The sequence below is a fragment of the Ornithinimicrobium sp. genome (assembly GCF_035267225.1).
Lineage (GTDB): Bacteria > Actinomycetota > Actinomycetes > Actinomycetales > Dermatophilaceae > Ornithinicoccus.
The window spans coordinates 1-57,528 of the sequence record NZ_DATFMA010000068.1 but is presented as its reverse complement, the minus strand read 5'-3'; the positions used below and the strand labels follow the sequence as shown (position 1 = coordinate 57,528).

The 57,528-nt window shown below is 70.4% G+C and carries 52 protein-coding genes (1 of these 52 only partly in view); 37 read left to right on the top strand and 15 right to left on the bottom strand.

From position 1 onward, the window contains the following. Window positions 1–322: the beginning of a DUF58 domain-containing protein gene (locus VJ976_RS06160; RefSeq protein WP_324099237.1), read on the bottom strand. 965 nt of this gene lie to the left of the window's left edge; 322 of the gene's 1,287 nt are visible here — the first part of the coding sequence; its start codon is at window positions 320–322; its stop codon lies off the left edge, out of view. Window positions 323–335: 13 nt separating this feature from the next. Further along, the gene (locus VJ976_RS06155; protein WP_324099236.1) at window positions 336–1,325 is read right to left on the bottom strand and encodes a MoxR family ATPase; all 990 of its coding nucleotides are present in this window, start codon (window positions 1,323–1,325) and stop codon (window positions 336–338) included. 225 nt (window positions 1,326–1,550) lie between these two features. Here VJ976_RS06155 and mraZ point away from each other — a divergent pair, with 225 nt between their 5' ends. From mraZ to zwf, 23 genes are all read left to right on the top strand, one after another. Further along, window positions 1,551–1,982: a division/cell wall cluster transcriptional repressor MraZ gene (gene mraZ / locus VJ976_RS06150; RefSeq protein WP_324099235.1), complete on the top strand. Its 432-nt coding sequence runs from the start codon at window positions 1,551–1,553 to the stop codon at window positions 1,980–1,982. A 170-nt stretch (window positions 1,983–2,152) separates the two neighbouring features. Further along, entirely contained in the window at window positions 2,153–3,157 is a 1,005-nt protein-coding gene (gene rsmH, locus VJ976_RS06145) for a 16S rRNA (cytosine(1402)-N(4))-methyltransferase RsmH (RefSeq protein WP_324099234.1), read from the top strand. Beyond that, on the top strand, window positions 3,154–3,636 hold the full coding sequence (locus tag VJ976_RS06140) for a hypothetical protein (RefSeq protein ID WP_324099233.1): 483 nt from the start codon (window positions 3,154–3,156) through the stop codon (window positions 3,634–3,636). Before rsmH ends, VJ976_RS06140 begins: the two co-directional genes overlap by 4 nt. A 2-nt stretch (window positions 3,637–3,638) precedes the next feature. Beyond that, on the top strand, window positions 3,639–5,516 hold the full coding sequence (locus tag VJ976_RS06135) for a penicillin-binding protein 2 (RefSeq protein WP_324099232.1): 1,878 nt from the start codon (window positions 3,639–3,641) through the stop codon (window positions 5,514–5,516). Then, a complete protein-coding gene (locus VJ976_RS06130; protein ID WP_324099231.1) occupies window positions 5,513–6,913 on the top strand; it encodes a UDP-N-acetylmuramoyl-tripeptide--D-alanyl-D-alanine ligase in 1,401 nt (466 codons plus the stop codon). The genes VJ976_RS06135 and VJ976_RS06130 overlap by 4 nt, the downstream gene beginning before the upstream one ends. Further along, entirely contained in the window at window positions 6,910–8,025 is a 1,116-nt protein-coding gene (gene mraY / locus VJ976_RS06125) for a phospho-N-acetylmuramoyl-pentapeptide-transferase (RefSeq protein ID WP_324099230.1), read from the top strand. The genes VJ976_RS06130 and mraY overlap by 4 nt, the downstream gene beginning before the upstream one ends. Window positions 8,026–8,032: 7 nt before the next feature. After that, window positions 8,033–9,562, top strand: a complete 1,530-nt coding sequence (gene murD, locus VJ976_RS06120; RefSeq protein ID WP_324099229.1) for a UDP-N-acetylmuramoyl-L-alanine--D-glutamate ligase — start codon at window positions 8,033–8,035, stop codon at window positions 9,560–9,562. Then, complete coding sequence (locus VJ976_RS06115) at window positions 9,559–10,818, top strand: putative peptidoglycan glycosyltransferase FtsW (RefSeq protein ID WP_324099228.1); 1,260 nt, start codon at window positions 9,559–9,561, stop codon at window positions 10,816–10,818. Before murD ends, VJ976_RS06115 begins: the two co-directional genes overlap by 4 nt. Continuing rightward, the gene (gene murG / locus VJ976_RS06110) at window positions 10,815–11,921 is read left to right on the top strand and encodes an undecaprenyldiphospho-muramoylpentapeptide beta-N-acetylglucosaminyltransferase (protein ID WP_324099227.1); all 1,107 of its coding nucleotides are present in this window, start codon (window positions 10,815–10,817) and stop codon (window positions 11,919–11,921) included. Before VJ976_RS06115 ends, murG begins: the two co-directional genes overlap by 4 nt. Continuing rightward, on the top strand, window positions 11,918–13,429 hold the full coding sequence (murC, locus tag VJ976_RS06105) for a UDP-N-acetylmuramate--L-alanine ligase (RefSeq protein WP_324099226.1): 1,512 nt from the start codon (window positions 11,918–11,920) through the stop codon (window positions 13,427–13,429). Before murG ends, murC begins: the two co-directional genes overlap by 4 nt. Beyond that, window positions 13,422–14,174: a cell division protein FtsQ/DivIB gene (locus tag VJ976_RS06100; protein WP_324099225.1), complete on the top strand. Its 753-nt coding sequence runs from the start codon at window positions 13,422–13,424 to the stop codon at window positions 14,172–14,174. The genes murC and VJ976_RS06100 overlap by 8 nt, the downstream gene beginning before the upstream one ends. A gap of 154 nt (window positions 14,175–14,328) precedes the next feature. Beyond that, window positions 14,329–15,597, top strand: a complete 1,269-nt coding sequence (gene ftsZ, locus VJ976_RS06095) for a cell division protein FtsZ (RefSeq protein WP_324099224.1) — start codon at window positions 14,329–14,331, stop codon at window positions 15,595–15,597. 45 nt (window positions 15,598–15,642) lie between these two features. After that, window positions 15,643–16,413, top strand: coding sequence for a polyphenol oxidase family protein (locus VJ976_RS06090; protein ID WP_324099223.1), 771 nt, complete (start codon window positions 15,643–15,645; stop codon window positions 16,411–16,413). Further along, window positions 16,413–17,174 carry a YggS family pyridoxal phosphate-dependent enzyme gene (locus VJ976_RS06085; protein ID WP_324099222.1) on the top strand — a complete coding sequence of 254 codons (762 nt, stop codon included), beginning with the start codon at window positions 16,413–16,415 and terminating at the stop codon, window positions 17,172–17,174. The genes VJ976_RS06090 and VJ976_RS06085 overlap by 1 nt, the downstream gene beginning before the upstream one ends. 64 nt (window positions 17,175–17,238) lie before the next feature. After that, window positions 17,239–17,739, top strand: a complete 501-nt coding sequence (locus tag VJ976_RS06080) for a cell division protein SepF (protein ID WP_324099221.1) — start codon at window positions 17,239–17,241, stop codon at window positions 17,737–17,739. Window positions 17,740–17,751: 12 nt separating this feature from the next. Continuing rightward, window positions 17,752–18,036: a YggT family protein gene (locus VJ976_RS06075; protein WP_324099220.1), complete on the top strand. Its 285-nt coding sequence runs from the start codon at window positions 17,752–17,754 to the stop codon at window positions 18,034–18,036. Window positions 18,037–18,152: 116 nt separating this feature from the next. Continuing rightward, window positions 18,153–19,301 (top strand): DivIVA domain-containing protein, encoded by a 1,149-nt coding sequence (locus VJ976_RS06070; protein ID WP_324099219.1) that lies wholly within the window; start codon window positions 18,153–18,155, stop codon window positions 19,299–19,301. Between the two features lie 111 nt (window positions 19,302–19,412). Then, complete coding sequence (locus tag VJ976_RS06065; protein ID WP_324099218.1) at window positions 19,413–19,853, top strand: TraR/DksA family transcriptional regulator; 441 nt, start codon at window positions 19,413–19,415, stop codon at window positions 19,851–19,853. Continuing rightward, a complete protein-coding gene (lspA, locus tag VJ976_RS06060; RefSeq protein WP_324099217.1) occupies window positions 19,826–20,407 on the top strand; it encodes a signal peptidase II in 582 nt (193 codons plus the stop codon). The genes VJ976_RS06065 and lspA overlap by 28 nt, the downstream gene beginning before the upstream one ends. Before the next feature lie 71 nt (window positions 20,408–20,478). After that, window positions 20,479–21,333, top strand: a complete 855-nt coding sequence (locus VJ976_RS06055; RefSeq protein ID WP_414693575.1) for an RluA family pseudouridine synthase — start codon at window positions 20,479–20,481, stop codon at window positions 21,331–21,333. A 59-nt stretch (window positions 21,334–21,392) separates the two neighbouring features. Then, a complete protein-coding gene (gene dnaE, locus VJ976_RS06050; RefSeq protein WP_324099215.1) occupies window positions 21,393–24,938 on the top strand; it encodes a DNA polymerase III subunit alpha in 3,546 nt (1,181 codons plus the stop codon). Window positions 24,939–24,957: 19 nt separating this feature from the next. Next, complete coding sequence (locus tag VJ976_RS06045; RefSeq protein WP_324099214.1) at window positions 24,958–27,093, top strand: S9 family peptidase; 2,136 nt, start codon at window positions 24,958–24,960, stop codon at window positions 27,091–27,093. An 18-nt stretch (window positions 27,094–27,111) separates the two neighbouring features. After that, a complete protein-coding gene (gene zwf / locus VJ976_RS06040; protein WP_324099213.1) occupies window positions 27,112–28,551 on the top strand; it encodes a glucose-6-phosphate dehydrogenase in 1,440 nt (479 codons plus the stop codon). A gap of 54 nt (window positions 28,552–28,605) precedes the next feature. Here the strand turns inward: zwf and VJ976_RS06035 are convergent, their stop codons facing one another. Then, window positions 28,606–29,457 (bottom strand): hypothetical protein, encoded by an 852-nt coding sequence (locus VJ976_RS06035; protein WP_324099212.1) that lies wholly within the window; start codon window positions 29,455–29,457, stop codon window positions 28,606–28,608. Between the two features lie 91 nt (window positions 29,458–29,548). Between VJ976_RS06035 and VJ976_RS06030 the strand changes: the two genes are divergently transcribed. Then, complete coding sequence (locus VJ976_RS06030; RefSeq protein ID WP_324099211.1) at window positions 29,549–29,983, top strand: HIT family protein; 435 nt, start codon at window positions 29,549–29,551, stop codon at window positions 29,981–29,983. 10 nt (window positions 29,984–29,993) lie between these two features. Here the strand turns inward: VJ976_RS06030 and VJ976_RS06025 are convergent, their stop codons facing one another. Continuing rightward, window positions 29,994–30,710 carry a potassium channel family protein gene (locus tag VJ976_RS06025; RefSeq protein WP_324099210.1) on the bottom strand — a complete coding sequence of 239 codons (717 nt, stop codon included), beginning with the start codon at window positions 30,708–30,710 and terminating at the stop codon, window positions 29,994–29,996. A 135-nt stretch (window positions 30,711–30,845) separates the two neighbouring features. On the opposite strand from VJ976_RS06025, the gene VJ976_RS06020 reads away from it, so the two are divergent. After that, window positions 30,846–32,345, top strand: a complete 1,500-nt coding sequence (locus VJ976_RS06020) for a copper resistance CopC/CopD family protein (protein ID WP_324099209.1) — start codon at window positions 30,846–30,848, stop codon at window positions 32,343–32,345. Window positions 32,346–32,518: 173 nt separating this feature from the next. Here the strand turns inward: VJ976_RS06020 and VJ976_RS06015 are convergent, their stop codons facing one another. Together VJ976_RS06015 and VJ976_RS06010 are read right to left on the bottom strand one after the other, a co-directional pair. Then, window positions 32,519–34,162 carry a fructose-specific PTS transporter subunit EIIC gene (locus VJ976_RS06015; RefSeq protein WP_324099208.1) on the bottom strand — a complete coding sequence of 548 codons (1,644 nt, stop codon included), beginning with the start codon at window positions 34,160–34,162 and terminating at the stop codon, window positions 32,519–32,521. Window positions 34,163–34,243: 81 nt separating this feature from the next. Then, on the bottom strand, window positions 34,244–35,674 hold the full coding sequence (locus tag VJ976_RS06010) for an MFS transporter (protein WP_324099207.1): 1,431 nt from the start codon (window positions 35,672–35,674) through the stop codon (window positions 34,244–34,246). Between the two features lie 235 nt (window positions 35,675–35,909). On the opposite strand from VJ976_RS06010, the gene VJ976_RS06005 reads away from it, so the two are divergent. Then, a complete protein-coding gene (locus VJ976_RS06005; RefSeq protein ID WP_324099206.1) occupies window positions 35,910–37,421 on the top strand; it encodes a fused MFS/spermidine synthase in 1,512 nt (503 codons plus the stop codon). Window positions 37,422–37,488: 67 nt separating this feature from the next. Here the strand turns inward: VJ976_RS06005 and glnA are convergent, their stop codons facing one another. After that, window positions 37,489–38,913 (bottom strand): type I glutamate--ammonia ligase, encoded by a 1,425-nt coding sequence (gene glnA, locus VJ976_RS06000; protein ID WP_324099205.1) that lies wholly within the window; start codon window positions 38,911–38,913, stop codon window positions 37,489–37,491. A gap of 132 nt (window positions 38,914–39,045) precedes the next feature. Here glnA and VJ976_RS05995 point away from each other — a divergent pair, with 132 nt between their 5' ends. Further along, entirely contained in the window at window positions 39,046–39,504 is a 459-nt protein-coding gene (locus VJ976_RS05995) for an RDD family protein (protein WP_324099204.1), read from the top strand. A gap of 28 nt (window positions 39,505–39,532) precedes the next feature. Here VJ976_RS05995 and VJ976_RS05990 read toward each other — a convergent pair whose 3' ends face one another. Genes VJ976_RS05990 through lipB form a run of 3 tightly spaced genes read right to left on the bottom strand, consistent with a single transcriptional unit; the run spans window position 39,533 to window position 42,064 of the window. Further along, window positions 39,533–40,318: a DUF4191 domain-containing protein gene (locus VJ976_RS05990; protein WP_324099203.1), complete on the bottom strand. Its 786-nt coding sequence runs from the start codon at window positions 40,316–40,318 to the stop codon at window positions 39,533–39,535. A gap of 5 nt (window positions 40,319–40,323) precedes the next feature. Beyond that, window positions 40,324–41,349, bottom strand: a complete 1,026-nt coding sequence (lipA, locus tag VJ976_RS05985) for a lipoyl synthase (protein ID WP_324099202.1) — start codon at window positions 41,347–41,349, stop codon at window positions 40,324–40,326. A gap of 55 nt (window positions 41,350–41,404) precedes the next feature. Continuing rightward, window positions 41,405–42,064: a lipoyl(octanoyl) transferase LipB gene (lipB, locus tag VJ976_RS05980; RefSeq protein ID WP_324099201.1), complete on the bottom strand. Its 660-nt coding sequence runs from the start codon at window positions 42,062–42,064 to the stop codon at window positions 41,405–41,407. Between the two features lie 72 nt (window positions 42,065–42,136). On the opposite strand from lipB, the gene VJ976_RS05975 reads away from it, so the two are divergent. Beyond that, the gene (locus VJ976_RS05975; protein WP_324099200.1) at window positions 42,137–43,807 is read left to right on the top strand and encodes a serine/threonine protein kinase; all 1,671 of its coding nucleotides are present in this window, start codon (window positions 42,137–42,139) and stop codon (window positions 43,805–43,807) included. Here the strand turns inward: VJ976_RS05975 and VJ976_RS05970 are convergent. From VJ976_RS05970 to lpdA, 3 genes are all read right to left on the bottom strand, one after another. Further along, window positions 43,792–44,742, bottom strand: coding sequence for a TIGR01777 family oxidoreductase (locus VJ976_RS05970; RefSeq protein ID WP_324099199.1), 951 nt, complete (start codon window positions 44,740–44,742; stop codon window positions 43,792–43,794). The genes VJ976_RS05975 and VJ976_RS05970 overlap by 16 nt on opposite strands. Window positions 44,743–44,781: 39 nt before the next feature. After that, complete coding sequence (sucB, locus tag VJ976_RS05965; RefSeq protein WP_324099198.1) at window positions 44,782–46,734, bottom strand: 2-oxoglutarate dehydrogenase, E2 component, dihydrolipoamide succinyltransferase; 1,953 nt, start codon at window positions 46,732–46,734, stop codon at window positions 44,782–44,784. Window positions 46,735–46,798: 64 nt separating this feature from the next. Continuing rightward, window positions 46,799–48,184 (bottom strand): dihydrolipoyl dehydrogenase, encoded by a 1,386-nt coding sequence (gene lpdA, locus VJ976_RS05960; protein WP_324099197.1) that lies wholly within the window; start codon window positions 48,182–48,184, stop codon window positions 46,799–46,801. An 87-nt stretch (window positions 48,185–48,271) separates the two neighbouring features. On the opposite strand from lpdA, the gene VJ976_RS05955 reads away from it, so the two are divergent. Together VJ976_RS05955 and VJ976_RS05950 are read left to right on the top strand one after the other, a co-directional pair. Further along, the gene (locus VJ976_RS05955) at window positions 48,272–48,637 is read left to right on the top strand and encodes a hypothetical protein (RefSeq protein ID WP_324099196.1); all 366 of its coding nucleotides are present in this window, start codon (window positions 48,272–48,274) and stop codon (window positions 48,635–48,637) included. Window positions 48,638–48,711: 74 nt separating this feature from the next. Further along, on the top strand, window positions 48,712–48,918 hold the full coding sequence (locus VJ976_RS05950; RefSeq protein WP_324099195.1) for a DUF5302 domain-containing protein: 207 nt from the start codon (window positions 48,712–48,714) through the stop codon (window positions 48,916–48,918). On the opposite strand, the gene VJ976_RS05945 is transcribed toward VJ976_RS05950, so the two are convergent. After that, window positions 48,915–50,444, bottom strand: a complete 1,530-nt coding sequence (locus VJ976_RS05945; protein ID WP_324099194.1) for a leucyl aminopeptidase — start codon at window positions 50,442–50,444, stop codon at window positions 48,915–48,917. The two genes, VJ976_RS05950 and VJ976_RS05945, sit on opposite strands and share 4 nt — an antisense overlap. A gap of 129 nt (window positions 50,445–50,573) precedes the next feature. Between VJ976_RS05945 and gcvT the strand changes: the two genes are divergently transcribed. Both gcvT and VJ976_RS05935 read left to right on the top strand, forming a co-directional pair. Beyond that, window positions 50,574–51,680 (top strand): glycine cleavage system aminomethyltransferase GcvT, encoded by a 1,107-nt coding sequence (gene gcvT, locus VJ976_RS05940; RefSeq protein WP_324099193.1) that lies wholly within the window; start codon window positions 50,574–50,576, stop codon window positions 51,678–51,680. Between the two features lie 61 nt (window positions 51,681–51,741). Next, window positions 51,742–51,951, top strand: a complete 210-nt coding sequence (locus VJ976_RS05935; RefSeq protein ID WP_324099192.1) for a hypothetical protein — start codon at window positions 51,742–51,744, stop codon at window positions 51,949–51,951. Between the two features lie 67 nt (window positions 51,952–52,018). Here VJ976_RS05935 and VJ976_RS05930 read toward each other — a convergent pair whose 3' ends face one another. Then, the gene (locus tag VJ976_RS05930; RefSeq protein ID WP_324099191.1) at window positions 52,019–52,609 is read right to left on the bottom strand and encodes a DUF3043 domain-containing protein; all 591 of its coding nucleotides are present in this window, start codon (window positions 52,607–52,609) and stop codon (window positions 52,019–52,021) included. Between the two features lie 45 nt (window positions 52,610–52,654). On the opposite strand from VJ976_RS05930, the gene VJ976_RS05925 reads away from it, so the two are divergent. From VJ976_RS05925 to VJ976_RS05905, 5 genes are all read left to right on the top strand, one after another. Further along, entirely contained in the window at window positions 52,655–54,004 is a 1,350-nt protein-coding gene (locus VJ976_RS05925) for a dipeptidase (protein ID WP_324099190.1), read from the top strand. A gap of 11 nt (window positions 54,005–54,015) precedes the next feature. After that, a complete protein-coding gene (locus VJ976_RS05920; protein WP_324099189.1) occupies window positions 54,016–55,014 on the top strand; it encodes a glutathione S-transferase family protein in 999 nt (332 codons plus the stop codon). Beyond that, window positions 55,011–56,117, top strand: coding sequence for a tryptophan--tRNA ligase (gene trpS / locus VJ976_RS05915; protein WP_414693574.1), 1,107 nt, complete (start codon window positions 55,011–55,013; stop codon window positions 56,115–56,117). The genes VJ976_RS05920 and trpS overlap by 4 nt, the downstream gene beginning before the upstream one ends. Window positions 56,118–56,130: 13 nt before the next feature. Further along, window positions 56,131–57,219 (top strand): glycerate kinase, encoded by a 1,089-nt coding sequence (locus tag VJ976_RS05910; RefSeq protein ID WP_324099188.1) that lies wholly within the window; start codon window positions 56,131–56,133, stop codon window positions 57,217–57,219. 85 nt (window positions 57,220–57,304) lie between these two features. Continuing rightward, the coding region (locus tag VJ976_RS05905; RefSeq protein ID WP_414693573.1) for a HesB/IscA family protein at window positions 57,305–57,528 on the top strand (224 nt) is incomplete at its 3' end.

Sequence of the window (57,528 nt, the reverse complement as noted above, 5' to 3'; positions counted from 1 at the left end):
AGCGAGGAGCGTCGCCCAGCTCGACGTCGAGGTGCTCCTGCGCGAGGTACAGCGGGGTGCGCCGGGCGCCCACGTTGCGGAACGTCGCCTCGACGCTTCCCGGCTCTTCTGGGTGCAGACGCCGCGGTGAGACGACCCGGCTCACCGCGAGCGACGGCGGGCGTCGACGCGAGAGCACCAGGGCCATGGCCGGCAGCACCGTCAGCGCCACGCCGATGCGGGTCAGGTCGGGATAGCCCAAGAGCACACCGGAAACGCTCGTGAGCAGGCCGAGGGAGAGGAAGACGACGCCGCGAGGGGTGAGGACCTGGAGGAACCTCATCGCCGCTCTGCACTCACGCGGCGCGGACCGGGGTCTTGGCCAGCACCTCGTCGACGATGTCGGCGGCGCTGCGCCGGCTGAGCTGAGCCTCCCCGGTCAGCAGCATCCGGTGCGACAGGATCGCCGGGGCAAGGGCCTGCACGTCTTCGGGCAGCACGTGGTCACGCCCGCCGAGCGCGGCGTGGGCCCGAGAGGAGCGCAGCAGCTGCAGCGCGGCGCGGGGGGAGGCGCCGAGGCGCAGCTGAGGGTGCTGGCGGGTGGCCCCGACCAGGTCGACGACGTAGCGGCGCAGCGAGGGTGAGGCGTGCAGGCGGCGGACCGCCGCGATCACCGCCCTCACGCTGGAGGCCGAGGTCACGGGGGTGATGCGGGACAGGGGGTCGGCCTCTCCGTGGGTGACGAGCATGTCCAGCTCCGCGGAAGGGCCGGGATAGCCGAGCGAGATGCGGGCCATGAAGCGGTCGCGTTGTGCCTCCGGCAACGGGTAGGTGCCTTCCATCTCGATGGGGTTCTGTGTGGCCACGACCATGAAGGGCAGGGGCAGCGGGTAGCTGTCCCCATCCACGGTGACCTGCTGCTCCTCCATGCACTCCAGCAGCGCGGACTGCGTCTTCGGGGAGGCCCGGTTGATCTCGTCGCCCACCACGAGGTTCGCGAAGATGGCACCCCGCCGGAACTCGAAAGCGCGCTGACTCTGGTTGTAGACGTTGACCCCGGTGATGTCGCTGGGGAGCAGGTCCGGAGTGAACTGGACGCGGCTGACGTCGCAGTCGATCGCGCGGGCCAGCGCCTTGGCCAGCATGGTCTTGCCGACGCCCGGGACGTCCTCGAGCAGCAGGTGCCCCTGGGCCAGCAGCACGATGATGGCCGTGCGCACCGCCTCCGGCTTGCCCTCGATGACGATACCGACGGCCTGAGCGATGTCGGCGGTCACCGCGCGCACGGTGTCCAGGTCCGCTTGTTCCACCTCTGCGGTGACGGTTGCGCTCGCGCTCGCGCTCATAGGACGTGTCACCCCTACGATCTTGCCTCATCGGTCTGGGAGCGACCGCCCGGGTCGGGCGGCGTGCACCACTACGCCCCACTGCGCCGTTGTCCCTGTGACCTGCACAAACAAGGGAAGATTTGGCGGGCAAAGCCGCTGTGGGGCTACATTGTGGGGGAAAGTGGAGTACAGTGGGGGCAGTGGGAGAAGGATGGCTCCCGAGTCGACGGAGGGGTGAGACCGATGTTCCTCGGTACGTACACCCCGCGGCTCGACGACAAGGGTCGGCTCTTCCTTCCAGCCAAGTTCCGCGACCGTCTGGCCACCGGCTTGGTCGTGACCAGGGGGCAGGAGCGGTGCCTGTACGTGTTCGCCATGTCCGAGTTCGAGCGCATCGCGTCGGCCATGCAGTCCACCCCGACCACGAGCCGTGCCGTCCGCGACTACCAGCGTGTGTTCCTCTCCGGGGCCTCGGACGAGATCCCGGACAAGCAGGGTCGGATCACGGTGCCTGCTGCGCTGCGGGAGTACGCGGGGCTGAACCAGGAGTGCACCGTGATCGGCGCCGGGTCTCGGCTCGAGATCTGGGACAGCGCCGCCTGGACGGCCTACCTCGAGCAGACCGAGCAGACGTTCGCCGACCAGGCCGAGGAGGTGGTCCCGGGGGTGCTCTGAGCCCTCGCCATGTCCCTTGCCCGCCTGCCAGCACCGGGTGCTGGGGCGTGGCCTCTCTCCGAATGCCGAGTCCGGGAGCCTCTTCCCCGGCTTCCGGGCCCGAGCTCGGCGAGAGACCACGAGCCAGCACTCTGCCCCCCGACCTCGCCCCATCTCGACCACGGAGAACCATGCAGCCCCACGATCGCGAGTACCGCCACACGCCGGTGTTGCGTGAGCGCGTCGTGGAGCTGTTGGCACCTTCCCTGGCCGAGCCGGGCTCGGTGTGCGTCGACGCCACGGTGGGACTCGGCGGTCACAGTGAGCGCATTCTCGAACGGTGCACGCGGGCTCGGGTCATCGGCATCGACCGGGACCGCGACGCCCTCGAGCGTTCCCGAGCCCATCTGGCCCGCTTCGGGGACCGGTTCACCGCAGTCCAGGCCACCTACGACCGGGTCGGGCCGGCCCTGGCCGAGCTCGAGCTGAGCGTGGCGGACGCCGTGCTGTTCGACCTCGGCGTGTCCTCGCTGCAGCTCGACGACCCGGACCGTGGATTCGCCTACCGGGCCGACGCCCCGTTGGACATGCGGATGGACCAGCGAGCCGGAATCACGGCCGCCGAAGTGCTCAACACCTACGACGCGGCAGCGCTGGAGCGGGTGTTGCGCGACTACGGCGAGGAGCGCTTCGCGCGCCGGATCTCCCGGGCCATCGTCAGGCAGCGCGACGACGCTCCGTTCTCGACCTCGGGGCCGCTCGTGGAGCTGTTGACCCGGGTGGTCCCGAGAGCCTCGCAACGCTCGGGCGGTCACCCGGCCAAGCGCACCTTCCAGGCGCTGCGGATCGAGGTCAACCGTGAGCTGTCCATCTGGCGACAGGCGCTCCCCTCGGCCCTGGCGCTGCTCCCGGTGGGTGGGCGCCTGGCGGTTCTGGCCTACCACTCGCTGGAAGACCGCATCACCAAGCAGGTGCTCGCCGCTGCCGCGACGAGCTCAGCCCCGCCCGGTTTCCCGGTCGAGCTGCCCGAGCAGCGCCCCTGGGCGCGGCTGCTGACCCGCGGTGCCGAGAAGGCCGGCCAGGAAGAGATCGAGGCCAACCCGCGGTCGGCGTCAGTGCGCCTGCGAGCCGTTGAACGTATCCGCGCTGCCGCGCCACAGGAGTCCGAGCACAGTACGAAGGAGCACCGGCCATGAGCCAGATGACCGCCACGGCCCGCGTTCAGGCCTACCCGCGCCCGTCCCGCGGCCGCGGGAGCGCCGCACCGGCCCGCCCCCCGCTGCGCGTCGTGCATGCGGCGCCGGCAGCAGTGGGTCACCTGTGGTACGCCGTTGCCCTCGGGGGGCTGATCATCGGCGGTCTGCTGCTGATGCTGATGCTCAACATGGCGCGCGCCGAGGGGTCGTTCGTCTTGAGCGACCTGCGTGAGGAGCACGCCGCACTCCATGCCGAGCAGGTCACGCTGGAGACCGAGGTCGCCGACCTGTCCTCGCCCTCGACGCTGGCTGAGAAGGCTGAGGATCTGGGCATGGTCGCCTCGCCCTCCACCGCCATCCTGCGGCTCTCCGACCACTCCCTCGTCGGCGTGGCGGCCATGGTTGCGAACGGCAAGACGCATACCGTTGACCTGCCCGGGGCCCGGAGTGCCGACGAGGTTCAATCAGCAGGAGAGTGATCGTGGCGCTCACGCCGAGGTCGAGCAACGGTATCGGCCATGGTCGTGGTGTCGCCCATCCTCAGCGCCGCGCCTGGGTGCTGCTCTTGGGGGTCCTGATGGTCTTCAGCCTCTTCGGGGCCCAGCTGGTGCGCCTGCAGGGCCTCGACGCCGCCTCGGTCTCGGCGGCGGCGGTCGACGACCGGCTTCGCGAGGTCACCATCCCGGCGCCGCGGGGTGCGATCACGGACGTCGACGGCGAGCCGATGGCGTTGGACATCGAGCGCAAGCACATCACCGCGGACCCGGTCAACGTCGCCGGGTACCGCCGGGTGGAGGACGGTGAGGTCGTCTCCGAGGGCCTGGTCGGCGCAGCAGACGACATCGCCGCGCTCACCGGATCGGACGCCGCCGAGCTGCGCCAAGTGCTCAGGGACACCACCGGCCGCTGGACCTACCTGGTCAAGGACGTCTCGCCGCAGACCTGGCAGGAGGTCGACGACCTCGGCATCCCCGGCGTCGACGCAGAGGACTACCACAAGCGCCAGTACCCGCTGGGCGAGGCGCCGGCCCCGCTCCTCGGGTGGGTCGGGGCCGGAGACCAACCGGCGGGGGGTCTGGAGCGCACCCAGAACGAGGCGCTGACGGGCACACCCGGTGAGCGCAGCTACGAGCTCGGGGGGCAGGGCGAGATCATCACCACGGGTACCAGCGTCGACACCCCCGCGGTGCCGGGACAGGACATCCGGCTGTCGGTCGACTCCGACCTGCAGTGGTACGCCTACGACGCCCTCGAGGAGCGGGTCAGGCAAGCCGGCGGCCTGAGTGGCTACGTGCTGGTGCAGGAGGTCAAGACCGGCCGGCTGGTGGCGGCCGCCAGCTACCCGAGCTTCGACCCGAGTGAGGACACCCAGGACGCGGACGCGATGCGCAACCTGCTGGTGGAGGACGTCTTCGAACCGGGCTCCACGACCAAGCTGATCACCGCCGCGGCGGCTCTGGAGGAGGGCCTGGTGGAGGCGGACACCCCCATCGTCGTGCCGACCCACCTTCCGCGAGCCGGGAAGGTCTTCAAGGACGCCAAACCCCACCCGGTGCTGAACCTGACCTTCGCCGGCGTGCTGGCCACCTCCTCCAACATGGGCACGATCCTGTTCGGCGAGCAGCTCGACGAGGAGACCCTGCACGACTACCTGGCTCGGTTCGGCATGGGCCGCAGATCCGGTCTCGGGCTGCCCGGCGAGTCATCGGGCGTCTTGCCCCCCACCGAGGAATGGGGCCCCACGACGCAGTACACGCTGATGTTCGGGCAGGGCATGTCCAGCACGGCGCTGCAGCAGCTGAGCGTCTTCCAGACCATCGCCAACGACGGAGTGCACGTCCCGCCGTCGGTGGTCGAGGGCACGACCGACAGCCAGGGCCGGTACGCCGAGGCCGAGGCGCCGCAGAGCGAGCGCATCGTCAGCAGCAAGACAGCACGGACCCTCACCTCGATCATGGAGGAGGTCACCAGCGAGGAGGGCACCGCGCCGATGGCGGCGGTCGACGGCTACCGCGTCTCGGGTAAGACCAGCACCGCCTCCCGGTTCGACGACAGCCTCGGCCGCTACAGCAAGACCACCGCCTCCTTCGTGGGCTACGCGCCGAGCGAGGATCCGGAGTACGTGGTCGCGGTGACGGTACAGCGACCGACCAACATCAGCATCTACGGCGGGACGATCGCCGGCCCCGTCTTTACCAACGTGATGCGCTACGTTCTGCAGTCGAACGGCGTGCCTCCCAGTGAGGGGGAGCACGAGCGAATGGACCTCGAGTTCGACCCCGGCGCCCCAGCGCCAGGAAAGGAACAGGGCGTGACCTTGTCAGATGTCGCGATCAAGGATGAAGGGTCAGGTGGGTGATCCCGCTGTCGCTGGGCGAGATCGCCCGCGCCACGGGAGGTCGCGTCCAGCCTGCCGACGCTGAGGCAACCGTGGTCCACGCCGCCGTGGTCACCGACTCGCGCGAAGTCGTCGAGGGCAGTCTCTACGTGGCCCGCCAGGGTGAGCACGCCGACGGGCACGACTACGTCTCCGCTGCCGCCGCGGCCGGGGCCGTCGCGGCACTGACCGACCGCGAGATGGAGGAGCTGCCCTGCGTCGTCGTCCCGGAAGTCGGCGACGCCTTCGCAGCTCTGGGCCGAGAGGTGGTGGAGCGCTGCCGCGCCGACGGCGGGCTGCGCATCGTCGGGATCACCGGCTCCTCGGGCAAGACCTCCACCAAGGACCTGCTGGCCCAAGTGCTGGCCGAGCACGGCCGAACCCTCGCCCCGCAGGCCTCCTACAACTCGGAGGTGGGGGTACCTCTGACGGTGTGCCGCCTGAGCTCGGACACCGAGTACCTGGTGGCCGAGATGGGCGCTTCCGGCGTCGGCCACATCGACTACCTGACCCGTATCGCCCCTCCGGATGTCGGGGTGGTCCTCAACGTCGGCTCGGCCCACCTGTCCGAGTTCGGCTCCCGCGAGGCGATCGCCCACACCAAGGCCGAGCTCGTCCGGGCGCTCGACACCGACGGGCTCGCGGTGCTCAACGCCGACGACGCCATCGTCGCGGCCATGGCGCAGCAGACCGCGGCCCCCGTGGTCCTGGTCGGTATCGGCCCCGACGCGGACGTGCGGGCCACCGACATCGTCCTGAGCTCTCGAGGGCAGGCTTCGTTCGCGGTGCACCTACCCGGTGAGGATCCGGTGAACGTGCAGCTGCGACTGCACGGGGAGCACCACGTCGGTAACGCACTCGCCGTGGCCACCGTGGCGCACCACTGGGGGGTCAGCCCGGCCGACATCGCGGAGCGGCTGGGCGCGGCGGTGCCGGCCTCGCGGTGGCGGATGGAGGTCACCGAACGCGCCGACGGTGTCACCATCGTCAACGACGCCTACAACGCCAACCCGGAGTCCATGCGGGCGGCGCTGCGCGCGCTGGCGGCAATGCGCAGCGGTCGCCGCGCGATCGCCGTCGTCGGCGAGATGCGTGAGCTGGGGGCGGACAGCGTCAGCGAGCACGAACGGGTCGGCCGCTTCGCAGCCGAGCTCGGGGTGGACCAGCTCGTGGCCGTCGGCCCGGGAGCCGCGCCGGCCGCGGAGGCTTTCACCGCGCAGCGGGGAGGTCCGGGGCTGGCCATCGACGAGGTCGACCAGGCCGCCCGGGTGCTGGAGGAGATGCTCGGGCAGGGCGAGGTGGTACTGCTGAAGTCGAGCCGCGACTCGGGGCTGCGTTTCCTGGGCGAGACGCTGGCCGCGGGGGGAGTCGTGTCGTGATCAGCGTGCTCCTGGCCGGGGCCATCGCAATGGTCCTGGCCATGGTCGGCACGCCGCTGTTCATCCGGTTCCTGGTCGCGCGCGGGTACGGGCAGTTCATTCGGGACGACGGGCCGACCTCGCACCACACCAAGCGCGGTACGCCGACCATGGGCGGCGCGGTCATCATCGCCGCGACGCTGCTCGGCTACTTCGGGGCGCACCTGCTGCTGATCGTGTTCGACACGCTGGACTGGGTCGACCTGCGCAGCACCGGTTTCACGATCAGCGGCCTCCTGGTGCTCTTCCTCATGGCCGGTCTGGGGCTGGTCGGGTTCTTCGACGACTACATCAAGATCTCCAAGCAGCGCAGCCTGGGCCTGCGCTCGGTGGAGAAGCTGGTCGGGCAGACCGCGATCGCGGTCATCTTCGCGGTGCTGGCGCTGCAGTTCCCGGTGGACGACTTCCGCCGTCCGGCGAGCACCGCCGTCTCGTTCGTCCGGGACACCTCGCTGGACTTCGCGGCCCTGGGCACCGTGGGTGGCCTGGTGCTGTTCGTGCTGTGGGCGAACATCATGATCGCCGGGGCCTCCAACGGGGTGAACCTGACCGATGGTCTGGACGGCCTGGCCACGGGGGCCTCGGTCATGGTCTTCGGCGCCTACATGCTGATCGGCATCTGGCAGTTCAACCAGAACTGCCAGATCAGCCCGGGACCGAACTGCTACGACGTCCGGGACGCGCTCGACGTGGCTGTGGTGGCGGCCTGCGTCGCGGGCTCCTGCTTCGGTTTCCTGTGGTGGAACGCCTCGCCGGCCAAGATCTTCATGGGTGACACCGGCTCCCTGGCTCTCGGTGGTGCCCTGGCGGGGCTGGCCATCGTGACGCACACACAGCTGCTGATGGCCATCCTCGGGGGCCTGTTCGTGCTGATCACCCTCTCGGTGATCATCCAGGTCGGCTCCTTCAAGATGACCGGAAAGCGGGTCTTCCGGATGGCCCCGCTGCAGCACCACTTCGAGCTGCTCGGTTGGGCCGAAGTCACGATCGTGATCCGGTTCTGGATCATCGCCGGCCTGTGTGTCGCGGTCGGTCTGGGGGTGTTCTACGCCGAATGGGTCGCGAGCCTGTGAGCACCGCATGAGTGACGACGGTGGCCCCCTGACCGGTCTCACGCACGCCGACGCCGCCTGGGCCGGTCTGCGCGTGGCGGTCACGGGGCTCGGCGTGAGCGGTTTCGCGGCCGCCGACGCGCTGGCCAGCCGTGGGGCTGTCGTGCGGGTGCTCGACCGGGGTGGCCCCTCAGCGGTGCAAGCCGATCGGGCCGCCCTGCTGCGGGCCCGGGGTGTCGACGTGCGGATCGGTGCGGAGCACGTCCAGCGATGGCCGGCCGAGGGCCAGAACGAGCTGGACCTGGACCTGGTGGTGACCTCGCCGGGATGGCGACCCGACCAACCGGTCCTGCAGTCGGCGCGGCAGCGCGGCGTCGCGGTCTGGGGCGAGGTGGAGCTCGCCTGGCGGATGCGCCGGCGCTCCGGTGCAGCGCCCTGGCTGTGCGTCACGGGCACGAACGGCAAGACCACCACCGTGCTGCTGCTGGAAGAGATGTTGCGCGCCGCCGGCCTACGCGCCGCGGCCGTGGGCAACGTCGGCACCGCCGTGCTCCAGGCCGTGCTGGACCCGCAGCCCTACGACGTGCTTGCGGTCGAGCTGTCCAGCTTCCAGCTGCACTACACGCACACCGTCTCCCCGCTGGCCTCCTGCGTGCTCAACCTGGCCGACGACCACCTCGACTGGCACGGGTCCGCCGCCGAGTATGCCGCCGCCAAGGCACGCGTCTACGAGCGCACCCAGGTGACCTGTGTGTACAACGTGCAGGAGCCCGCCACCGAGCGCATGGTCGCTGACGCCGAGGTCGTACCCGGCTGCCGAGCGGTCGGTTTCACTCTGGGGGTACCCGCGCGGTCCATGGTCGGCGTGGTCGAGGACGTGCTGGCCGACCGCGCCTTCGTCACCGAGCGGGCGACCTCGGCTGCCGAGCTGGCGACCCTGGCTGACCTGGCACCCGGAGGCGACCCCGCGCCGCACCAGGTCGCCAACGCGCTGGCCGCCGCCGCGCTGGCCCGCGCCTTTGGCGTCCCTCCCGCGGCGGTGCGCGAGGGCCTGCGGCGCTTCTCTCCCGCCGAGCACCGCATCACCGAGATCGGGCGCCGTGGGGGAGTGCGGTTCGTGAACGACTCGAAGGCCACGAACGCCCACGCTGCCGCTGCCTCGCTGGCGGCCTATGACGACGTGGTGTGGATCGCGGGTGGCCAGCTCAAGGGCGCCGATGTCGACACCCTGGTCTCGCGCGTCGCCTCCCGCCTGCGCGGCGTCGTGCTGCTGGGGGAGGACAGAGCCGAATTGTCGCGGGCACTTGCCCGACACGCGCCGCACGTTCGGGTGGTCGAGGTAGCGACACCGGAGACTGAGGGCATGACCGACGAGGCTCGCCGGGCGACCATGCAGGAGGTCATGGACCGGGCGGTCACTCACGCCGTGGGCCTGGCCGGCCCCACGGACGTGGTGCTGCTCGCTCCCGCTGCAGCGTCCCTGGACATGTTCGACTCCTACGAGGCGCGGGGCCGGGCCTTCACCGACGCCGCCACGCGCTTGGGTGCCCGGTCGTGACCGCCACGGCACCGCCGCGGCGCCGCCCGGCTGCTGCGTCGGAGAGCCCACTGGGTGCGGCCGGTGACTGGCTACGCTCCCCTGTCGCGCCCTACTACCTCATCCTGGTCAGCTCGGCCGCCCTGGTCTCGATCGGCCTGGTGATGGTCCTGTCGGCGAGCAGCGTCCGCTCCTACGTCGAGACCGGCAACTCCTACGGGGTCTTTGCCGCACAGCTGGCGTTCGCAGGCGTCGGCGTGATGCTGGGCTGGCTGACCTCACGCCTCGACCCGACGTGGTGGCAGCGGCTGGCCGTGCCGGGTCTGCTGCTGGCGCTGGGACTGCAGGCGTTGGTGCTCTCGCCCCTGGGCGTGGGCTTCCAGGGCAACCGGAACACGATCTACGTCGGCGGCTTCAGCCTGCAGCCCGCGGAGTTCGCCAAGCTCGCGTTGGTGGTCTTCGGCGCCGCTGTCCTGGCGCGCAAACGCGCGGTCATCGGCCATATCGCCCATGCGCTCATCCCGTTCGTCGTTCCCGGCGCGCTCGGGCTCGTGGGGTTGGTCATGGCCGGCAGGGATCTCGGGACGGCCATGATCCTGGTGGCCATCGCCGGCGGGATGCTGTTCGTGGCCGGGCTGCCCGTGAAGTGGTTCGGTCTGGTCGCGCTCGCCGCGGCCGCCGGGGTCGCGTTCCTGGCCATGGGCAGCTCGAACCGGATGCAGCGGATCGAGACCTGGCTCGGGGACACCTGCACCACGCCCCAGGTCGAGGGCTGCTTCCAGAAGGTGCACGCGGAGTACGCGCTGGCCGACGGCGGCTGGTGGGGCGTAGGTCTGGGTGCCAGCCGCGAGAAGTGGTCGCTGCTGCCGGAGCCGCACAACGACTTCATCCTGGCGATCATCGGTGAGGAGCTGGGCCTGCCGGGGAGCCTGACCGTGCTCGCCCTGTTCCTCGTCCTCGCCTACGCCTGCTTCCGGGTCATCTCCGCGAGCTCGGACCCCTTCGTGCGTCTGGGGACCGCGGGGGTGATGCTGTGGATCCTCGTGCAGGCCTGCCTGAACATCGGCTCGGTCATCGGGATGCTGCCGATCATCGGGGTGCCCCTGCCCCTGGTCTCCAGCGGAGGCTCGGCCCTCATCGCGGCCCTGATGGGGATCGGGCTCCTGCTGTCCCTGGCCCGGACCGTTCCCGGCTGCCGCGCCGCCCTGGCCGGCCGGCGTTCGGTCCTGCGTCGCACCCTGGCCGCCCTCCCTGCAGGCGGAAGGCCCCGTCGGTGAGTCCCTCCCCACGGCCGCTCTCGGTGATCCTCGCCGGAGGCGGCACAGCAGGTCACGTCAACCCTCTGCTGGCCGTGGCCGACGCGCTCGGTCGGCGCGAACCGGACAGCCTGGTCACGGTGCTCGGCACTCGCGAAGGGCTGGAGTCACGCCTGATCCCGCAGCGCGGCTACCCCTTGGTCACCGTGCCCAAGACACCCTTCCCGCGGCGACCCGGCCGGGCTGCGGTCGCCTTCCCCGGCGCGTTCGGGCGCGCGGTGCGAGAGGCCGGGCAGGCGCTCGCCCAGGTGCAGGCGGACGTGGTGGTGGGGTTCGGCGGCTACGTCGCAACCCCGGCATACCTCGCCGCTCGCATCGCTCGGACCCCGATCGTGGTGCACGAGCAGAACGCCCGCCCGGGGCTGGCGAACCGTCTCGGGGCCCGCTTGGGGGCCGTGGTGGCCACCACCTTCGAGCAGACCTCGCTGCCTCACGCCCAGGTCGTGGGCATGCCCCTGCGCCGCGAGATCAGCACGCTGGACCGGACCGCGCTGCGTGAGGAGGCGATGGCGTACTTCGGGTTGAGTCCGGCCCGGCCTACCCTGCTGGTGACCGGTGGGTCCCTGGGTGCGCAACGGCTCAACGCGGCTGTCGCCGCCGCGGCGGACGACCTCGCGGGGGCCGGGGTTCAGGTGCTGCATCTCACCGGAGCGGGCAAGGAGGTCCGCGTGGCGGGTCACGAGACGGGGCGGGCCCGCTACGTCGCGCAGGCCTACACCGACCGGATGGACCTGGCCTATGCGGTAGCCGACCTGGCGGTATGCCGGGCCGGCGCCGGCACGGTGTGCGAGCTGGCGGCGGTGGGTCTGCCGGCCGTGTACGTGCCCTTGCCGGTGGGCAACGGCGAGCAGCGGCTGAACGCCTCGGGCGTCGTCCGGGCCGGTGGAGGGCTGTTGGTGCAGGACGCCGAGGTGTCCCACGCCTGGGTCACGACGGTGTTGCTGCCGTTGATGCAGGACGCATCCCGTTTGGGCCGGATGTCGGTGTCGGCCTCCAGGGCAGGGCAGCGCGACGCCGACGAGGCGATGGTGGACCTCGTGCTGCGAGCGACGGGGCGCTCATGAGCACACCCGGTGGCCACGAGCGGCCTCGCTTCGACTTCGAGGCCGACCTGCCTGCCCTCGAGCAGCTGGACCGGATCCACTTCGTGGCCATCGCGGGGTCGGGGATGTCGGGCGTCGCGTCCCTCTACGCCAGCGCCGGCTCACGAGTGACCGGTTCGGACACCGCCGACAACGCCGCCGTGCGGCACCTGCGGGCACAGGGCGCTCACGTGTACCGCGGCCACGATGCGGCACAGGTGGGCGACGCCTCGGTCGTCGTGGTCTCCGGAGCGGTGCCGGAGGACAACCCCGAGCTGGCCCGGGCCCGGGAGCAGGGCCTGCCGGTGCTGCACCGGGCCCAGGCGATCGCCGTGCTCAGCCGCAGCCGCGACGCGCTGGCCGTTGCCGGGACCAACGGCAAGACGACGACCAGTGCCATGGCCGTCGCGGTACTGTCCGCAGCCGGCGGTGACCCCGGCTTCGTGATCGGGTCGCCGCTGGTCGACCGCGGCACGAGTGCCTCGCTGGGCTCGGGTCCGATGGTCATCGAGGCGGACGAGAGCGATCGTTCGTTCGTGGCGTACCGACCCCGCGTGGCCATCGTGACCAACGTGACCCCGGATCATCTGGACTTCTACGGCGACTTCGCGGGGGTGCAGCAAGGTTATGCGGACTTCGTGGCCACCATGGCCCCCGGCGGCACTCTGGTGAGCAACGCCGACGATGCGGGCTCGCGGGAGCTCGCTGCCCACGCTCGGCGCCGCGGGACTCGGGTGGTGACGTGGGGCGAGTCGGCGAAGGCTGATCTGCGCATCGGCACTATCGCGCACGAGCACAAGCACACCTCGGCTGACCTCACGTGGCGCGCCGGCCCGGCTTCCGTGGGGGCGGGGTCGCAGCACCGCCTGTCCGTGCCTCTGCCCGGGGCGCACAACCTGCACAACGCCGCGGCCGCCCTGCTGGCAGGGGTCGCCGGCTACGGCATCGACGTCGAGCAAGGTGTCCACGCCTTGGCTGGTTTCGCCGGCACCCGGCGCCGGTTCGAGACGGTGGGGCGCGCCGGTGGGGTGGAGGTGATCGACGACTACGCCCACAACGGCCCCAAGGTGGCCGCCGTCGTCCGAGCCGGACGCTCGGTCGTGGGGGAGGGGGGTCGGCTCGTGGTCGCCTTCCAGCCGCACATGTACTCCCGGACCCGAGCCTTCGCGGAGGACTTCGCCCAGGGTCTGCGCCCGGCAGACGTCGTGATCGTCCTCGACGTGTACGGCGCTCGCGAGTCCCCACTGGCTGGTGTCAGTGGCGAGACGATCGTCAGCGCGATGAGATCCGGGTCCGCTGGCGCCGACCCACGCACCCCGCCCGGCGTGACTGATGAGGCCGAGGTGTACTACGTGGCCGATCGGCAGGGCGCTGCTGAGCGGATCACCACGGTGCTTCGGCCGGGGGACGTGCTGCTCACCGTGGGTGCGGGTGACATCACCACGCTCGGCCCGGAGGTCCTGCGCCGTCTGGAGGGCCGGCGTGGCTGATCCGTTCACCGCCCGTGGGCGCGCTGGGCGCTCACGGGCGCGCCGCTCGCGGTGGGCGCTACTGGTTCTCGTCGCTCTGGTCGTCCTCGTCGTCTACCTCGTCGCCTTCTCTCCGGCGCTGGTGGTCAGGGAGGTGGTCGTCACCGGGGCGGACGAGCAGGTCGCGCGCATGGCGCGGGAGCACGCGGACGTCGGCGTCGGCCGGCCGTTGGCGCGAGTCGACACCGAGGCGGTCGGGGAGAGGGTCGCCGCAGACTCCCGGCTCGAGTCCGTTGAGGTGACGCGGCGGTGGCCTTCGACCATCAGCATCGAGCTCACCCTTCGCAGCGCGCGCGCCGTCTTGTCCCAGCCCGGCGAGCAGCCGATGCTCGTCGACCGCTCGGGTGTGGCCTACCAGGCAGTCGCCCAGCGTCCCGACGACCTGCCCCAGATCAGCGCACCGCCGGGTGCCGTGGCCGAGGCGTCAGTGGCCGGCGCGCTGCAGGCGCGCTCCGCGCTGGACGACTCGACCAGGGACCAGGTGTCCTCACTGGAGGTCACCGCGGACGGTGACCTGCGCTTCGACATCGGGGCACTGACGGTGCTGTGGGGCCAGCCCGAGGAGGTGGAGGCCAAGGCCGCCGCGGTGGAGGCGCTGTTGAGCCAGGAAGGCATCGACCCCGACGAGGAGCGTTCCTTGACCCTGGACGTGACCGCGCCGCAGACTCCGGTGGTCAGTGGTCTGTCGCCCGCGCCGCCTGACTGACCGGGCTCAACCTGCACTTGAGGTAGAGGGTCATGGGCTGATCGAGGGTTGCCCCGTATGCTGACCGGACATCCTCGCGCGGACGGCGGTTTCGGCACCTCGGGGTCCGTTCGGGCGCACACTTCAGGCTCACGTTCATCACGGAAGGCGCATCGTGTCAGTAGCGCAGAACTATCTCGCCGTCATCAAGGTTGTTGGTATCGGAGGGGGCGGGGTCAACGCGATCAACCGCATGATCGAGGTCGGCCTGAAAGGCGTGGAGTTCATCGCCATCAACACCGACGCGCAGGCGCTGTTGATGAGTGACGCGGACGTCAAGCTCGATGTCGGTCGCGAGCTCACCCGTGGTCTGGGAGCGGGCGCGGACCCGGAGGTGGGCCGTCGCGCGGCGGAAGACCACACCGAGGAGATCGAGGAGGCGCTGCGCGGCGCCGACATGGTGTTCGTCACGGCCGGTGAGGGCGGCGGCACCGGGACCGGGGGTGCTCCGGTGGTCGCCAAGATCGCCAAGACCCTCGGCGCCCTGACCATCGGCGTGGTGACCAGGCCCTTCACCTTCGAGGGCCGACGTCGCGCGAACCAGGCCGAGTCCGGGATCGGCGCGCTGCGCGAGGAGGTCGACACCCTGATCGTGATTCCCAACGACCGCCTGCTGTCCATCTCCGACCGGGCGGTGAGCATGCTGGACGCCTTCCGCAGTGCGGACCAGGTGCTGCTCTCCGGCGTCCAGGGCATCACCGACCTGATCACCACACCGGGTCTGATCAACCTGGACTTCGCGGACGTGAAGTCCGTCATGCAGGGAGCGGGGTCGGCCCTGATGGGTATCGGCTCGGCACGGGGTGAGGACCGTGCCGTGCAGGCGGCTGAGCTCGCGATCTCCTCCCCGCTGCTCGAAGCCAGCATCGAGGGGGCTCACGGCGTCCTGCTGTCGGTGCAAGGTGGCTCCGACCTCGGACTGTTCGAGATCAACGAAGCGGCGCGGTTGGTCCAGGAGGCTGCCCACCCGGACGCCAACATCATCTTCGGAGCCGTGATCGACGACTCGCTGGGCGACGAGGTACGGGTGACCGTGATCGCAGCCGGATTCGACGGCGGGGCCCCCATCCAGCGCACCGACGAGCGTGCGCTCGGGCAGGTGCAGGCCGGTGGCGGCGGGCGTGCCGCGACGGGCCAGCCGAGCGCCTCCCGTGCCGCTGCCGCAGCTGCGCCCTCGAGCGGAGTCGCCCCGACCCCGGAGGCGGAGCGTGGTGGGTCCGAAGGCGGCCAGGCCACCCAGCGCAGCGAGGACACCGAGCCCAGTGAGAACACCCAGAGGCAGAGGCCTGCGGCGGCCGAGCAGCCCGAGCGCGCCACGACCCCGCCCCGAACGGTGACCTACCAGGAGGCGGAAGACCTCGACGTGCCGGACTTCCTGAAGTAGTCGTCACCGGCGTGGGTGTCGATGGCGCGAGGGCGCTGGCATGGCTTGAACCTGACGGCCACCGTGTTCCGCTGGCGTGACCGGCTGCCGCCGGCCGGTCCGGGGCAGTGCGGAGTCGAGTGGGCGGTGACCGACCGTTTCGGAGGACGCAGCCGCGGGCGTTTCGGTGAGCTCAACCTCGGTGCCGGCGTGCAGGACGACCCGGTGGCCGTCGCCGGCAACCGGAGCCTGGTGGCCCGGGAGCTGGGGGTGAGTGCCCGTCGGCTGCGCTTCATGCGCCAGCAGCACGGCACCACCGTCGAGTGGGTGGAGGGCCCGGCTCCAACACTGGGCTCGGAGCCCGAGTGCGACGCCCAGGCCACCGACGAGCCCGACCTCGCCCTGGCCGTGTTGGTCGCCGACTGCACCCCTGTGCTGCTGGCCGACCCGGCGAAGGGGCTCGTCGCTGCGGTGCATGCGGGCCGGGTGGGGATGAGCGCCGGGGTGGTGCCGCGGTGCATCGAGGTGTTGCGACAGCGCGGCGCGGAAGAGCTGAAGGCCGTGGTGGGCCCCTCCATCTGTGGACGGTGCTACGAGGTGCCCGAACAGATGCGGTCAGAGTGCTCGGCTTGGTCCGCGGCGGCCAGTGTGTCGTGGGTGGGGACGCCCGCGCTCGACGTGGCCGCCGCCGTGGTGCAGCAGCTCACCAGGGACGGGGTGAGCGTGCAGTGGCTGCCCGGCTGCACCCGGGAGTCCGGGGACCTGTACTCCCACCGAGGCGACCCGCGTACCGGCCGCTTCGCCGCGACGGTGCGCCTGCTGCCAGAGGCGGCCTGATGGCTCACCCGCCCTCGCCGCGCTCCACCGAGCTGGCCGAGCGTCTGGGGCGGGTCCGGGCCAGGATCGCTCTGGCATGCCGGCAGGTCGGGCGAGACCCGGAGGAGCTGTGCCTGGTCGCCGTCACGAAGTTCTTCCCGGCTGCCGACGCGGCGACGCTGGTGCGCCTGGGAGTGGGTGACCTGGGTGAAAGCAGGGACCAGGAGGCGGCCGGAAAGCTGGAGGGCCTTGGCGCCGAGCTCGAGGGCGGCCCGTTGCCCCGGATGCACATGGTCGGGCAGGTGCAGACCAAGAAGGCCCGTTCGGTGGTGCGGTGGGCAGACGTCGTGCACTCGGTGGACCGACCCAAGCTGGTCACCGCCTTGGACCGGGCCGTCGGACGCGCACTGGGCGAGGGTGAGCGGGCCGACCCGCTCGACGTGCTGGTGCAGGTGGACCTGGACGGGGGCGCGGCCCAGGGGCGCGGCGGTGTCCGGCCTCAGGAGGCGGTGGACCTGGCCGAGCGGGTCGCCGAGTGCGAGCACCTGAGCCTGCGCGGGACCATGGCCGTCGCCCCGGCCGGCGCGGCCGGGGACGAGGCGGCGCTGACCCGGGCCTTCGCTGAGCTGCAGCAGGTCCATGGCCTCATCCGGGGCCGCTTCCCCCAGGCTCAGTGGCTCTCGGCCGGTATGAGCGGGGACCTGGAGCAGGCCGTCGGGGCGGGGGCGACACACCTGCGTGTCGGGAGCGGAATCCTCGGTTCGCGTCCGCCTCAGGGGTAACGTCGCTCACGAAACGAAGCGCCGCCGGTAGGGGCGGCATCACGGCATCGAGGAGCTCTTTGAGATGGCTGGGGCACTGCGTACGACCATGGAATGGTTGGGGTTGGCCGAGGTCGAGGGTCGCTACGACTACGACGACCAGGACCACGACGCGCAGGACGCCCACCGTCAGTCCTCCGAGACCGAGCGGAGCCATCGCGAGCCTCCGGCGCGAGGGGCTGACGTCACTCCGCTGCCCCGGCGCACACCGGTGGCTCGGGTCGTCCAAGAGCCGGAGGCGAGCGAGTTGAACCGCATCACGACGATCCACCCCCGCACCTACAACGAGGCGAAGACCATCGGGGAGTCCTTCCGCGTCGGCACGCCGGTCATCATGAACCTCTCGGAGATGGAGGACGGGGACGCCAAGCGGCTGGTCGACTTCGCCGCCGGTCTGGCCTTCGGGCTGCACGGCTCCATCGAGCGCGTCACCAGCAAGGTGTTCCTGCTGTCTCCCGCACACGTCGAGGTCGAGGGCACCGCCGACGCCGGACGGGCCCAACAGGGTTTGTTCAACCAGAGTTGACACACTGACCCTATGGTCAGTCAGATCCTGGGTTTCGCCCTCTACCTCTACTTCATCGTCCTCATCGGGCGCCTGATCTTCGACTGGATCCAGGTCTTCTCCCGCGACTGGCGACCCAGCGGCGTGATCCTGGTCGTCGCCGAGTTCATCTACAGCCTGACCGATCCACCTCTGCGCGCCCTGAGGCGCGTCATTCCGCCGCTGCGGCTGGGCGGAGTAGCCCTGGACCTGGCTTTCCTGGTGCTCATCATCGGTGTCAGCTTCGCGCGAATCCTGGTCAGCCAGATCCCATTCTGACTCCGCGAGAAAGAACACCGTCCAGCGCAAGGGTCCGTTAGGGTGTCCTGCATTGTGAAGCAGGACCGGCCGGGACCCCCACCGTCCGGCTACCGATCAGTCGAACGAGGTGCACCATGGCGTTGTCCCCTGAGGACGTCATCAAGAAGAGCTTTACGTCCACCCACCTCCGTCGCGGGTACGACGAGACCCAGGTCGACGACTTCCTCGACGAGGTCGTGGTCGAGCTGCGCCGGCTCAACTCCGAGCGCGTCACGCTGGAGAACGATCTGCAGGAGTGCCGCTCCGGGAAGGCGCCCGAAGACGGGTCGCGCTCGGCAGGCTCCGACTTCGAGAGCGACCCTGAGAGCGACCCTGAGAGCGACTCGGAGGCCTTGCAGTCGGAGAGGGAGGAGCTCGCCCGCGTCCGCCGTGAGCGCGACGAGCTCGTCGCCGAGCTGGACAGCCTGAACCAGCGGGTCGAGTCGAGCCGCGCCGAGGCAGACGCAGCCGAGCAGGAGGCGGCGGCGCGGATCGACGCCGCCAAGTCCGAGGTCGAACAGGCCGAGGCCTCCGGTTCGGAGAGCGACAGCAGCACGCGAGAGGCGCTCGAGGACGAGCTGAAGGTGCTGGAGCACCGGGTGGAGGAGGCCAGGGCCGAAGCCGAGCGCGCCGAGGCGGAGGCCCACGAGAAGGCGGCACAGGCCCAGGAGCGGCCGACCGAGGAGACCGCACCCAGCGATCAGGCGGCCGGCATCATCGCGTTGGCGCAGAGGGTGCACGACGAGCACGTCGCAGAAGGTGAGAGCACCAAGGCGCGGCTGGTCAGCGAGGCCGACGAGTACGCCGAACAGGTCACCACCCAAGCAGATGCCCGCAGCCGGGAGCTGACCGAGAGCGCCCAGCAGCAGCACGACGAGCTGCTTGCCTCCGGGCAGCAGCAGCATGACGAGCTGGTCCAGACCGGCCAGGGGCGTCACGACGAGCTGGTCAGCGAAGGGCAGGCGACCCACGACCGGCTGGTCGCCGAAGGGCAGGCGACCCACGACCGGGTGGTGGCCGAGGGTCAGAGCACCCACGACGCGCTGGTGCAGGACGGTCACGACACTCACGACCAGCTGATCGGCGAGGCCGAGCAGCGGCGGACCAACGTGCTCGGTGACCTGACGGAGCGGCAGGCCAGCCTCGCCTCGAGTATCGAGGAGCTGACGACTCGACAGAAGGAGGCACGAGCCCGGTTGCGCGCCATGCTTGCCGAGCAGCTCAGCACTCTCGAGGACGACTAGTCCTGCGCACGGCACTCCCTGGCCCCCGGCCCTGGCGTGGACCAGGCTCGTGCCTTATCCTCCGCTCACAGGGTCAGCGTTCCGCGGCCCGGAACCGAGTAGGGGTGGCGCGTGGTCAGCGAGCCGTCGTCAGAGTCAGCAACCGGAACCGTCGAGGACACCGGGGTCCCGGTGCTGTCGGACGAGGATCCATGGACGAGTGAGGAGCTGGCTGCGGTCCGCGACGAGCTGGTCGGGGACAACGCGCGTCTCGCCGACGAGCTCGCCGAGGTCGAGCACGACCTGGTCGCCCTGATGCGGGAGTCGGGAGAAGGCTCCGGAGACGACCAGGCCGATGCCGGGGCGGCCACCTGGGAGCGGGAGCACGAGATGTCGTTGGCCAACAACGCGCGTGCCCTCATGCAGCAGACGGAGCACGCCATCGAGCGCATCGACGACGGTGACTACGGGGTGTGCGAGTCGTGCGGCCGTGCCATCGGCAAGCTGAGGTTGCAGGCGTTCCCGCGGGCCACGCTGTGCTTGAAGTGCAAGCAGCGGCAGGAACGACGCTGAGCCAGCCCTCGCGCCGGCCCGCCTCACCCGGCACCCTGTGGTGGACGGTGGCCCTGGCCGGTGGGTGGATCGCCCTGGACCAGGCCACGAAGCACTGGGCGGTAGAGGCGCTGACCGGCGCGCAACCCGTGCCGGTCGTCGCAGACTGGTTCCAGCTGCGCCTGGTCTACAACTCGGGGGCGGCCTTCTCGCTCGGCACCGGAAGCACGTGGGTGTTCACCCTCCTCGCCTCCGTCGTGGTAGCGGTCCTGCTCTGGAACCTGCCCCGGGTGACGCACCGAGGGTACGCCGTGGCCGTGGGTCTGCTCATCGGAGGCGCAGGGGGCAACCTGGTCGACCGGCTGATCCGGGAGCCGGGCTTCGGCCGCGGCGAGGTGGTGGACTTCTTCGCTCTGCCGAACTTCCCCGTGTTCAACGTGGCCGACATCGGCATCACCAGCGCGGCGCTGCTGATCGGCCTGTTGGCCTTGCGGGGCGAGGACTTCACCGATGTCGGCTCGGCCGCCCCAGGGTCAGGCCCGCAGTCAGCCGTCCGCAACGGGGAGCCCACGTGAGGCCGCAGGAGGTGCGGACCCGCGTGCCCGAGGGACTGGAGGGTGAGCGTGTGGACACCGCGGTCGCGCGCATGCTGGGGCTCTCTCGCAGCAAGGCGGCGGACCTGGCGGGGGGCGGGGCCATCCTGCTGGACGGACGGGCCGCCGGGAAGTCGGACCGGGTCGTCGCCGGCGCGTTCGTCGAGGTGACCCTCTTCACGCCCGCACCTGAGCCGGTGCGGGTGGTGCCCCGGCCCGTCCCCGACCTGACGGTGGTGTACCACGACCAACACATCGTGGTGGTCGACAAGCCACCGTTCGTGGCCGCACATCCCAGTGTCGGCTGGGACGGGCCGGATGTGCTGGCCGGGCTGGCCGACGCCGGGTACCGGATCTCCACCTCCGGCGCAGCGGAGCGTCAGGGGGTCGTGCAGCGTCTCGACGTGGGCACCAGCGGGCTCATGGTCGTGGCGGCCTCGGAGCGGGCGTACACCCTGTTGAAGCAGGCGTTCCGCGACCGCGAGGTCAGCAAGACCTACCACGCGTTGGTCCAGGGACTCCCGGACCCCCACGAGGGGACCATCGACGCACCGATCGGCCGGCATCCCGGGCACGACTACCGCTTCGCCGTCATGAACAGCGGCCGCCCGAGCCTGACCCATTACACCCTGCTCGAGGCATACCGCTCCGCCAGCCTGCTCCAGGTGGAGCTCGAGACCGGGCGGACGCACCAGATCCGGGTGCACTTCTCGGCCTTGCGCCACCCCTGCTGCGGCGACCTCACCTACGGAGGAGACCCCTCGCTGGCTGCTCGGCTCGGCCTGAAGCGGCAATGGCTGCACGCGACGTCGCTGAGCTTCACCCACCCCGGAACCGGCGACCCGGTGCGCTTCGAGAGCGACTACCCGAACGACTTGCGCCGGGCCCTCGAGCGCCTCTCCGGCTGAGACGACACACGCCAGGCTCTGGGCGTGGTCTGTCCGAGCGGAGACCTAAGATCGAGGCGATGCCAGCGACGTCCAGCCCCGCACAGAGCTTCGTTCACCTCCACAACCACACCGAGTACTCGATGCTCGACGGCGCGGCCCGGATCGACCAGATGTTCGCCACCGCAGCCGAGTACGGGATGCCGGCGATCGCAACCACCGACCACGGCTACGTCTTCGGGGCCTACGAGTTCTGGGCGGCGGCGCGCGCCCACGACGTCAAGCCCATCATCGGTGTCGAGGCCTACGTCACTCCGGGAACACACCGCAGCGACAAGACCCGGGTGAAGTGGGGCGACGGCGGCCGTGACGACGTCTCCGGCGGCGGCGCCTACACGCACATGACTCTGCTCGCCCGCACGAACGACGGCCTGCACAACCTGTTCCGGCTCTCCTCGCTGGCTTCGCTGGAGGGCTACTACTTCAAGCCGCGGATGGACCGTGAGCTGCTCTCGCGGTACGCCGGGGGCCTGGTCGCGACGACCGGGTGCCCGTCGGGGGAGGTGCAGACCCGCTTGCGGCTCGGGCAGTACGACCGGGCCCGTCAGGCCGCCGCCGACTTCCGGGACATGTTCGGCCCGGAGAACTACTACTGCGAGCTCATGGACCACGGCATCGAGATCGAGCGGCGCGTCCAGCGCGACCTGCTCGCCCTGGCCAAGGACCTCGACCTGCCCCTGGTGGCCACCAACGACCTGCACTACACCCGGCAGGAGGACGCGAAGGCGCACGCGGCGCTGCTGTGCGTGCAGTCCGGCTCGACCATGCAGGACCCGAACCGGTTCAAGTTCGACGGCGACGGCTACTTCCTGAAGACGGCGGCGCAGATGAGGCACCTGTGGCGGGAGCTGCCCGAGGCTTGTGACAACACGCTGCGCATCGCCGAGCGGTGCAACGTCTCGTTCACCGAAGGGGAGGGTCGGTACATGCCCCGGTTCCCCTGCCCCGAGGGCGAGGACGAGACGAGCTGGTTCATCCGGGAGGTCGAGGTCGGTCTGACCCAGCGCTTCGGCTCCGGTGTCCCCGACTACGCCCGGAGGCAGGCGGAGTACGAGACACGGGTGATCGTCGACAAGGGGTACGCCGGCTACTTCCTCGTCGTCGCCGACTTCATCAACTGGGCCAAGCGCAACCGGATCCGGGTGGGGCCGGGCCGGGGCTCGGGGGCGGGCTCGATGTGCGCCTACGCGATGGGCATCACCGACCTCGACCCGGTGCCGCACGGGCTGATCTTCGAGCGCTTCCTCAACCCGGAGCGCATGTCCATGCCGGACTTCGACGTCGACTTCGACGACCGCCGACGCGGTGAGGTGATCCGGTACGTCAGCGAGAAGTACGGCGAGGACCGGGTGGCCATGATCGTCACCTACGGCACGCTGAAGGCGAAGGCGGCACTGAAGGACTCGGCCCGCGTGCTGGGCTATCCGTTCGCCATGGGGGAGCGGTTGACCAAGGCCATGCCTCCGGCCGTCATGGGCAAGGACATCCCGTTGTCGGGGATCCACGACCCCGAGCACAAGCGCCACGCGGAGGCCGAGGAGTTCCGCGAGCTGCTGCGCACGGACAGCGAGGCGTCCGAGGTCTTCGAGACCGCCCAGGGCGTGGAGGGGCTCAAGCGACAGTGGGGCGTGCACGCCGCGGGTGTGATCATGTCCAGCGAACCCCTGATCGACATCATCCCGATCATGCGGCGCGAGGCGGACGGCGCGATCATCACCCAGTTCGACTACCCGTCGTGCGAGACCCTCGGCCTGGTCAAGATGGACTTCCTCGGCCTGCGCAACCTCACGGTGCTGGACGACGCCATCGCGGGCGTGGAGATGAACCGTTCGGAGACCGTCGACCTCGACGCGCTGAGCAGGGACCTCACCGACCAGCCCACCTACGACCTGTTGTCCGCCGGCGACACGCTCGGGGTGTTCCAGTTCGACGGCGGCCCGATGCGCCAGCTGCTGCGACTGATGCAGCCGGACAACTTCGAGGACATCTCGGCCGTGGGAGCGCTGTACCGGCCCGGGCCGATGGGCGCGAACAGCCACGTCAACTACGCCTTGCGCAAGAACGGCAAGCAGGAGGTGAGCTATCCGCACCCGGAGCTGGCCGAGGCCCTGGAGCCGATCCTGGGGACCACCCACGGGCTGATCGTCTACCAGGAGCAGGTGATGGAGATCGCCCAGAAGCTGGCCGGCTACACGCTCGGCAAGGCCGACCTGCTGCGCCGGGCGATGGGCAAGAAGAAGCGTGAGGTGCTGGACGCCGAGTACGTCGGCTTCGAGCAGGGCATGCTCGACCGCGGCTTCTCCGCGGCGGCGGTCAAAGCGCTGTGGGACGTGCTGGTGCCCTTCTCGGACTACGCGTTCAACAAGGCTCACTCGGCGGCCTACGGCCTGGTCTCGTACTGGACGGCCTACCTCAAGGCGAACTACCCCGCCGAGTACATGGCCGCGCTGCTGACCAGCGTGCGGGACGACAAGGACAAGACCGCGGTCTACCTGGGTGAGTGCCGGCGTATGGGCATCGCGGTGCTGCCCCCCGACGTGAACGAGTCGATCTCCAACTTCGCCGCCGTCGGTGGCGACATCCGCTTCGGGCTGGCGGCCGTCCGCAACGTGGGCCGCAACGTCGTCGAGGCCATCTACCAGGCCCGGCAGGACAAAGGCGCCTTCACCTCCTTCGAAGACTTCCTGCGCAAGTGCCCGGCCGTCGTGTGCAACCGGCGGACGGTGGAGTCGCTGGTCAAGGCCGGTGCTTTCGACTCGCTCGGGCACCCCCGCCAGGGTCTGGTCAGTGTGCACGAACGCTACGTCGAGGCATTGGCGGAGGAGAAGAAGCAGGAGGCGATCGGGCAGGACTCCCTGTTCGCCGGGCTCGCCGGCTCGGGCGAGGGCGCCGTGCAGCTCGTCTCGCTGCCACCGGTGCCGGACACGGAGTGGGACAAGCAGGTGCTGCTCGCGTTCGAGCGCGAGATGCTCGGTCTGTACGTCTCGGACCACCCGCTGAACGGCATCGAGCACATCCTGGCCCAGCACACCCAGACGCCCATCGTGAGCCTGAGCACCGAGGAGGGCCCGGCCGACGGCGACTTCGTCACGCTGGCCGGTCTGATCACGGGGCTGAGCCTCAAGCGCACCAAGAACGGCGACCCGTACGCGCGCGTGGTGCTGGAGGACATGGCCGGCTCGGTCGAGGCCGTCTTCTGGCCCAAGACGTACATGACCGTCTCGACGATGCTGGCTGAGGACACCGTCTGCGTGATCCGCGGCAAGCTGAAGAAGGGTGAGGACGGCGTCGAGGTGATCGCCCAGGACCTCACGCTGCCCGAGATCAAGACCGGCCCGCGGGGCCCGGTACTGGTCACGCTGCCCCTGGGTCGGGCCACAGACACCCTGGCGCACAGCCTCAAGGAGGTGCTGCGCGAACACCCCGGCCGGACCGAGGTGCACGTCAAGCTGACGCAGCCCGGGCGCTCGGTGCTGTTCCAGCTGGAGGAGTCGCTGCGAGTGACCGCGTCGGCGGAGCTGTTCGGCGACCTCAAGGCCTTGCTGGGCCCCGCCAACGTCTCTTAAGTGGTCTAGCGTGAGCGGTGTGACCTCACCGTCCACCCGACCCCCGCAGGCTCGCCGCGTCGAGTCCTGGCGCACGCACCACGGGGAGGCCGTGCCCGATCCGTACGAGTGGATGCGTGACAAGTCCGACCCTGAGCTGCTCGCCCACCTGGAGGCCGAGAACGCCCATACCGAGGCGATGACCGCGCATCTCGATGGCCTGCGGGCCGACATCTTCGCCGAGATCAGCGCCCACACCCAGCAGAGCGACCAGTCGGTGGCGGTGCGCCGCGGCGCGTGGTGGTACTACACCCGGACCGTCGAGGGTCAGCAGTACCCGATCTTCGCGCGCATCGCGCTGGCTCACACGCCGCAGCGTCCCGCGCCCTCCAGCGAGTACGCGCTGGCAGGGGAGGAGATCCTCCTCGACGCCAACGTCGAGGCCGCCGGTGCCGACTTCTTCTCTCTGGGCGCGCTCGAGGTCTCCCCGGCTGGGTCGCTGCTGGCCTACGCCGTCGACCAGAGCGGCGACGAACGTTTCGACGTCAGGGTCCTCGACATCAGCACCGGCCAGCGGGTCGAGGAGGCCGTGCGCGACACGGGTTACGGGCTGGTGTGGTCCTGGGAGGGCGACTACCTGTTCTACACCCGCGTGGACGACGCCTGGCGCCCTTACCAGGTCTGGCGCCATCGCGTGGGCGGGCCGGCGGAAGAGGACGTGCTGGTGCTCGAGGAACCCGACGAGCGCTTCTGGGTCGGTCTGGGCGGCTCGCGCGACGACCGCCTCGTGACCGTCAGCCTGGCCAGCAAGAACACCTCGGAGTGGTGGATCCTGCCCGCGGACGCACCCACCGCCGCCTTCCGGTGCGTGGCCGCCCGCGAGGAGGGCGTCGAGTACGATCTGGAGCCCGCGGCCGAGGGGCTGTGGGTCGTGCACAACCGCACCCACCCGGACTTCGAGCTCGCCTGGGCGCCGCCGGAGGCGACCTCGGCCATGGACTGGCACACCGTGCGCTCTGGCGCGGCGGGTGAGCGGGTCACCGGAGTCGACGCCTTCGCCGACCACCTCGCCATCTCGGTGCGTCGCGACGGGCTCGCCGAGGTGGACATCTTGGAGCTCTCGCAGGGCCAGCCCCGGGCCGGGGCCGCTGCCTGGCCGGTGTCCTGGGATGAGCCGATCCGTACCATCGAGGTCGGCGCCAACCCCGAGTTCGACTGCGACACCCTGCTGGTGCACGTCGAGTCCATGCTCACGCCCCCCTCGGTCTACGAGGTGGACCTGAGCTCCGGCGAGCGCACTCTGCTCAAGCAGCGCCCGGTCCCTGGTGGCTACGACCCCGCGCAGTACCGGCAGGAGCGGCTGTGGGCGACCGCGGACGACGGCACCAGGATCCCGATCTCCGTGGTGGCGCTGGCTGACGTCGCCTCCGAGGGCAACGCCCCGGGGTTGCTCTACGGGTACGGGGCCTACGAGATCTGCGTGGACCCGGGGTTCTCCGCTGCCCGCTTGTCCTACCTGGACCGGGGTGTGGTCTACGCCGTGGCTCACGTCCGCGGCGGGGGCGAGCTCGGCCGGACCTGGTACGAGCAGGGACGGATGGAGCACAAGGAGAACACGTTCACCGACTTCGTGGCCTGCGCCGACCATCTGTTGGCTTCGGGGTGGGTGGCGCCGGGCCGGTTGGCGGCCGAGGGCGGGTCGGCGGGGGGCCTGCTGATGGGGGCGGCGGTCAACATCGCGCCGGACCGGTTCCGGGCCGTTCATGCCGCTGTGCCCTTCGTCGACGCCTTGAACACCATCCTGGACCCGTCCCTACCGCTCACGGTTGTCGAGTGGGAGGAGTGGGGTGACCCTCTGCACGACGAGCAGGTGTACGAGCGCATGCGCCGCTACACGCCGTACGAGAACGTCGGGAGCGGCGAGTACCCGGCGATTCTCGCCACGACCGGCCTGAACGACACCCGCGTCTACTACGTCGAGCCGGCGAAATGGGTGGCGCGGCTGCGCGAGCGGGTGAGCAACGACCCACGACAGCGCCCGCTGCTGCTCAAGACCGAGATGGTGGCCGGCCACGGCGGCAAGACCGGACGTTACGACGTCTGGCGCGACACGGCCTTCGAGATGGCTTTCCTGCTGGACCAGATCGGGGCGGTCGCGCTGCGCGAGCAGGCGTAGTCGTGGCAGGGTAGGGCCATGTCAGAAGCGATCACCGTTGTCCTGTTCGGAGCCACCGGAGACTTGGCCAAGCGCAAGCTGCTGCCGGGACTGCTGCACCTACACCAAGCAGAGCTGCTCGAGGACCTGCGCGTCGTCGGTACCTCGTTGGAGAACATGACCATCGACGAGTTCCGCGACCTGGCCAAGAAGGCGTGCAAGGAGTTCAGCACCCGTGCGACCGACGACGAGTCGCTGAACGACTTCATCAAGCGGATCGACTACGTTCCGCAGACCGCGGGCGCCTCGGCTCTGGGCAAGAAGGTGAAGAAGCACGAGAAGGAGATGCACGGCGACAAGGTGCGCCGGCTGCACTACCTCTCGGTGCCGCCCAAGGCGGCGCTCGAGGTGGTGCAGATGCTCCACGACGCAGATCTGGTGGAGCGCAGCCGGATCGTCATGGAGAAGCCGTTCGGCACGGACCTGGCCTCGGCCAAGTCCCTGAACGCGCGGCTGCACGAGGTGTTCAACGAGGACCAGATCTTCCGCATCGACCACTTCCTCGGCAAGGAGGCGGCCCAGAACATCCTGGCCTTCCGCTTCGCCAACGGCCTTTTCGAGCCGATCTGGCATCGCAACCACATCGACCACATCCAGATCGACGTCCCCGAGACCCTGGGCCTGGAAACCCGGGCCGGTTTCTTCGAAGGCACCGGCACCTACCGCGACATGGTGGTCACCCACCTGTTCCAGATTCTCGCCTTCACCGCGATGGAACCCCCCACCGCTCTGGAGCCGCACGCGATCAGCGAGGAGAAGAACAAGGTCTTCCGCTCCATGATGCCCATCGACCCCAAGCACGTGGTCCGCGGCCAGTACACCGGGTACCTCGACGAGCCAGGGGTAGACCCGGAGTCGGACACCGAGACGTTCATCGCCGTGAAGTGCTTCATCGACAACTGGCGCTGGGCCGGCATCCCCTTCTTCCTGCGCACCGGCAAGAAGATGGCCGAAGGGGCGCGGATCATCTCCATCGCCTTCCGCGAGCCGCCCAAGTCGATGTTTCCCGAGGGTTCGGGGGTCGGCGACCGCGGCCCCGACCACCTGACCTTCGACCTGGCCGACCGGACCCGGATGTCGCTGTCGTTCTACGGCAAGAAGCCCGGGCCCGGGATGAAGCTGGACAAGCTTTCCATGCAGTTCTCGATGCAGGACACGGACTGGTCAGGGGCGGTGCTGGAGGCGTACGAACGCCTGATCTACGACGCGGCACGCGGAGACCGGACGTTGTTCACCACGGCGCAGGGCATCGAGCGACTGTGGGAGATCTCGGAGAAGCTGCTGCAGGACCCACCGGTCGTGCGTCCGTACGAAGAAGGCTCGTGGGGACCGAACCAGGTGCATCAGCTCGTGGCGCCGTTCACCTGGCGGCTGCCGTTCGAGCGCAAGTGGCGTACCAACAAGCCCGCCGACGACTGACAGGTCGGGTAGGACGTGCGGGTGCTCGCGTTGCCCGGCTGAGCACTCGCGGCCTCAGACCGAGCAGGTGGGGGCCTCGTCCAGGTCCGCGACGGCGGCCTCGTAGGGCTTCATCGCCGTCGGGGCCTGCCTCACCATGGAGCGCCAGCGCTCATAGTAGACGTCCGGGTCGATCTCGTCCTTATGACGCATCATCTCCAGATGCTCCGACCAGTCGCCGTTCACCTCGGTTCCGGTCGCGACCACTCCCTCAAGGGCCTCGGCGCGATCCAGGCACCGCTGTGCCGTCTGCGACCACTCGTCGGGCAAGTCCGCCACGGACACCTCGGAGCACGCCCCCTCGAAGTCGGAGTACTCTGCGGCCGCGGCGCTCACCGTCTCGATATCGTCCTGACCCCGCGCCTTGGACTCGGCGAACTCGGCTTCGGCCTGCTCCAGGCTGATCTTGCCGTCGTTGTAGCGCACCGAAGCGGTGTAGTGCTGCTTCCAGTTACTGGCCGAGGCGGCGGTAGCCGCGGCCCAGGCGTTGCCTGCCGCGACCCGGGCGTGACACTGCGCGAGCGCCTCGGGTGCGTTCTCGTCCTGCGGCTCCTGCTCAGTGCGGGCATCCGAGCCTGACTCTGCATCGTCGACGTCGTCCGGGGCGCTGGACTCCTGCGAGCTCTCACCGCCACCCATGTCCGGCTGTTCCTGCTCGCCGTCGCCGTCCCCGTTGCCGTCGTTTCCGGAGCTTTGGCCCGAGCCCTCCGAAGCCGCCTGGTTCTGTGAGCCTGCGTCGTCCGAGACCACCAGGCTGCGCACCCCCCACCCGACGAGCACGAGCGCCACCACGGCGATCACCGAGAAGATGGCGATACCGGCCCCACCTCTCGCGCCGGTGCCGACATCGCTACTGTGCCTTCCCATATGCCGTATGTTGACAGACCGGCTTGAGGATTTACCAACGGCCTATCCGCTCTAAATCGACGCCTGACTGTCAAGCGTCCAGACTACGGTGATGCAACCCTGCTCGTTCTGTGCTCTCGTCGCCGGTGACCGGCCGGGCGCGTGGGTGGCGTGGTCCGAGTCGGCGGTGGCGTTCCTCGACCACCGCCCCCTGTTCAAGGGTCATACCCTCGTCGTACCCCGCGCACACGTCGAGACGTTGGCGGATCTCCCGCCGGGGCAGATCGAGCCGTTCTTCAGCCTGGTCCGGGATCTGTCGCGCGCCGTGGTGACCGGCCTGGGAGCTCAGGGCTCGTTCGTCGCGATGAACAACACGGTGAGCCAGTCGGTGCCGCATCTGCACGCTCACGTCGTCCCGCGCACCAAGGGTGACGGCCTGCGTGGCTTCTTCTGGCCCCGCGTGCGCTACGAAGAGGGTGAGATGGCCGAGTACGCCTCCCGGGTGCGTGCCGCCTCGGGGGACCACGGCAGGCATCAGGGGCAGTGACCGGTGCCCCTCAGCCCGGTGTCTGACGGAGCTGGCGCACCTCGGCCCGCAGGTCCTCGATGGTCTGGGCGAGCGCAGAGATGTCTTTCGCGGTCGCGACCTGTGCCTGATCGGTGGAGTCCGCGACCTTCTCCAACAGCCACGACGACAGGCTGGCGGTGACGATGCCGAGTAGAGCGATGCCGCACAGCATGAGACCCAGGGCAAACAGGCGCCCTTCGTAGGTGACGGGGTAGAAGTCTCCGTACCCGACGGTGGTCACGGTCACGAAGGCCCACCACAAGGCGTCCTGCCAGGTGCTGATGTTGCCGCCGGAGGCCCCCCGCTCGGCGTCCAGCACCGCCAGACCCGAGATGGAGATGACCAGCGTCGTGCTGACCAGGACGTAGGTGGCGACATGGCCGCGCAGCTTCTGGCCGCCCTGCTGGTGGATGAGCATGAGAGCCGAGACCAGCCGCAGCGGCCGTAGAGCCGGCATGGTGACCGCAGCCAGGTCGATGAGGTTCTGCCGCACGAAACGCAGGCGATGCTCGGCGATGGCCAGACGGATGGCGTAGTCCGCAGCGAAGACCACCCACACGATGTCCTGCACCAGTCGGCACAGTGCACGGAGCCCGGCGGGGGCGCCGGGGGCCACGATCGGAATGGCGTATGCGACCAGGAACACCAGCGCCAGCACCATCAGACTGCTCCGGGTCCTGCTTTCCCACTTCTCCAAGCGCGTCATGCAGGCAGCATGGCAGTGCGCTGGCCTGGGGGCCGCGTGGTGGGAGCACGGCGAAGTCAGGCGCGCCCGGGAAGGCGTGACCGGAGCACCGGGGGCCTCCGACGGCTTGGGGTCGATATCACCGTGTGCGTACACTTGAAGGCTGCCGGCGCCGCCCACCGCCCTCACCTGCGGTTCGTCCCCATGTTCGCCAAGGAGCCCCCGACGATGTACAGCCCTGTCCTGACGCTGGCTGCCCGGCGCGGGTGGATCCCGTCGGCCCGGCTTCTTATCGTGGCGCTGAGCCTGGCCGTCGCGCTGGTCTCGGCGGTGGCAGCGCCGGCGCTGGCCCACACCGACCTGGAGTCGACCACACCCGCCGACGGCGCCAGCGTCGGGGAACCGGTGGACGAGGTGACGTTGACCTTCACCCTCCCCGTCACACAGCTCGGCGACGGGGTCAGCCTGGAGGGCCCCGAGGGTGGGGTGCCGTTGGAGGTCAGCGCGGCCCGAGAGGGTGTCGAGTGGACGGCCGAACCGCGCGAGCCGCTGGAGGCCGGGACCTACACCGGTGAGTGGACGGTGGCCGCGGAGGACGGGCACCCGCTCAGTGGTGACTTCACCTTCACCGTCAGGACCGACGGCGTCAGCGACGGCGTCGCCACCAGTGAGGGCCAGCCCACCCCCGGCTCGGACGGCGAGACCGATGACGGCTCGACCACCTCGGCGAGCGAGGAGAGTGAGGACAGCGAGGAGGAGTCACGCTCCGCGATCGCTGAATGGGTGACGCGACTCGCCAGCGCGGCAGCCCTGTGGGGTGGCCTGGTCGCCGCCGGGGCATTGGTCCTCGGAACGTGGGTCCTCACCGGTCGAGACCGCGTAGACCGCCCCGTGGTCGCCCGGGTCATGCGGGGGTCCGCGGTGCTGGTGCTGCTCGCGCTGGTGGTGCGCGTCATGGCGCGAGCGGTCTTGGTGAGCCAAGGGGAGCCGACAGCGGCGGTGTCTGCGGAGGCCATCGGCGCCTCGTTGACCGGCACGACACGCTGGGTGCTCGGGCTGCAAGCTCTGGGCGCCGTCCTCGTGCTTGCCGGGGCGCGACCCCGCCTGCAGTGGGCGTGGCTGGCCGGTGCCGGCCTCCTCGTCCTGGGGGCGGGCCACATCCTGGCCGGTCACAGCAACACCGTCGAGCCGCGCTGGCTGGTCCTGACGGCCGACATCGCCCACCTGGTGGCTGCGGCCGTATGGGTCGGTGGCGTCGTCACGCTGGGTGTCCTGCTGCGGCACCGCCGCCGTCACGGTCGGCCCCTGGATGCGGCCATCCTGGGCGCTCGCTATTCGGTGGTGGCCGCTGCCTCGGTCGCAGTCGTCGGCATCGCGGGCGTGATCCTGACCCTGACCATCCTGGACCGTTTCGACCAGCTGTGGGAGACCACCTGGGGTCTGCTTCTGCTGGGCAAGGTCGCGGTGGTGGCCGTCGTCGGCGCGATCGGCGCCTACAACCACCTGCGGCTCGTGCCTTCGCTCGCGAACACCACCGAGCCTGAGGGGCACGACGGTTCCGACCGGCTGCGACGCTCGACCACGTTCGAGACCGTACTCATGGCCGGCGTCGTGCTGCTGACGGCCTGGTTGGTCGCGGCCGCGGTCGGCGTCTGAGCGAGAGGAGGCCGGAGCGTAGACCTCTGCGCTCTCGGATGTGAGTGATGCCCGGCGGCCTCTTCGGGCTCGTCGCCGCGCAGCTGGTTGTCGTCGCTGGGGCGGGGCAGTGGTCTCCCTCGTCGGTCCCCGGCCTGTGGGCGGCTGCAGCCGCACCTGCCTCGTCCCCTGTCTCAAACCCTGCTCAGCGGCGTTCCGACCGACTTCAGCGCGCACACCAGCAGAGTCGTGACGCCGACTCCGGCCAGGAGGGCGAGACAGAAACCGGTGACGTCCCCGACCGAGAACAGCGCGAGGAACCCGCCGTGGGGCGCTCTCGAGGTCACACCCAGAGCCATGGACACCCCTCCGGTGACCGCGCTGCCGGTCATGATGGCCGGGATGACCCGTAGCGGGTCTGCAGCGGCGTAGGGGATGGCGCCCTCGGTGATGAAGACGGCACCGAGGGCAGCCGCGGCCTTACCGGTCTCTCGCTCCTGGGAGGTGAACAAGGACGGACGGACTCGGGTGGCCACCGCCAGCGCCAGGGGAGGCGTCATGCCCGCCAGCATGACCGCTGCCATGACCTGAAGCTGAGGCGAGTCGCCAGCCAGGGTGACGGCGCCGGAGACTCCGGTCACCGCGAACGTGTACGCCGTCTTGTTGAGCGGGCCCCCGATGTCGAAGGCCATCATGAGGCCGAGAACGACACCCAGCACGACGAGCGACCCACCGCTCAGGCCGTTGAGCCCCTCGGTGACGGACCGTGTCACCGTGGACAGAGGCCGGTTGATCGCCGCGATCATGAGCGTTCCGCAGATGGCGGTCGTGACCAGCGGGACGAGCATCACGGGTCGCAAGCCGCGTGCCCACGGGGGAAGGGTCCATCTGCCCACCCAGTTGGCGACGACGCCCGCCATCACGCCGCCCACGATGGCGCCCAGGAAGCCGGACTGAGCTGAGCCGGAGCCGACGAGGTCGACCGCGAGTGCCCCCATGACGAAGCCGGGCGCGATGCCCGGCCGGTCGGCGATCGCGTAGGCGATGTACCCAGCCATGGCCGGAACGAACAGCGTGAAGGCGGTGGTGCCCAGGATGGAGAACATCGCCCCGAGGTAGGCCATCATCGGGCTGTCGAAGGCGACGTGGCCCAGCCCGAGCCGGGCCGGGTCCGGCAGGTCGACGAGGTCGTACCGGTTGACGATGTCGCGGGCCGAGTCAGCGATGTCGTACCCCCCGAGCAGGTATCCCAACGCGATGAGGAGGCCGCCACCGGCCACGAAAGGGATCATGTAGGACACGCCGGTCATGAGCACTCTGCGCGCCCGGCCGCCCCAGCTCTCGCCCGCAGCCCGACCGCTCGCCGGTGAGGTCGGGTGGGGAGGCTGCTCGGAGCCCAGAGCCGTCTCCAGCTGCTGCACGGCGTCGGCGGAGGTCTCGGCGTGACGCAGGGCCGCACTGACCTCGGGCTGGCTGAGGACCTCGGTCAGGTGAGGGAGGAGCTGCCGGCCGCTGACTTCGTCCTCGACGGGTACCGCGAGCAGCACCACCAGATCGGCGGGGGAGCCGTCCGGGCCGAACGAGACCGGGGTGGTGAGGCGAACCAGGGCCAGAGTCGCGGTCGAGACCGCCGCGGACCGGACGACGAGCAGGGCGTTGCCGTGCGGGTTGTCCGGCAAGACGGGCTCGGCCTGGTCCATGGCGTCGGACGTCAGTGCGCCGACGTCAGAGCAACGGTCACCCTGGCCGGTGATGTCGGCGAGCATCCGCAGCACGGCGGCCTCGTGTCCGAGACTCTCGTCCAGCCGGATGAGGTCGGGGCGGAGAAGCGTGGGCATGGCGGCCTTTCGCAGGTAGGGGCTGGTCCGACGGCGGACCGGGGGCCGAGGAGAGGGTCGGCCTCGTGGACTGCTCGGGGTCTAGTACGGGAAGGTGTCACTGATCGGAGCGGGGATGTGCTGCGCCGCGACACCGGGGGAGCGGTGCGGTGCGCCCTGGCCTACCGAGCGGGCTTCGCCCTCGGGCTGGTCGAGGAGCTGCCGCAGCGAGTCGGCATGAGCCCGCATCGAGCGCTCACCGGTGCGAGCCAGAACGCCGATGCCGGCACGGGCCTGCTCACGCAGCGCCGATGCGACCGAGAGCCGACCCTGCAGCCGTCGTTCCACCGCCGTGGCGAGACCGGCCACGCACAGGACGAGGCCGGCGACGGCGACGAGCGCGGCTCTCAGGCCCCAGGTCTCGGCGAGCATCCCGATGACCGGAGGGCCGCCGAGGAGACCCGTGTAGCCCACCGTGGAGGCCCGCGCCACACCACGGGTGCCGGCGAGCAGACCCGCGCGGCCGACGGCCAGCGGGAAGACGTTGGCGACACCCAGACCCGCCAAGAGGAAACCGATGATCGCCACGGTGGTGCTGGGAGCAAGAGCGGCGGTCAGCATCCCCGCCGCACCGAGCGCGGCTCCCCAGACGAGCACGGTGGCGTCGTCGAACCGGATGACGAGCCGGCGGCCCGCCAGGCGTGCCGACCCCATCGCCAGACTGAAGGCCGCGAACCCTGAGGCGGCCATCGTCGGTGACGCTCCCACCGTCTCGCGGAGGTGCAGTGATCCCCAGTCGGTCACCGCGCCCTCGGAGACCGCGGTGCAGGCCGCAGCGGCCCCCAACATCAGGACGAGGGGGCGTGCGTCGAGCAGGCCCCCGGTGGGGGACGAGCCCTCCCGGGTCTCGGCATCGAGGCCGGATGACGCCGGATGCCTCAGCACCGGGCGGACGGTGGTCGTCACCACGAGAGCGCCGACACCGACGAGACTGAGATGCACGGGCGGTGGGAGCAGACCGGCCACCACGCCGCCGAGCAGCGCTCCGCCCAGGCCTCCGAAGCTGAAGCAGGCGTGCAGCATCGACATGACGGGCCGCTGCGCGGCCTGCTGCATCTCGACCCCCAGGGCGTTGACGGCCACGTTGGCGCTGCCGGTGGCTGCGCCGAACACCACCAAGGCCGTGGTGAGGGACGACAGCGAGGTGGCCCACCCTGGCAACGCTACGACCAGGGACGACAGGGCCACGGTGATCAGGCTCACGCGGCCGGCGCCCCATCGCGCGGACCAGGAGCCGGCCAGCTGCATGCCGACCAGAGCACCACCGGCCATGCCGAGCAGCGCCAGTCCGAGCTCGGCGTGGTCGATCTGCGTCCGGACACTGACCGAGGGCACCACCGAGGCCCAGCTGCCCATGAGCACGCCGACGACGACGAACAGGGTCGCGGTGGCGCGGAGGGCCGCAGCTGGTGTGGATGGGTGGGGGCGCGCCGCACGACGGCGACGCATCGTAAAGCCCGAGAGATGAGGCACCGCGACGATCCTTCGCGTAGTGACGAGGCTGAGAGTGAGGTCGGCTGTGAGCTGTGACCTCGCAACCGAGAGTGGGGCGTCGTCGACCAAGGTAGATGGGAGTACAAATCCTCCCCGCGCATCAATGATGACTCATTCATGCGCCCTGTGCAAATAGCTGCGGATACTAGATGGGGGTCTGGCTACCGGGGTGACCGCCGGCGCGCCGCCCGCGGCGGACAGGCATCCTGGGGCGATGACCTCCTTCGCCGCGCCGGGCTCGAACCACGCCGGGGCTGCGGCTGCCCGCCACAGCCTCGGGCCGCGTCTCGCCGCTGCCCTGGTCATCTTCAGCTCGGCGTCAGTGCTGGTCGTCGAGCTGGTGGCGCTGCGGTTGCTGGCGCCGTACCTCGGGCTCACGCTGGAGACCAACACGCTGGTCATCGGCATCGCACTGACCGCGATCGCCGTCGGTGCCTGGGTGGGTGGGCGCCTGGCCGACCAGGGCAACCCGCGCCGCCTGCTGGGTCCGGCGCTGGGCGTCTCCGGGGCGGTGGTCGCCGTGACACCCGCGGCCGTGCGCGCGGCGGCCGAGCTCGCCCCGGCCGGCTTCCTGCCGGTTGCGATGGCCTGCATCCTGGTGCCGGGCGCCTTGCTGTCGGCGGTGACGCCGATCGTCACCACGCTGCGTCTCACCGACCTGGGTGAGACCGGCACCATCGTCGGTCGCTTGTCAGGGCTGGGGACAGCCGGTGCGATCGCCGGCACCGTGTTGACCGGCTTCGTGCTCATCTCCCGGGTGCCCGTCAGCACGATCATGGTCGCGCTTGGTCTGGCACTGCTCCTCGTCGCCGTGATGGTCGACTGGAGGGTCGGCGGCTGGAGCCGCCGAAGCCGGCTGCTGGTCGCGGGTGCGGTTGCCGTGGGCGGCCTGGGGGCTGCGGTGGCCCCGGGTGGGTGCGATGTCGAGACGACCTACCACTGCGCCGTGGTGGTGCCGGACCCCGGCAACCCCGACGGTCGCACCCTGGTGCTGGACGGAGTACGCCACTCCTACGTCGACCTCGCCGACCCCACCGAGCTCGAGTTCGACTACGTCCAGGCACTGGCTTCGGTCAGCGACGTCGCCTTCCCCGCCGGGGACCCTCTCTCGGCCCACCACCTGGGTGCCGGCGGCGTGACGTTCCCGCGCTATCTGGAGGAACAGCGGCCCGGCACCGAAAGCACCGTCTCCGAGATCGACGGTGCGGTGGTTGAGCTGGGTGTCGACGAGCTGGGGGTCCAGACGGATGAGGACCTCGAGATTCGAGTGGAAGACGCCCGGCTGGGGCTCGCCGAGCTACCGGCCGGCAGCCAGGATCTCGTCGTGGGCGATGCCTTCGGAGGCATCAGCGTGCCGTTCCACCTCGCTACGACGGAGATGATGGCCCAGATCCAGCGAACGCTCGCCGCCGACGGGATCTACGCTGCGAACCTGATCGACCATCCGCCGCTGGCGTTCGCGCGCGCCGAGACGGCGACCATCGCCAGCGTCTTCGATCACGTGGTGCTCCTCGCGCCTCCCGGCGTCATCGATGGCGCCGAGGGTGGCAACCTCGTCGCCGTCGGCTCTGACCTCCCGATCCCGACGGAGCGGATCGAGGCCCGGCTGGCCGAGCGCGGCTCGGACTGGCGAGCGCTCGAAGGGGAAGGGCTCACGGAATGGGTGGGCGACGCGCCGGTGCTCACCGACGACTACGCGCCGGTCGACCAGCTCCTCACGCCGTAGACGCGGGCGACAGCGAGGCCCTGACCCGCTGAGGTGCAGGTCAGGGCCTCGGAGGATGCTGGGTCGATCAGATGTCGAAGTACAGCTCGAACTCGTGGGGGTGCGGGCGCAGGCGGATCGGGTCGATCTCGTTGCCGCGCTTGTACTCGATCCAGGCGGCGATCAGGTCCTCGGTGAACACGTCGCCCTCGGTGAGGTAGGCGTGGTCGGCCTCCAAGGAGTCGAGCACGTCGACCAGCGAGGAGGGCACCTGAGCGATGCTCTCCAGCTCGGCCGGCGGCAGCTCGTACAGGTCCTTGTCGACCGGCTCCGGCGGCTCGATGCGGTTGCGGATCCCGTCCAGACCAGCCATCAGCTGCGCGGCGAAGCACAGGTAGGGGTTGGACGAGGGGTCGGGCACGCGGAACTCGACGCGCTTGGCCTTGGGGGAGTCACCGGTGATGGGGATCCGGACGCAGGCCGAGCGGTTGCGGGCCGAGTAGACCAGGTTGACCGGAGCCTCGAAGCCCGGCACCAGGCGGTGGTAGGAGTTCATCGAGGGGTTGGTGAAGGCCAGCAGCGAGGGGGCGTGGGTCAGTAGTCCGCCGATGTACCAGCGGGCCACGTCGGAGAGCCCCCCGTAGCCGGACTCGTCATAGAACAGCGGCTCGCCGTCCTTCCACAGCGACTGGTGGGTGTGCATGCCCGAGCCGTTGTCACCGAAGACCGGCTTGGGCATGAACGTCGCCGTCTTGCCCGCCCTCCAGGCGCTGTTCTTCACGACGTACTTGAACTTCATCATGTCGTCGCCGGCCAGAAGCAGGGTGTTGAACTTGTAGTTGATCTCTTGCTGGCCCGCGGTGCCCACCTCGTGGTGCGCACGCTCCACGGACAGGCCCACGTCGGCGAGCTTCAGGACGATCTCGTCACGGATGTCGGCGAAGTGGTCGACCGGCGGCACCGGGAAGTAGCCGCCCTTGTAACGCGGCTTGTACCCACGGTTGCCGCCCTCCTCGGAGCGGCCGGTGTTCCAGGCGGCCTCGACCGAGTCGATGTAGTAGTAGCTCGAGCTCTGCTTGGTCTCGAAGCGAACGTCGTCGAAGACATAGAACTCGGCCTCGGCGCCGAAGAAGGCGGTGTCGGCGATGCCGGTCGAGCGCAGGTACTCCTCGGCCTTGAGGGCGATCTGGCGCGGGTCGCGCTCGTAGGGCTCGTTCGTGAACGGGTCCACGATCGAGAAGTTCATGATCAGCGTCTTGTTGGTGCGGTACGGGTCGACGTAGGCGGTCGTCGGGTCCGGGATCAGCTTCATGTCGGACTCGTGGATGGCCTGGAAGCCACGGATCGAGGAGCCGTCGAACATCTGACCGGTGGTGAACGCGTCCTCGTCGAACGTCTCGGCGGGCACGTTGAAGTGCTGCATCACACCAGGCAGGTCGCAGAAGCGCACGTCCACGAACTTGACACCCTCGTCGCGGATGTAGGCGAGCGCCTCTTCAGCGTTGCTGAACATCAATCTTCCTCCGGATCTGGAACGGGCCGCCCGCGACACGAGCGGGCTCACGCCGTCACCCTAGGCACTGGGGGTTACGCACCCATCACCCGCGCGTTTCTGCTGTGTTTCGCCACGGCTACGCTCGTCCCCGTGAGCGAGCCGACCTCCTATCCCGGATCGTCCTGGGGCCTGCCGCCGCAGGGGCCGGGATCGATGGCGGGATTCGGTCGCCGCCTAGTCGCCATCGCGATCGACTGGGGACTGTGTCAGTTCGTCGCCATCGCTCTGCTCGCGGACGCGTGGGGTTCCGGGGGCGCCGCGTCGTTCCTTCCCCTGGCCATCTTCGCGGTCGAGAACATCCTGCTGGTCAGCACCCTCGGCTTCACCATCGGGCACCGCATTCTCGGCCTGCAGGTGGTGCGGCTCGAGCTCGACGACCCGACGCGACCCTCGGCCTGGCTGGCCGGGATCCCGGGCCCGCGGGCCGCGGTCGTCCGCACGCTGCTGCTCTGCCTGGCGCTGCCCGCCCTGCTCACCGCCCCGGACGGGCGGGGATGGCACGACCGGCTGGCGGGGACGATGATCCTGCGGCGTCCCGAGGCTCGCTGAGAGCCGGATAGAGACACCGGCCCGTCGGTCAGCGCCCCCGCATCGACTTGCGGTCCACCCGTGCCTTGCGCGGGTCCATCCCGGCAGGCACCGCGGGCTTGCTCATGCTGATGGCCTTGAGGCGTCGTTGCACCGCGATCGCCTCGTCCTTGCTGATCTTCTTGTCCAGCTTGTTCATGGTCTGGACCAGCTTGGACAGTCGCACCTCGCCCTCGCCTTGCCCCACCCGCAGGACATGGACCGGCACCATGTCGCCGGTGGCGCGCACCGCGCGACGCTTCTCAGCGGTCGCCAGGCGCGCGGCAGGGCCCTTGGGTCCCTCGCTGACCAGCACCACCCCCGGGCGGCCGACCGCGCGGAAGATCATGGCGGCGTTGTGCAGGTCACGCATGCCACGAACCTTCCCGCCGGACTCCGCGGCCACCGGTTCCTTGTCGTAGAACCAGCCCCGCCGCAGCGATCCCAGCACCGCCCCGGTGGCACCCGGCTGACCCTCGATCTGCTTGAAGGCGGCCTTCTCGGCCCGCCGGGTCAGCACGATCAACGCCGCCAGGAGCGCGGTCGGCACGCCAAGCAGGGCGAAGTAGACGACCTGGTCGAAATACCAGCCCGCGAGCAGGGCGACCAGGATCACGGCGAGGAAGGCCAGGGCCATCCACCAGACCGCCGAGGGGTCGTTGCGGCGGGTCATCGCGAAGACGTCGCGCATCTGCTTGATGCGGCCGGTCTTGTTCTTGTTCTTCGAGCGGCGCCGCCCGAAGCGCCGGCGGGAAGCGTCCTGCGGGCGCGGGGAGTCCTTGGTCGAACGGGCCATGGTGCTCAGGATACGGGGGTGACGCGGCGTCCGACCAATGCCGCTGCCTCCTGGCGGGCAGGGGCGTCAGCCTTCTGCGCCAGATGCTCCAGATGGGGCGGCACAGGACGGCCGGTGTGACGCATCGCCTGGGCCCAGAGCCGGCCCGCCCGGTAGGAGCTGCGCACGAGTGGGCCGGCCATCACACCGTGGTAACCGAGGTCCTTGGCGACCTCGCTCCAATGGACGAACTCCTCGGGCTTGACCCACCGCTCCACCGGGTGGTGTCGGGGTGAGGGGCGCAGGTACTGGGTGATGGTGATCAGGTGGGTCCCGGCGTCGTACAGATCGCGCAGCGCCTGCTCGACCTCGTGCTCCTCCTCACCCATCCCCAGGATCAGGTTGGACTTGGTCACCAGGCCGGCGTCCCGCCCCATGGTGATGACGCTGAGCGAGCGCTCGTAGGTGAAAGCCGGCCGGATGCGCTTGAAGATGCGCGGCACCGTCTCCACGTTGTGCGCGAAGACTTCCGGGGCTGCCTCGGTCACCTGGCCGACCAGCTCCGGGATCGCATTGAAGTCCGGGATGAGGATCTCCACCCCCGTGCCGTGGTTCAGCTCGTGGATCGCCCGGATGGTCTCGGCGTACAGCCACGCGCCACCGTCGGCAAGGTCGTCGCGCGCGACGCCGGTGACCGTCGCGTAGCGCAGCTGCATCTGCGCGACCGACTCGGCCACCCGTCGCGGCTCGTCGGCATCGAAGTCGGCCGGCTTTCCGGTGTCGATCTGACAGAAGTCGCAGCGACGCGTGCACTGCTCGCCGCCGATGAGGAAGGTGGCCTCGCGGTCCTCCCAGCACTCGAAGATGTTGGGGCACCCCGCCTCCTGGCAGACCGTGTGCAGCCCCTCACCCTTGACCAGCGAGGTCAGGGCGCGGTACTCCGGCCCCATCTTCGCCGTGGTGCGGATCCACTCCGGCTTGCGCTCGATGGGTGTTTCGCTGTTGCGCGCCTCCACGCGCAACAGCCGACGTCCCTCGGGTGCGACGGTCACGTATGCCTCCCACGTCGATGCGGTGCTGCGTTCGAACTGAGCTGTCCGGTCAACGTCAGCCGGCCCCAGGGTATGCCGACACCTGGGGGCTGAGGACCCGGCCGAGGTGGTGCTCGACCAGCGGCACCACCTCGGCCACCGGCACGGGCCGGCGCAGCTCCTCGGACAACGACGTCACCCCGGCGTCGGCGATCCCGCAGGGAATGATCGGGCCGGCCCATGACAGGTCGCAGTCACAGTTCAGGGCGAAGCCGTGCATGGTGACGTCCTGGCTGACGCGGATACCGATAGCACCGATCTTGCGGTCCGGGCCGCGTGCGTCGGCGGTGACCCAGACGCCGCTGCGTCCTTCGACCCGGGTCACCGTCGAACCCAGATCGGCGCACACCCCGATCATCATGTCCTCGAGCCGGCGCACGTGGGCGACCACGTCGACGGGGGAGGGGAGCCGCACGATGGGGTAGCCGACCAGCTGGCCGGGCCCGTGCCAGGTGATCTTGCCCCCGCGGTCGACGTCGATGACCGGAGTGCCGTCGCTGGGCCGCTCATGGGGCTCGGTGCGCTTGCCCGCCGTGTAGACCGCCGCGTGCTCCATCAGCAGCACAGTGTCCGGGCTTTGACCGGCCACCACCTCTGCGTGAACCGCTCGTTGCCGGTCCCAGGCGAGCTGGTAGTCCACCGGGTCAGGGGAGTAGCCCAGGTGCTCGACGTGCATCCCACCAGCCTACGGCCGGGGGCCTGTGGATAACGTCGGAGGGGTCAGGACGGGGTCCGGCACAGTGTGGCCATGACCCGCGAGGCCGATATCGACCCCGACCTTCGACGGCCGATGCCGAGCGCCGAACCGCCGGTGGTGCCCGGGTACGAGCTCAGCGTTGCCGGCCGGCCGGTTCGTCCGGCTCCGGGGGTGTACCGGTGGCGTGCGCGCCGCCGAGCGGACGGGCTCGAGGTCGCGGTCACCTGTCTACGCCTGCCGACGGCCCCGCAGGCGTACGCGGCGGCGACGAAGCTGGCCACGACGCTGTCCCGTGTGCACCATCCGCACGTGGTTCCGGTGCGCGACATGGTGTCCTGGCCACCGCAGAGGCAGGAGCGCTTCGGGCTGGCGCTCATCACGCCGGGTGACGAGGCCGAGAGCCTCGACTCGGTGCTCCGGCGCCGTGGCGCGTTGCCCGCTGGGCAGGCCATCAGCGTGCTGTGCCCGGTGGCCGAGGCGCTGCAGGCCCTGCACGAGCACGGGATCGTGCACGGCGCCCTGACCTCGAGCTGCGTGCATCTGCGCCGAAGCGGAATGCCGATGGTCGCCGACGCCGGCGCCCACGTGTGCACCGGCCAGAGCCCGAGCCCGACGTGGGTGCGGGAGGGCTACGTCGCCCCGGAGGTGCTCGAGGGCTTCCCCGTGACGCCGCAGTCGGATGCCTATGCCCTGGCCGCCCTGGTGTGGAACACGCTGCACGGGCAGGCGCCGACGAGGGCTGGAGGCGGGTCGCACGCGGAGGCTGGCGCCGAAGACGGCCCCGCGGCGGCCACGCTGCCCGCCTGGCTGCCCGAGATGCTCCGCCACGGGCTCGGGTCCGACCCGGAGGCCCGCCCCAAGGTGCAGGAGTGGCTGGAGGCCCTACCCAGGCTGGGCTCCCCGGCGCCGGTGGACCTGCTGGTCGACATGGCTGACGAGCTGCCCCGTCGTCTGCGCGCCTGGGCTCGGCAGTCACCCCGACCGGACGGGTCGGACCCTGACACCTCGCCACGCCGGCACCGGTCGGCCGGCCGACGACTCCGCGCACGTCGGGGGTCCGGGCCGGGTCCGGTGACCGGGCAGACGCCCGCGGCCGCGCGAGGGATCCCCCTGACGCTGCGGCTCCGGGTGGCTGTGACCTTGCTCATCATGGCGGCCGTGGTCGCGGCCGCCGCCGTGCTGGTGCGTTCGCTGAGCTCGGTCTCGGCGGCCGTGCCGGAAGAGAGCGCGAGCGCGACCGCCGCGCAGGGCCGCAAGCCCACACCCTCACCGCCTGCCGCACGCGAGCAGACCGCACCCGAGTCAGCCTCCACGGCTGGGCCGAAGAGCCCTTCGGACGTGCTTGCCACGGTGCAGTCGTTGCTGGACGCGCGTGGCCGGGCCTGGGAGTCGGGCTCGGTCGCTGACCTCGAAGGCGCCTCCCTCGTCGGGTCCCCGGCGTGGCAAGCGGACCACGAGGACCTTCAGGCGGCCCTGGACGAGCGGCTCGACTTCACCCGCGTTCGCTTCCGGGCCGGCGAGGCCAGGGTGGTCTCCTCCGCGACGGCGTCGCGTGCGGCCGACCACCCACCGGAGAAGCTGGTGCGTACCCGGGTGCGCCGCGGCACGGTGGAACTGCTCGACGCTCAAGGAGAGCAGCATCGCTACCCGGCCTCGACCGAGACCGTCCTGCTCACCCTGCGGCGCGGGGAAGAGGGGTGGCGCCTCTACGCCTGGGACTGATCCTCGACCGCCGCGAGCCAGGCCATAGCGGCGTCCAGATCTTCGTGGTCCCAGGAGAATCCGGCCTCGGTCAACACGATGGGCAAGGCGCGCTGGCTGCCCAGGATGTCGCCGGCCATCTCTCCCAGTGCGACCCGCAGCGCGATGGTGGGAGCCGGGAGGATGGCGGGCCGCTTGAGCTGCTCGCCCAGGGCCTTGACCACGTCGGCCTGGGGCTGCGGGGTCGGCGCAGCCAGGTTCACCGGCCCCGTGATACCCGGGCGGTCGATGAGGAAGATCAGCGCCCGGACCAGGTCGTGCAGCGTGATCCAGGCCCAGTACTGCTTGCCCGACCCCAACGGCCCGGCCAGGCCGAACTTGGCCAGCGGGAGCATCCGCGCCATCGCCCCACCCCCGGGCCAGAGCACGATGCCCGTGCGTGCCAACGCCACCGAAGCCCCAGCCTGGCGCGCACGCCAGGTGGCGGCTTCCCAGTCGCGGCACACCTCGGCCAGGAAGCCCTCGCCCAACCCGGACTCCTCGGTGAGCACATCGTCGCCGCGGCTGCCGTAGTAGCCGATGGCCGAGCCTGAGACCAGCCGGGCGGGCTGCGGCATCTCGGCCACCGCGGCGCAGATGGTCTCGGTGCCCTCGATCCGGGAGCGCCGTATCTCCTCCTTGTAGCTCGCGGTCCAGCGGTGGTCCCCGATGCCGGCGCCGGCCAGGTGCACCACGACATCTACCCCGTCCAGCGCGTGCGGATCGATATGGCGCTCCGACGGCGACCACTGTCGCTCTTCGACCCCGTCGGGCAGACCGTCGACGCTCGGCTCGCGCCGCACCAGGTGGACGACTCTGTCTCCGCGCTCTCGCAGGCGCGCGGACAAAGCGGACCCGATCATGCCCGAGGACCCGGTGACGGCCACCAGACGTGGGCTATCGGAGCTCGAACTCATCAACTCGTTCCCTTCGTTGCCCCCGCAGCGAGGCGGCGCTCAGACCTCGAACGACGCTTCTTCCAGGCGTGCCTTGATCGTGGACAGGAACCGTGCGGCGTCGGCGCCGTCGACGATGCGGTGGTCATAGGTCAACGCCAGGTAGACCATGGACCGCACCGCGATGCTCTCCCCGCCGTCGGCGTCCGCGACCACGACCGGTCGGCGCACGACCGCGCCGGTCCCGAGGATGCCGACCTGCGGCTGGTTCAGGATCGGCGTGTCGAACAACGCGCCCCGGCTGCCCGTGTTGGTCAGCGTGAAGGTGCCGCCGCCCAGCTCCTCGGGGCTGATCTTGTTCGTACGCGTGCGCTCGGCCAGGTCGGCGATCTTGCGCGCGAGGCCGGCGATGTTCAGGTCGCCGGCCTCTTTGATCACCGGGACGATCAGTCCCTTCTCGGTGTCGACGGCGATCCCCAGGTTCTCCTGCGCGTGGTAGGCGATCTGGTCCTCGTCGATGCTGGCGTTCACGTTCGGATGCTGCTTCAGCGCTTCGACCGCGGCCAGGGCGAAGAAGGGCATGAAGGAGAGCTTCACGCCCTCGCGGGCCGCGAAGTCGTCCTTGACCGCGGCGCGGAGCCGGGCGACCTTGGTGACGTCGACCTCCACCACTGTGGTCAGCTGGGCGCTGACCTGCAGTGACTCGACCATGCGGGTCGCGATGACCTTGCGCAGCCGAGACATCTTCTCGGTGGTGCCCCGCTTGGCTGCGGCCTCCTCGCTCGGACCGCCGCTCGACGGCACGGGGGCGCTGGACTCCTGCGCCGCAGGCTCCGGCTCACCCTCGGGCTCCGCCTCGGCCTCCTGCGCCTTCTTCGCCGCCTCCAGCACGTCCTGCTTGCGGATGCGGCCTCCGACTCCGGTGCCCTCGAGGGACTCGAGGTCGACGTCGTGCTTGGCGGCCAGCTTGCGCACCAGGGGCGTGACGTAGGCACCGACGTCCGAGGAGCCGCCCGTGCTCGACTCCTGTTCTGGGGAGCCGGACGATCCCGAGGAGCCCGCTTCGGTTCCCTCGCCGCCCTCCTCAGCGCGCTGGCCGCCGGAGTCGGCGTCGTCGGCCGTCGACCCGCCCTCGTGCTCGCCCGAGCCCTGGGACTCCTGTTCGGACTCCTCGTGCAGCTTCTGCTCCGAGGCCAGGTCCCCGTCGTCGTCCTGCGACTCGTCGTCTGCTTCGTCCTGCGCGCCGGCGTCGTCGGCTTCCGCGGCCTCGTCCGTGCCGGACTGCTCCTGCTCACCCGAGCCCGAGGAGCCTTCCTCGCCCCCGATGACCGCGAGCTCGCCACCGACCTCCACGGTGTCGTCCTCCGCGGCGAGGACCTTGGTCAGCTTGCCCGCGACCGGGGACGGGATCTCGGTGTCCACCTTGTCCGTCGACACCTCGAGCAGCGGTTCGTCGACCTCGACGTCATCGCCCTCCTGCTTCAACCACCGGGTGACGGTCCCCTCGGTCACCGACTCGCCGAGGGCGGGCATGGTCACGGTCTCGCCCTCCTGCGAGCCTGACCCGGCCGAGGCCTGCTCCTCCTGCGCGCCGGAGTCGTCGGTCCCGTCCGCCTGCTGGTCGTCCTCCTCATCCTCGTCACCAGCGGCGTCATCGGCGTCCCCGTCTCGCTCGTCCTGCTCGCCGCTGCTGTCCGAGGTGTCCTGCTCCTCGGTGCTGTCGGAGGTGTCCTCCTCCGTGTCGCCGCTGTCCTGACCGCTGCCCCCGTTGTCCGACCCGTCTCCGATCACGGCGAGGTCCGCACCGACCTCGACGGTGTCGTCCTCCTCGGCGAGGATCTCCTGCAACGTGCCCGCCACGGGAGAGGGGATCTCGGTGTCCACCTTGTCGGTCGAGACCTCGAGCAGTGGCTCGTCCACCTCCACCTCGTCGCCCACGCTCTTCAGCCATCGGGTGACCGTGCCTTCGGTCACAGACTCACCCAAAGCAGGCATGCTCACGCGTTCTGACATCTCTGGAATCTCCTCGTCCGGGGTCTTGGCAGTCTAGTTGTGTGGGTGGGGTTTGTGCAGGCAGTCAGGTGTGGGAGTGAAGCGGCTTACCCGCAAGGGCGAGGTGGGCCTCGCCGAGAGCCTCGTTCTGGGTGGGATGGGCGTGGACCAGGGCCGCGACCTCGTCGGGCAACGCCTCCCAGTTCACGATGAGCTGAGCCTCACCGGACTGTTCGGCCAGCCTGGCCCCGATCATGTGCACCCCTACGACCGGGCCGTCGCGATGGCTGCGCACCACCTTGACGAAGCCGCTGGTGCCCAGGATCTGTGACTTGCCGTTGCCTGCCAGGCTCAGCTCACGGACGTCCGCCGCCTCGTAGGTCTGCCGAGCCTGCTCCTCCGTGAACCCGACCGAGACGATCTCGGGTGCGCAGTAGGTGATGCGGGGGATGCCCTGGTCGCGCACGGGGACGGGCGCCAGCCCCGCCACCTCCTCGGCCACGAAGATGCCGTGCGCGAAGCCCCGGTGGGCCAGCGCTGGGCCCGACACCAGGTCACCGACCGCGAACACCCCGTCGAGACTGGTGCGCAGCCGGTCGTCGGTCACCACGAAGCCGTGGTCCGTCTCGACTCCGGCTTCGGCGTATCCCAGACCTGCGGTCAACGGGTCACGCCCCAGTGCCACCAACACGAGATCGCCCTCGAGCCGGTCACCGTCGCTGAGCTCGACGGTCGCGACGCCGTCCTTCTCGTGCACCCCGACCACGCGCACCTCGGTACGCACGTCGATCCCTCGGGCGCCGAACGCGCGTGCCAGCGCCGCGCTGACCGCGGTGTCCTCGGCGGCAACCAGCCGGTCCAGAGCCTCCACGATGGTGACCTCGGCGCCGAAGGAACGGTAGATCGAGGCGAACTCCACCCCGATGACGCCGCCGCCCAGGATGACCGCATGTGTGGGGACACGGTCGAGCAGCACCGCCCCCTCACTGCTGACCACCGGGTCCTTCAGGTTGACGCCCGGCAGATGGCGCGGGGCGGAGCCGGTGGCCAGCACCACGTGTCGTCCGCGCACGGTACGACCGTCGACCTCGACGCTGCTGGCGTCGACCAGCCGACCCTGGCCTGCGATGTAGTCCACCCCGCTCGCCCCGACCAGCCCGCGCAGCCCATGGTGCAACCGCCGGACGACACCGTCCTTGTAACGGTTCACCGCGGGCATGTCCACGCCGAGAAGCTCGGCTCGGACCCCGAACCGGTCCGCCGTGCGAGCCGCATCGGCCACCTCGGCCGAGTGCAGCAGTGCCTTGGTGGGGATGCAGCCACGGTGCAGGCAGGTTCCGCCCAGCAGTGACCGCTCGACCAGCGCGACCGTCAGCCCCAGCTGCGCGGCGCGGAGCGCGCAGGCGTACCCGCCGCTACCAGCCCCCAGGACGACGATGTCGTAGGTCGTAGGGGACACGGCTGACGACATACGGGCATCTTGTCACTGTCGGCAGGCCCGCGTGACAACCTCGCCGACCCAGCGAGCGGCAAGGTGCTTGGTCTAGCCTGCTTCGGTATGACGTGGTGGAGACGCAGACGTGGTGCGCGAGCCGCTGGGTCCTCCGGCGGCGACGGCTCGGCGTGGGGAGGCCGCACCGACGGGCCCGACATGACGGTCGACCTCGCTGCGGTGCGCACCTACGCCCAGGAGTTCAACGCCACCCGGCGCGGGGTGGAGGGGTACGTCGAACCTGCCACCAACATCAGCACCACGACCCTGGTCCTCATCGCCCACGACGGGGAGTGGACCAGGCGCGCGGTGGGTAGCCCTCAGGCCGGCTTCCGCCTGTGCCGTGAGCTTTCCATCCCCGTGTACGACGTGAACCAGACGGGCTACCCCAACCGCATGCGCGAGTGGTCCCGCCGACAACGCGGTCGCTGAGCCACGAAATTCGCTGGGCAAGGGTCGGCGAGCCTGCCAGGGTGGGTTGGACCGACACCCGGTAGGAGGACCGTATGCCATCCACGTCCACGATGCCGCCAGCAGGCGATGAGTCGTCCGACTCCGCCGAGGTCAAGCGCAAGTTCCGTCAGGCCCTGGCCAACAAGCACCCGCACGGAGGCACCGATGTCTCCGGCACGTCGGAACACGGGAAGGTCGCCGGCACGCGCGCAGCCAAGACCAGCGGGGCTCAGCAGATGTTCCGGCGCAAGAGCGGCTAGCCGGAGAACGACCGGGCCAGCTCGATCAAGGTGCGTACTCCGGCGCCGGTGCCGCCCTTGGGCGTATAGCCCCGTGCGGACCCGTCGTTGAAGGCGGGTCCGGCGATGTCCAGGTGCGCCCACGGCAGCACGGCGCCGTCGACGCTCTTGCCTACGAACTCCGCCAGGAAGGTGGCTGCCACCATCGCGCCACCCTCCCGTTCGCCCGTGTGCTTCAGGTCGGCCACGGGGGAGTCCATCGTGCTGCGGATCTCCTCGACCAGGGGAAGGGGCCAGGCCGCCTCACCGGCGCGTTTCGCGCCGCTGAGGACCTTGTCGATGAGCTCCTCGTCGTTGCCCATCACCCCGAAAGTCCGGTTGCCCAGGGCGATCATGCAGGCGCCGGTGAGGGTGGCGATGTCCACCACGGCATCGGGGCGCTGCTCGCCGGCGAGAGCCAGGCCGTCGGCCATGACCAGCCGCCCTTCAGCGTCGGTGTTGATGATCTCCACGGTCCGGCCGCCTCGCATGGTCACCACGTCTCCCGGACGCTGCGCCAGGTCGCCGGTCATGTTCTCGGCCAGACAGAGGTAGCCGGTGACCGCCACCGGGAGGTCGAGGTCGGCGATGGCCTGCACCGCGGCCGCGACGGCGGCCGCCCCGCCCATGTCGCACTTCATGGTGACCATGCCCGTGGCCGGCTTCAGGCACAGCCCTCCGGAGTCGAAGGTGATGCCCTTGCCGACAAAGGCCAGCGAGGCCTGCGCCCGTCTCGGCCGGTAGGTCAGGGTGACCAGACGGGGCCCACGTCCCGAGCCCTGGCCCACACCCAGTAGGCCACCGCACCCTTCGGCCTCCAGACGCTCCGGGTCCCATACCTGCACCGAGACCTTCTTCGAGGACCGGCGTGACACCGAGGTGGCGAACGACTCCGGGTAGAGCGCGTTGGGTGGGGTGTTGACCAGGTCGCGCGCGTAGTCCATCGCGCCGGAGACGACCTCGAGCCTGCGGCCCAGCTCACGCCCCTGTCGCGAGCCGGCCTTGACCCCGGCCAGGACCACCTCGCCCAGAGGCGCCTTGGCCTTCTCCGACTTGCCGAGCCCGAAGTAGGTCTGGAAGGCGTAGCTGCCGAGGAGGGCGCCCTCGCCGACGGCTTCGGCCAGCTCGGGGGGTCCCATCGCGAAGACGGCGCGCTCCTTGCCGGCCAGAGCGCGAGCGGCCACTCCCGCGGCTCGGCGCATGCGTTCGGCCTCGTCCGGCCCACTCACCCCCGGCCGCGGGGCGTCGGGGCCGGTTCCGACCACCAGCACCAGCGGCGCGCTCACCTTGCCGATCTCGGTGAGTCGCACCACCTCGTCCGCCCGGCCTTCGGCCCCCCAGACCGCAAGGGCCTGGCTGACCGCGCCGGTCACCGCGCGGGGCAGGTGCGCGACCTCGACGAGCTCGGCGGTGCCGTCGACGGAGCGTGTGGCCAGCACGAGGGCGTCGGCGCGGACCGACGACGCTCGCGCCGACGTCACCGAGACGGCTGTGCGCTTGGTGGGCATAGTCGGATGTCCTCCACGGATGACGATGTGCTGACGAGGCGTGCTTCCGCGACCCTAGCCGAGCGGTGAACCAGGCGGGAGCCGAGCGGTGAGCCAGGCGGGCTCCGCCTCGGCGCTACAGTCGGGCCCATGAGTGAACCCGGCTCCAGGACATCTCCCCTGCACACGATCCACGTCGAGCTCGGCGCCAAGATGGCCGACTTCGGGGGGTGGTCGATGCCGATCGAGTACCCGGGCGGGGGAGTGGTGGCCGAGCATAAGGCGGTGCGCGAACGGGTGGGCATGTTCGACGTCTCCCACCTGGGCAAGGCGATGGTCCGGGGGGAGGGTGCCGCCGACTATGTCAACTCTGCTCTGACCAACGACCTGCGGCGAATCGGTCCTGGTCAGGCGCAGTACACCATGTGCTGCAACGCCGACGGTGGGGTGGTGGACGACCTCATCGTCTATCTCGTCAGTGAGCAGGAGGTCTTCCTGATCCCGAACGCGGCCAACACCTCCGGGGTGGTGGCCGCGCTGGCCGAGTCGGCCCCCGCCGGGATCGAGGTGCAGGACGCCCACGTGGACTACGCGGTCATCGCGGTGCAAGGCCCCGACAGCCCCCAGGTGGTGGGCAGTCTCGGGCTGCCCACGGACCACCCGTTCATGTCCTTCGTCCAGACCCGGTGGCAGGGAGTCCCGGTGTGGGTGTGTCGCACCGGCTACACCGGAGAACGCGGCTACGAGCTCCTCCCGCGCAGCCAGGACGCCGCCGCGCTGTGGACGGCGCTGATGGGGGCCTTGAAGGAGCACGACGGCAAGCCGTGCGGGCTCGGAGCCCGGGACACGCTGCGCACCGAGATGGCCTACGCACTGCACGGGCAGGACCTCAGCCCGCAGATCACGCCGGTCATGGCACGAGCCGGGTGGGCGGTCGGCTGGGACAAGCCCGCCTTCTGGGGCAAGGAGGCCCTGAGCGGCCAGCGTGCCGAGAAGAGCGGTCCGTTGGCGCGGGGCCTGCTCGTCACCGGCCGGGGCATCCCCCGGGCCGGATGCACGGTCTCCTCGGCCGGGGGAAAGGACGTGGGCACGGTGACCTCCGGCACCTTCTCGCCCACGCTGAAACAGGGGATCGCGCTGGCGCTGCTCGACCGCGGCACCACCGTGGGCGACGAGGTCAGTATCGACGTCCGCGGACGAGCAGTGCCGGCCGAGGTCGTCGCTCCACCGTTCGTCCAGGCCAAGACCACGGACTAGCGCAGAAGGCCGCGGAGAGGCCGACGTTCCCTCCTTCGCGCGCGGCCTCTAGGCTCGGCGCATGGTCAGCGCGCACTCATGGCGGTTTCTCGACGCCTCAGGCGAGGAGGTGCAGGACGTGGGCATGAGCGGCCTGAGCTTTCCCACCCAGGCCGAGGCCGAGGCCTGGATGGGGGAACAGTGGCCCACGCTCGCCGACGCGGGCGTGGAGGCCGTCACCCTGGTGCGTGACTCCGAGGTGGTCTACGGCCCGATGAGCCTGTCCCCGTAGGCCTGACGCGATACCGGCGCGCTTGCGGCTTGGGGCGGAGCTCAGCGACAGGGCCGGACAGCAGCGGTCAGCGTCGGCGCAGCGGCTCGCCGCGCTGCACCTGTGGCCGCGGTACCCGTGACATGCGCATCTGGAAGGAGCGTAGGACGACGTACAGGCCCGAGCGTGGCGCCGGCTCGGTCCCGAACTCCTCGAAGAACGACTTGCGCGTGCGCCGCCACAGCCACACGGCGTCGAACAGGCCGAAGAAGATCAGCCCGTACGCACCGGCGAACATCGCCAGCTGGACACCGGGAACGTTGATCAGCGACGCGGCCAGGATGATGAGCATGGTCGGCAGCAGGACCTCGCCGATGTTCCAGCGCCGGTCCACGGCGTCGCGGAGGTAGCGACGCTGCGGGCCGCGGTCACGCGCGGGGAGGTACTTCTCCTGGCCGCGCAGCATGCCATCGCGCGCGACCGCGCGATCCCGCTTGCGCTTCAGCTTCTCCTCGCGCGAGGCACCTCGGGTGTCGGCCACCAGGGGGCGGCGGCGGGCGGCCTGGGCTTCCCGCCTCTTCGGGGTGGGACGGCCCTTGCCGCCCACAGAGTCGGTCGTCTCGGTGTGCACGGCCGCCGCATGCTCCTCGGCGGCTTCGGGCTTCTTGAACAGGGGCACCCCACTACTGTAGGGGCAACGCGGGGGACCGATAGCCTCGTGAGCATGAGCGAACGACTCGAAGAGCTCCGCGAGCGCGTCTCGGTCCTCATGCCGCAGGTGCGCCACGACCTGGAGCGTCTGGCGAGGATCCCCTCGGTGTCGTTGTCCTCCTTCGACCCCGAGCACGTGGAGGACTCCGCCCACGCGGTGGCCGACCTGCTCCGAGCCGAGGGCATGACCGTGCAGGTGGTGCGGGAAGGGGGCCACCCGGCCGTGATCGGCCACCTGGAGGGCCCGGCGGACGCCCCCACGGTGCTGCTCTACGCGCACCACGACGTTCAGCCGCCCGGCGCGGACGAGGACTGGGACTCCCCGCCCTTCGAGCCGACCGAGCGGGGCCCTCGCCTGTTCGGCCGGGGCGTGGCCGACGACAAGGCCGGGGTGATGGCCCACGTCGCCGCCCTGCGGGCCCACCGGGGCCGCCCGCCGGTGAGCGTGACGGTCTTCGTGGAGGGCGAAGAGGAGACGGGGTCGGCCAGCCTGGCCCGCATCCTGTCGCGCTACCACGACGAGCTGGCCGCCGACGCGATCGTGCTGGCGGACTCGCACAACTGGCGGATCGGCGTGCCGGCCCTGACCACGACGCTGCGCGGCATGGTCCGCGTCACCGTCAGCGTGCGAGCCTTGGAGCACGGCGTGCACTCCGGGCTGTACGGAGGAGCCGTTCCGGACGGGTTGACCGCCTTGTGCCGGCTGCTGGCCACGCTGCACGACGAAGCCGGCGACGTGGCGGTGCCGGGGCTGCTCACCTCGACCGCCGCAGACCTGGACTACACCGAGGAGGACCTGCGACGTGACTCCTCACTGGCCGAGGGGGTGCAGCCGATCGGGACCGGGTCGCTGCTGTCGCGGATGTGGACCCGCCCCTCGATGACGGTCATCGGCATCGACGCGCCCGGCGTCGAGGAGGCCGCCAACCTGCTCACGGCGGTCGGCCGGGCCAAGCTCTCGATGCGGGTCCACCCCGACGAGGACCCGGCGGTCGCCTACGAGGCGCTGCGAGCCCACCTGACGAGCCACGCGCCGTGGGGGTGCCAGGTCGAGGTCACGCCGGTGGACCACGGTGCCGGGTTCAGCGCCGATGTCGACGGCGAGATCGCGCTGCAGGCGCGGGCGGCCTTGGCCGACGCGTGGGGCACCGAGCCGGTCGACATCGGGGTCGGCGGGTCGATCCCCTTCGTCGCCAGCTTCGCGGAGCAGTACCCGGACGCGGCCATCCTGGTCACCGGGGTCGAGGACCCGGATACTCGCGCGCACGCTGCGAATGAGAGTCTTCACCTCGCCGAGTTCGAGAAGGTATGCCTGGCCGAGGCCGTGCTCCTCGACCGACTCGGCGCTCACGACCAAGGATGAGGAGAGCTTCGATGGCACAGGACTCGTACGTGCAGCCCAGCTTCAAGCGGGACACGAACTACATCTCGGACCGGATCACCGCCGACGGTGGAGACAACGGGTACGCCGTGGAGGCCGGCCGCTACCGGCTCGTCGTCGCCCGGGCCTGCCCATGGGCGCACCGCACGGTGATCTCGCGTCGGCTGCATGGTCTGGAGGACTCGCTGTCGATGGGCATCTGCGGGCCGGTACACGACGAGAACAGCTGGACCTTCGACCTGGACCCCGACCATCTGGACCCCGTGCTCCAGATCCCCCGGCTCAAGGACGCCTACGAGGCGCGACCGCAGGGCTACCAGCCCGGCGTGACGGTGCCGGCCGTGGTGGAGATCGAGTCAGGACAGGTGGTGACCAACGACTTCCGCCAGATCACGGAGGACTTCGCGACCCAGTGGACCAGCCTGCACCGCGAGGGCGCGCCCGACCTGTACCCGGAGGCCCTGCGCGAGGAGATCGACGAGGTCGCGGCGCCGATCTACCGGGACATCAACAACGGCGTGTACCGCTGCGGCTTCGCCGGCACCCAGGAAGCGTACGAGAAGGCCTACCACCGGCTCTTCGAGCGTCTGGACGCCGTCTCGCAGCGCCTGGAGACCCGCCGATACCTCGTCGGCGACCACATCACCGAGGCCGACATCCGGCTGTGGACCACACTGGTCCGCTTCGACGCCGTCTACCACGGCCACTTCAAGTGCAACCGGATGAAGCTCGCCGAGATGCCGGTGCTCTGGGCCTACGCACGTGACCTGTTCCAGACTCCCGGCTTCGGAGACACGGTCGACTTCGCGCAGATCAAGGCGCACTACTACGTGACCCACCGTGACGTGAACCCGACCGGGGTAGTCCCGATGGGGCCGGTGGCCCAGTGGTGGAACACCGAGCACCACCGCGATCAGCTCGGCGGGTCTCCCTTCGGCGACGGCACCCCTCCGCCTCCCCCGCCGGAGGATGAACGGGTGCCGGCCCTGTGAGCGACAGCAACACCGAGCGGGACCTGGCCGAAGCGACCTCGGAGGCCTCACTGCGCCGGACCATCGCACGGTCGGCCGAGATCGAGCGGGAGATCACGAACGACCCCAGCCCGTTCCGGGTCCTGACCGGCGACCGGCCGACCGGGAACCTGCACCTGGGCCACTACTTCGGCACGCTGGCCAGCCGGGTCGCCTTGCAGCAGCGGGGGGTGGAGACGTTCATCCTGGTGGCGGACTACCAGGTGATCGCGGACCGGGACGGGGTCGGGCCCCTGCAGGAGCGGGTCTACTCCCTCGTGGCGGACTACCTCGCCGCCGGGCTGGACCCGGAGCGGACTACCATCTTCGCGCACTCGGCGATCCCGGAGCTGAACCAGCTCATGCTGCCCTTTCTGTCTCTGGTGACCGAGGCCGAGCTGCGACGCAACCCCACGGTCAAGGCCGAGTCCGCGGACGCGGCAGGACGGCCGATGTCAGGCCTGTTGCTCACCTACCCGGTGCACCAGGCCGCGGACATCCTCTTCTGCCGGGCCAACCTCGTCCCCGTCGGCAAGGACCAGCTGCCGCACCTGGAGCAGGCGCGAGTCGTCGCACGCCGCTTCGACGAGAGGTTCGGGCGCGCCGTTGCCGACCATCCGGTGTTCCGGGCCCCCGAGGCCCTGCTGAGCCAGGCTGCCAACCTGCTCGGGACCGACGGAGCCAAGATGAGCAAGTCCAAGGGCAACGTCATCGAGCTGAGCATGGGCGCCGATGCGACCGCTGCCGCCCTGAAGAAGGCGGTGACCGACTCCGAGCGAACCATCACCTATGAGCCGCAGCGCCGCCCGGCGGTGTCCAACCTGGTGCTGCTGGCGGCGCTGGCCAGCGGGCGCGACCCGAACGATGTCGCGGCCGAGGTGGGCGATGGCGGGTCGGGGGCGTTGAAGAAGCTGGTGACCGAGACGGTGAACGAGCATTTCGCGCCCATCCGTGCTCGCCGGGCCGAGCTGAGCGCCGATCCCGGCTACCTGCAAGAGGTGCTGCGGCGGGGCAACGACCGCGCCCGGGCCATCGCCGTCACGACGCTGGACGACGTGCGCACCGCGATGCGCATGCGGTACTGAGCGGGAGGCGGTCGTGCGAGTGATCGTCGTCGGCGACCAGCCGGGCGCCGAACGAGCCTCGGCCCCGCGCGCCGCGGTCGCTCAGGGCTGGTCTCATGCCGCGCCCCACGACGAGGTCAGCGGCGTCACCCTCTCGGACGGCGGCAGCGGGTTCGTGGACGCCGTCAGTGTAGTGAGCGAGCGCACCGACCCTGTGGTCGTGCCGGGACCCTACGGCGGGTCGGTGCCGGCGCAGGTCGCCTGGCGAGGCGCGACGGCGTACGTCGAGGCGGCCCACGTGATCGGCCGGCACCTGACCGAGGTCGAGCGCCCGCCCCTGTCCGCCTCGAGCGCCGGCGTCGCGGAGCTGCTCATGACTGCTCGTGAGGCGGGGGCAGCGCGCATCGTCATCGGCGTGGGGTCCGACGTGGTCAGTCACGACGGCGGCCGCGGGCTGCTCGAGGCCCTCGGAGCAGGCAGCGACCTGACCGGCCTCCCCGAGGTGTGCCGCCAGTGGGCAGGGGTGTCTCTGGTGCTGGCAACGGCCTCGACGATGCCGTTGACCGGGTTCCACGGCGCCAGTGCCGCGCTGGTCACCGAACGAGGCGTCTCCGCGCGCGATGCCCAGGACCACGAAGCGCGGATGGGTCAGCTCACCGAGGTCGTCGACGCCGCGCTGAGCGAGTCGTCGAGGCCCACCACGGACCTGCTCTCCGGTACGCCTCGGCGCCGTGAACGTCAACCCGGCGCTGGTTCGGGGGGCGGGGTCGGCTACGCGTTGCAGATCCTGGGTGCGGCGACCGTGCCAGGGACCGCGCTCACGTTGGACGAGCTCGATCTCCGGCCGCGCCTGAGTGGTGCGCTGGTCGTGCTGACTACCGAGCGCTACGACTGGCGCAGTGTGGCCGACGGTGTGGTGGCCGAGGCTGCGAAGGCGGCCCTGGACGCGGCCGCGCCCACCGTCGTCCTGGCTCGAGAGGCGCAGGTCGGCCGGCGCGAGGGCATGTCGCTCGGCATCAGTGGTGCCTACGCCCGACGCTCCGGGGAGTCCTGGGAGGGCCTGGGCGCGCGTGTGGCCCGCACCTGGTCACCCCCTCCCGTCCAGCGGTTCGAGGAGCGGTAACCGCGACGTACCATGGGAACAACGTGGTCTTCGCGCGACGTTGACCCACCCGACGGCACGACCCCGAGAGGACAGGACCCTCGCCATGAGCGCTCAGGACACTGCGACCACCGAGGCGACCGCCGACCACGGCGTGCTCCTCACCGACCTGGCAGCGGGCAAGGTGAAGAGCCTGCTCGAGCAGGAGGGCCGCGACGACCTGAGGCTGCGCATCGGCGTCCAGCCGGGAGGCTGTTCCGGGCTCATCTACCAGCTGTACTTCGACGAGCGCACCCTCGACGGGGACCTGATGCGCGACTTCGAGGGCGT

Bases quoted from the DNA above. Each gene is read 5' to 3' on its own strand.
- VJ976_RS06155 (WP_324099236.1), bottom strand. From the start codon at position 1,325: ATGAGCGCGAGCGCGAGCGCAACCGTCACCGCAGAGGTGGAACAAGCG.
- mraZ (WP_324099235.1), top strand. From the start codon at position 1,551: ATGTTCCTCGGTACGTACACCCCGCGGCTCGACGACAAGGGTCGGCTC.
- rsmH (WP_324099234.1), top strand. From the start codon at position 2,153: ATGCAGCCCCACGATCGCGAGTACCGCCACACGCCGGTGTTGCGTGAG.
- VJ976_RS06140 (WP_324099233.1), top strand. From the start codon at position 3,154: ATGAGCCAGATGACCGCCACGGCCCGCGTTCAGGCCTACCCGCGCCCG.
- murD (WP_324099229.1), top strand. From the start codon at position 8,033: ATGAGTGACGACGGTGGCCCCCTGACCGGTCTCACGCACGCCGACGCC.
- murC (WP_324099226.1), top strand. From the start codon at position 11,918: ATGAGCACACCCGGTGGCCACGAGCGGCCTCGCTTCGACTTCGAGGCC.
- VJ976_RS06085 (WP_324099222.1), top strand. From the start codon at position 16,413: ATGGCTCACCCGCCCTCGCCGCGCTCCACCGAGCTGGCCGAGCGTCTG.
- VJ976_RS06080 (WP_324099221.1), top strand. From the start codon at position 17,239: ATGGCTGGGGCACTGCGTACGACCATGGAATGGTTGGGGTTGGCCGAG.
- VJ976_RS06075 (WP_324099220.1), top strand. From the start codon at position 17,752: ATGGTCAGTCAGATCCTGGGTTTCGCCCTCTACCTCTACTTCATCGTC.
- VJ976_RS06070 (WP_324099219.1), top strand. From the start codon at position 18,153: ATGGCGTTGTCCCCTGAGGACGTCATCAAGAAGAGCTTTACGTCCACC.
- VJ976_RS06055 (WP_414693575.1), top strand. From the start codon at position 20,479: ATGCTGGGGCTCTCTCGCAGCAAGGCGGCGGACCTGGCGGGGGGCGGG.
- dnaE (WP_324099215.1), top strand. From the start codon at position 21,393: ATGCCAGCGACGTCCAGCCCCGCACAGAGCTTCGTTCACCTCCACAAC.
- zwf (WP_324099213.1), top strand. From the start codon at position 27,112: ATGTCAGAAGCGATCACCGTTGTCCTGTTCGGAGCCACCGGAGACTTG.
- VJ976_RS06035 (WP_324099212.1), bottom strand. From the start codon at position 29,457: ATGGGAAGGCACAGTAGCGATGTCGGCACCGGCGCGAGAGGTGGGGCC.
- VJ976_RS06030 (WP_324099211.1), top strand. From the start codon at position 29,549: ATGCAACCCTGCTCGTTCTGTGCTCTCGTCGCCGGTGACCGGCCGGGC.
- VJ976_RS06025 (WP_324099210.1), bottom strand. From the start codon at position 30,710: ATGACGCGCTTGGAGAAGTGGGAAAGCAGGACCCGGAGCAGTCTGATG.
- VJ976_RS06015 (WP_324099208.1), bottom strand. From the start codon at position 34,162: ATGCCCACGCTTCTCCGCCCCGACCTCATCCGGCTGGACGAGAGTCTC.
- VJ976_RS06005 (WP_324099206.1), top strand. From the start codon at position 35,910: ATGACCTCCTTCGCCGCGCCGGGCTCGAACCACGCCGGGGCTGCGGCT.
- glnA (WP_324099205.1), bottom strand. From the start codon at position 38,913: ATGTTCAGCAACGCTGAAGAGGCGCTCGCCTACATCCGCGACGAGGGT.
- VJ976_RS05990 (WP_324099203.1), bottom strand. From the start codon at position 40,318: ATGGCCCGTTCGACCAAGGACTCCCCGCGCCCGCAGGACGCTTCCCGC.
- lipB (WP_324099201.1), bottom strand. From the start codon at position 42,064: ATGCACGTCGAGCACCTGGGCTACTCCCCTGACCCGGTGGACTACCAG.
- VJ976_RS05975 (WP_324099200.1), top strand. From the start codon at position 42,137: ATGACCCGCGAGGCCGATATCGACCCCGACCTTCGACGGCCGATGCCG.
- VJ976_RS05970 (WP_324099199.1), bottom strand. From the start codon at position 44,742: ATGAGTTCGAGCTCCGATAGCCCACGTCTGGTGGCCGTCACCGGGTCC.
- sucB (WP_324099198.1), bottom strand. From the start codon at position 46,734: ATGTCAGAACGCGTGAGCATGCCTGCTTTGGGTGAGTCTGTGACCGAA.
- lpdA (WP_324099197.1), bottom strand. From the start codon at position 48,184: ATGTCGTCAGCCGTGTCCCCTACGACCTACGACATCGTCGTCCTGGGG.
- VJ976_RS05955 (WP_324099196.1), top strand. From the start codon at position 48,272: ATGACGTGGTGGAGACGCAGACGTGGTGCGCGAGCCGCTGGGTCCTCC.
- VJ976_RS05950 (WP_324099195.1), top strand. From the start codon at position 48,712: ATGCCATCCACGTCCACGATGCCGCCAGCAGGCGATGAGTCGTCCGAC.
- VJ976_RS05945 (WP_324099194.1), bottom strand. From the start codon at position 50,444: ATGCCCACCAAGCGCACAGCCGTCTCGGTGACGTCGGCGCGAGCGTCG.
- gcvT (WP_324099193.1), top strand. From the start codon at position 50,574: ATGAGTGAACCCGGCTCCAGGACATCTCCCCTGCACACGATCCACGTC.
- VJ976_RS05935 (WP_324099192.1), top strand. From the start codon at position 51,742: ATGGTCAGCGCGCACTCATGGCGGTTTCTCGACGCCTCAGGCGAGGAG.
- VJ976_RS05925 (WP_324099190.1), top strand. From the start codon at position 52,655: ATGAGCGAACGACTCGAAGAGCTCCGCGAGCGCGTCTCGGTCCTCATG.
- VJ976_RS05920 (WP_324099189.1), top strand. From the start codon at position 54,016: ATGGCACAGGACTCGTACGTGCAGCCCAGCTTCAAGCGGGACACGAAC.